This window comes from Agrobacterium vitis, from assembly GCF_014926405.1.
GTDB lineage: Bacteria > Pseudomonadota > Alphaproteobacteria > Rhizobiales > Rhizobiaceae > Allorhizobium > Allorhizobium vitis_H.
Map to the genome: position 1 here is coordinate 1,666,011 of NZ_JACXXJ020000005.1, position 57,671 is coordinate 1,723,681.

The 57,671-nt window shown below is 56.4% G+C and carries 56 protein-coding genes (2 of these 56 cut by a window edge); 24 read left to right on the top strand and 32 right to left on the bottom strand.

What is annotated here, in order from left to right:
• On the top strand, positions 1-864 hold the 3' portion of the coding sequence (locus tag IEI95_RS19000) for a TerC family protein (RefSeq protein WP_156533205.1). Its footprint begins 126 nt before the window's first position; the window shows 864 of its 990 coding nt (coding positions 127-990); the start codon falls outside the window, past its left edge; it ends in the stop codon at positions 862-864.
• 81 nt (positions 865-945) lie between these two features.
• Here the strand turns inward: IEI95_RS19000 and IEI95_RS19005 are convergent, their stop codons facing one another.
• A complete protein-coding gene (locus tag IEI95_RS19005; RefSeq protein WP_156533207.1) occupies positions 946-2,472 on the bottom strand; it encodes a SulP family inorganic anion transporter in 1,527 nt (508 codons plus the stop codon).
• Between the two features lie 4 nt (positions 2,473-2,476).
• Positions 2,477-3,181, bottom strand: a complete 705-nt coding sequence (locus IEI95_RS19010; RefSeq protein WP_015915801.1) for a carbonic anhydrase — start codon at positions 3,179-3,181, stop codon at positions 2,477-2,479.
• 789 nt (positions 3,182-3,970) lie between these two features.
• Here IEI95_RS19010 and pepT point away from each other — a divergent pair.
• A complete protein-coding gene (gene pepT / locus IEI95_RS19015) occupies positions 3,971-5,206 on the top strand; it encodes a peptidase T (protein WP_194416907.1) in 1,236 nt (411 codons plus the stop codon).
• A gap of 316 nt (positions 5,207-5,522) precedes the next feature.
• Here the strand turns inward: pepT and IEI95_RS19020 are convergent, their stop codons facing one another.
• From IEI95_RS19020 to IEI95_RS19030, 3 genes are all read right to left on the bottom strand, one after another.
• The gene (locus IEI95_RS19020; RefSeq protein WP_234891008.1) at positions 5,523-6,431 is read right to left on the bottom strand and encodes an alpha/beta hydrolase; all 909 of its coding nucleotides are present in this window, start codon (positions 6,429-6,431) and stop codon (positions 5,523-5,525) included.
• A 131-nt stretch (positions 6,432-6,562) separates the two neighbouring features.
• Positions 6,563-8,077, bottom strand: a complete 1,515-nt coding sequence (locus IEI95_RS19025) for a helicase HerA domain-containing protein (RefSeq protein ID WP_194416908.1) — start codon at positions 8,075-8,077, stop codon at positions 6,563-6,565.
• A 141-nt stretch (positions 8,078-8,218) separates the two neighbouring features.
• Positions 8,219-9,511 (bottom strand): hemolysin family protein, encoded by a 1,293-nt coding sequence (locus IEI95_RS19030; protein WP_071204460.1) that lies wholly within the window; start codon positions 9,509-9,511, stop codon positions 8,219-8,221.
• An 830-nt stretch (positions 9,512-10,341) separates the two neighbouring features.
• On the opposite strand from IEI95_RS19030, the gene IEI95_RS19035 reads away from it, so the two are divergent.
• A complete protein-coding gene (locus tag IEI95_RS19035) occupies positions 10,342-10,803 on the top strand; it encodes an SRPBCC family protein (RefSeq protein WP_041697873.1) in 462 nt (153 codons plus the stop codon).
• A gap of 30 nt (positions 10,804-10,833) precedes the next feature.
• Here the strand turns inward: IEI95_RS19035 and murI are convergent, their stop codons facing one another.
• Positions 10,834-11,643, bottom strand: a complete 810-nt coding sequence (gene murI / locus IEI95_RS19040) for a glutamate racemase (protein WP_071204459.1) — start codon at positions 11,641-11,643, stop codon at positions 10,834-10,836.
• Positions 11,624-12,484, bottom strand: coding sequence for an RNA methyltransferase (locus IEI95_RS19045; RefSeq protein WP_015915794.1), 861 nt, complete (start codon positions 12,482-12,484; stop codon positions 11,624-11,626). Before IEI95_RS19045 ends, murI begins: the two co-directional genes overlap by 20 nt.
• Before the next feature lie 222 nt (positions 12,485-12,706).
• On the opposite strand from IEI95_RS19045, the gene IEI95_RS19050 reads away from it, so the two are divergent.
• Together IEI95_RS19050 and IEI95_RS19055 are read left to right on the top strand one after the other, a co-directional pair.
• Positions 12,707-13,921: an NADP-dependent isocitrate dehydrogenase gene (locus IEI95_RS19050; RefSeq protein ID WP_015915793.1), complete on the top strand. Its 1,215-nt coding sequence runs from the start codon at positions 12,707-12,709 to the stop codon at positions 13,919-13,921.
• 202 nt (positions 13,922-14,123) lie between these two features.
• Positions 14,124-14,747 carry a glutathione S-transferase family protein gene (locus IEI95_RS19055; RefSeq protein ID WP_156533228.1) on the top strand — a complete coding sequence of 208 codons (624 nt, stop codon included), beginning with the start codon at positions 14,124-14,126 and terminating at the stop codon, positions 14,745-14,747.
• Between the two features lie 110 nt (positions 14,748-14,857).
• On the opposite strand, the gene IEI95_RS19060 is transcribed toward IEI95_RS19055, so the two are convergent.
• Together IEI95_RS19060 and IEI95_RS19065 are read right to left on the bottom strand one after the other, a co-directional pair.
• Positions 14,858-15,766, bottom strand: coding sequence for a GGDEF domain-containing protein (locus IEI95_RS19060; RefSeq protein ID WP_194416909.1), 909 nt, complete (start codon positions 15,764-15,766; stop codon positions 14,858-14,860).
• 812 nt (positions 15,767-16,578) lie between these two features.
• A complete protein-coding gene (locus IEI95_RS19065; protein ID WP_156533230.1) occupies positions 16,579-18,249 on the bottom strand; it encodes a tannase/feruloyl esterase family alpha/beta hydrolase in 1,671 nt (556 codons plus the stop codon).
• A gap of 76 nt (positions 18,250-18,325) precedes the next feature.
• Here IEI95_RS19065 and IEI95_RS19070 point away from each other — a divergent pair, with 76 nt between their 5' ends.
• The 6 genes from IEI95_RS19070 to IEI95_RS19095 all read left to right on the top strand — a co-directional run bounded on the left by IEI95_RS19070 (position 18,326) and on the right by IEI95_RS19095 (position 22,283).
• On the top strand, positions 18,326-18,952 hold the full coding sequence (locus IEI95_RS19070; RefSeq protein WP_139191398.1) for an RBBP9/YdeN family alpha/beta hydrolase: 627 nt from the start codon (positions 18,326-18,328) through the stop codon (positions 18,950-18,952).
• A gap of 295 nt (positions 18,953-19,247) precedes the next feature.
• The gene (purC, locus tag IEI95_RS19075; protein ID WP_015915788.1) at positions 19,248-20,012 is read left to right on the top strand and encodes a phosphoribosylaminoimidazolesuccinocarboxamide synthase; all 765 of its coding nucleotides are present in this window, start codon (positions 19,248-19,250) and stop codon (positions 20,010-20,012) included.
• A 16-nt stretch (positions 20,013-20,028) separates the two neighbouring features.
• A complete protein-coding gene (gene purS / locus IEI95_RS19080; RefSeq protein WP_194416910.1) occupies positions 20,029-20,271 on the top strand; it encodes a phosphoribosylformylglycinamidine synthase subunit PurS in 243 nt (80 codons plus the stop codon).
• Between the two features lie 196 nt (positions 20,272-20,467).
• The gene (gene purQ / locus IEI95_RS19085) at positions 20,468-21,142 is read left to right on the top strand and encodes a phosphoribosylformylglycinamidine synthase subunit PurQ (protein ID WP_156533231.1); all 675 of its coding nucleotides are present in this window, start codon (positions 20,468-20,470) and stop codon (positions 21,140-21,142) included.
• 44 nt (positions 21,143-21,186) lie between these two features.
• On the top strand, positions 21,187-21,573 hold the full coding sequence (locus tag IEI95_RS19090) for a hypothetical protein (RefSeq protein WP_234891009.1): 387 nt from the start codon (positions 21,187-21,189) through the stop codon (positions 21,571-21,573).
• Between the two features lie 152 nt (positions 21,574-21,725).
• Positions 21,726-22,283, top strand: coding sequence for an acyloxyacyl hydrolase (locus IEI95_RS19095; RefSeq protein ID WP_156533232.1), 558 nt, complete (start codon positions 21,726-21,728; stop codon positions 22,281-22,283).
• A 25-nt stretch (positions 22,284-22,308) separates the two neighbouring features.
• On the opposite strand, the gene IEI95_RS19100 is transcribed toward IEI95_RS19095, so the two are convergent.
• Positions 22,309-22,632, bottom strand: a complete 324-nt coding sequence (locus IEI95_RS19100; RefSeq protein WP_194416911.1) for a DUF1127 domain-containing protein — start codon at positions 22,630-22,632, stop codon at positions 22,309-22,311.
• Positions 22,633-22,734: 102 nt separating this feature from the next.
• Between IEI95_RS19100 and IEI95_RS19105 the strand changes: the two genes are divergently transcribed.
• Entirely contained in the window at positions 22,735-24,159 is a 1,425-nt protein-coding gene (locus IEI95_RS19105; RefSeq protein ID WP_156533234.1) for an aminotransferase-like domain-containing protein, read from the top strand.
• An 18-nt stretch (positions 24,160-24,177) separates the two neighbouring features.
• Here the strand turns inward: IEI95_RS19105 and IEI95_RS19110 are convergent, their stop codons facing one another.
• From IEI95_RS19110 to IEI95_RS19130, 5 genes are all read right to left on the bottom strand, one after another.
• Positions 24,178-24,792, bottom strand: a complete 615-nt coding sequence (locus IEI95_RS19110; protein ID WP_015915782.1) for an ABC-type transport auxiliary lipoprotein family protein — start codon at positions 24,790-24,792, stop codon at positions 24,178-24,180.
• A 29-nt stretch (positions 24,793-24,821) separates the two neighbouring features.
• Positions 24,822-26,189 (bottom strand): MlaD family protein, encoded by a 1,368-nt coding sequence (locus IEI95_RS19115; RefSeq protein ID WP_015915781.1) that lies wholly within the window; start codon positions 26,187-26,189, stop codon positions 24,822-24,824.
• Positions 26,190-26,195: 6 nt separating this feature from the next.
• The gene (locus IEI95_RS19120; RefSeq protein ID WP_015915780.1) at positions 26,196-27,056 is read right to left on the bottom strand and encodes an ABC transporter ATP-binding protein; all 861 of its coding nucleotides are present in this window, start codon (positions 27,054-27,056) and stop codon (positions 26,196-26,198) included.
• Positions 27,057-27,080: 24 nt separating this feature from the next.
• The gene (locus tag IEI95_RS19125) at positions 27,081-28,211 is read right to left on the bottom strand and encodes an ABC transporter permease (protein ID WP_156533235.1); all 1,131 of its coding nucleotides are present in this window, start codon (positions 28,209-28,211) and stop codon (positions 27,081-27,083) included.
• A 187-nt stretch (positions 28,212-28,398) separates the two neighbouring features.
• Positions 28,399-29,259, bottom strand: a complete 861-nt coding sequence (locus IEI95_RS19130; protein ID WP_015915778.1) for a UDP-2,3-diacylglucosamine diphosphatase — start codon at positions 29,257-29,259, stop codon at positions 28,399-28,401.
• A 181-nt stretch (positions 29,260-29,440) separates the two neighbouring features.
• Here IEI95_RS19130 and IEI95_RS19135 point away from each other — a divergent pair, with 181 nt between their 5' ends.
• From IEI95_RS19135 to IEI95_RS19150, 4 genes are all read left to right on the top strand, one after another.
• Positions 29,441-31,747, top strand: a complete 2,307-nt coding sequence (locus IEI95_RS19135; RefSeq protein ID WP_156533236.1) for an NADP-dependent malic enzyme — start codon at positions 29,441-29,443, stop codon at positions 31,745-31,747.
• A 363-nt stretch (positions 31,748-32,110) separates the two neighbouring features.
• Positions 32,111-32,851 carry a helix-turn-helix transcriptional regulator gene (locus IEI95_RS19140; protein WP_194416912.1) on the top strand — a complete coding sequence of 247 codons (741 nt, stop codon included), beginning with the start codon at positions 32,111-32,113 and terminating at the stop codon, positions 32,849-32,851.
• A 300-nt stretch (positions 32,852-33,151) separates the two neighbouring features.
• Complete coding sequence (locus IEI95_RS19145) at positions 33,152-33,796, top strand: acyl-homoserine-lactone synthase (RefSeq protein ID WP_156533238.1); 645 nt, start codon at positions 33,152-33,154, stop codon at positions 33,794-33,796.
• A 202-nt stretch (positions 33,797-33,998) separates the two neighbouring features.
• A complete protein-coding gene (locus tag IEI95_RS19150) occupies positions 33,999-35,171 on the top strand; it encodes a DUF2865 domain-containing protein (protein WP_194416913.1) in 1,173 nt (390 codons plus the stop codon).
• A 64-nt stretch (positions 35,172-35,235) separates the two neighbouring features.
• On the opposite strand, the gene IEI95_RS19155 is transcribed toward IEI95_RS19150, so the two are convergent.
• A complete protein-coding gene (locus IEI95_RS19155) occupies positions 35,236-38,661 on the bottom strand; it encodes a YhdP family protein (RefSeq protein ID WP_194416914.1) in 3,426 nt (1,141 codons plus the stop codon).
• Positions 38,662-38,881: 220 nt separating this feature from the next.
• On the opposite strand from IEI95_RS19155, the gene bcp reads away from it, so the two are divergent.
• The 8 genes from bcp (at position 38,882) to sseA (ending at position 47,019) form a co-directional block, all read left to right on the top strand.
• On the top strand, positions 38,882-39,355 hold the full coding sequence (gene bcp, locus IEI95_RS19160) for a thioredoxin-dependent thiol peroxidase (RefSeq protein WP_194416915.1): 474 nt from the start codon (positions 38,882-38,884) through the stop codon (positions 39,353-39,355).
• A gap of 101 nt (positions 39,356-39,456) precedes the next feature.
• The gene (locus IEI95_RS19165; protein ID WP_420481795.1) at positions 39,457-40,239 is read left to right on the top strand and encodes a ferritin-like domain-containing protein; all 783 of its coding nucleotides are present in this window, start codon (positions 39,457-39,459) and stop codon (positions 40,237-40,239) included.
• A gap of 136 nt (positions 40,240-40,375) precedes the next feature.
• The gene (locus IEI95_RS19170; RefSeq protein ID WP_420481802.1) at positions 40,376-41,677 is read left to right on the top strand and encodes a M23 family metallopeptidase; all 1,302 of its coding nucleotides are present in this window, start codon (positions 40,376-40,378) and stop codon (positions 41,675-41,677) included.
• 170 nt (positions 41,678-41,847) lie between these two features.
• Positions 41,848-42,072, top strand: coding sequence for a hypothetical protein (locus IEI95_RS19175; RefSeq protein ID WP_156533242.1), 225 nt, complete (start codon positions 41,848-41,850; stop codon positions 42,070-42,072).
• A gap of 119 nt (positions 42,073-42,191) precedes the next feature.
• A complete protein-coding gene (locus IEI95_RS19180; RefSeq protein ID WP_156533243.1) occupies positions 42,192-43,643 on the top strand; it encodes a cryptochrome/photolyase family protein in 1,452 nt (483 codons plus the stop codon).
• Positions 43,644-43,787: 144 nt separating this feature from the next.
• Complete coding sequence (locus tag IEI95_RS19185; RefSeq protein WP_070167163.1) at positions 43,788-44,825, top strand: cysteine synthase A; 1,038 nt, start codon at positions 43,788-43,790, stop codon at positions 44,823-44,825.
• A 5-nt stretch (positions 44,826-44,830) separates the two neighbouring features.
• The gene (locus IEI95_RS19190; protein WP_156533244.1) at positions 44,831-45,568 is read left to right on the top strand and encodes an alanyl-tRNA editing protein; all 738 of its coding nucleotides are present in this window, start codon (positions 44,831-44,833) and stop codon (positions 45,566-45,568) included.
• 17 nt (positions 45,569-45,585) lie between these two features.
• Positions 45,586-47,019, top strand: coding sequence for a 3-mercaptopyruvate sulfurtransferase (gene sseA / locus IEI95_RS19195; RefSeq protein WP_156533245.1), 1,434 nt, complete (start codon positions 45,586-45,588; stop codon positions 47,017-47,019).
• A gap of 211 nt (positions 47,020-47,230) precedes the next feature.
• Here the strand turns inward: sseA and IEI95_RS19200 are convergent, their stop codons facing one another.
• The 16 genes from IEI95_RS19200 to rplE all read right to left on the bottom strand — a co-directional run.
• Positions 47,231-47,743 (bottom strand): P-loop NTPase family protein, encoded by a 513-nt coding sequence (locus tag IEI95_RS19200; RefSeq protein WP_156533246.1) that lies wholly within the window; start codon positions 47,741-47,743, stop codon positions 47,231-47,233.
• Positions 47,744-48,140: 397 nt separating this feature from the next.
• Positions 48,141-49,199 (bottom strand): purine-nucleoside phosphorylase, encoded by a 1,059-nt coding sequence (locus IEI95_RS19205; RefSeq protein ID WP_234891010.1) that lies wholly within the window; start codon positions 49,197-49,199, stop codon positions 48,141-48,143.
• Between the two features lie 248 nt (positions 49,200-49,447).
• Complete coding sequence (rplQ, locus tag IEI95_RS19210) at positions 49,448-49,873, bottom strand: 50S ribosomal protein L17 (RefSeq protein WP_015915763.1); 426 nt, start codon at positions 49,871-49,873, stop codon at positions 49,448-49,450.
• A 119-nt stretch (positions 49,874-49,992) separates the two neighbouring features.
• Positions 49,993-51,003, bottom strand: a complete 1,011-nt coding sequence (locus IEI95_RS19215; protein WP_015915762.1) for a DNA-directed RNA polymerase subunit alpha — start codon at positions 51,001-51,003, stop codon at positions 49,993-49,995.
• Between the two features lie 99 nt (positions 51,004-51,102).
• Entirely contained in the window at positions 51,103-51,492 is a 390-nt protein-coding gene (gene rpsK, locus IEI95_RS19220; protein WP_015915761.1) for a 30S ribosomal protein S11, read from the bottom strand.
• 132 nt (positions 51,493-51,624) lie between these two features.
• Complete coding sequence (rpsM, locus tag IEI95_RS19225; protein WP_015915760.1) at positions 51,625-51,993, bottom strand: 30S ribosomal protein S13; 369 nt, start codon at positions 51,991-51,993, stop codon at positions 51,625-51,627.
• A 243-nt stretch (positions 51,994-52,236) separates the two neighbouring features.
• Complete coding sequence (locus IEI95_RS19230; RefSeq protein ID WP_156533248.1) at positions 52,237-52,821, bottom strand: adenylate kinase; 585 nt, start codon at positions 52,819-52,821, stop codon at positions 52,237-52,239.
• Entirely contained in the window at positions 52,818-54,158 is a 1,341-nt protein-coding gene (gene secY, locus IEI95_RS19235) for a preprotein translocase subunit SecY (protein WP_156533249.1), read from the bottom strand. The genes IEI95_RS19230 and secY overlap by 4 nt, the downstream gene beginning before the upstream one ends.
• A 341-nt stretch (positions 54,159-54,499) precedes the next feature.
• Complete coding sequence (gene rplO / locus IEI95_RS19240) at positions 54,500-54,979, bottom strand: 50S ribosomal protein L15 (RefSeq protein ID WP_015915757.1); 480 nt, start codon at positions 54,977-54,979, stop codon at positions 54,500-54,502.
• A gap of 16 nt (positions 54,980-54,995) precedes the next feature.
• A complete protein-coding gene (rpmD, locus tag IEI95_RS19245; protein WP_015915756.1) occupies positions 54,996-55,199 on the bottom strand; it encodes a 50S ribosomal protein L30 in 204 nt (67 codons plus the stop codon).
• An 11-nt stretch (positions 55,200-55,210) separates the two neighbouring features.
• Positions 55,211-55,780, bottom strand: a complete 570-nt coding sequence (gene rpsE / locus IEI95_RS19250) for a 30S ribosomal protein S5 (protein WP_015915755.1) — start codon at positions 55,778-55,780, stop codon at positions 55,211-55,213.
• A 145-nt stretch (positions 55,781-55,925) separates the two neighbouring features.
• Positions 55,926-56,288 carry a 50S ribosomal protein L18 gene (gene rplR / locus IEI95_RS19255; RefSeq protein ID WP_015915754.1) on the bottom strand — a complete coding sequence of 121 codons (363 nt, stop codon included), beginning with the start codon at positions 56,286-56,288 and terminating at the stop codon, positions 55,926-55,928.
• A 12-nt stretch (positions 56,289-56,300) separates the two neighbouring features.
• Positions 56,301-56,834 (bottom strand): 50S ribosomal protein L6, encoded by a 534-nt coding sequence (gene rplF / locus IEI95_RS19260; protein ID WP_015915753.1) that lies wholly within the window; start codon positions 56,832-56,834, stop codon positions 56,301-56,303.
• A gap of 42 nt (positions 56,835-56,876) precedes the next feature.
• Complete coding sequence (gene rpsH / locus IEI95_RS19265) at positions 56,877-57,275, bottom strand: 30S ribosomal protein S8 (RefSeq protein WP_015915752.1); 399 nt, start codon at positions 57,273-57,275, stop codon at positions 56,877-56,879.
• A gap of 12 nt (positions 57,276-57,287) precedes the next feature.
• The gene (rpsN, locus tag IEI95_RS19270; RefSeq protein ID WP_060715702.1) at positions 57,288-57,593 is read right to left on the bottom strand and encodes a 30S ribosomal protein S14; all 306 of its coding nucleotides are present in this window, start codon (positions 57,591-57,593) and stop codon (positions 57,288-57,290) included.
• A 33-nt stretch (positions 57,594-57,626) separates the two neighbouring features.
• Positions 57,627-57,671, bottom strand: partial view of a 50S ribosomal protein L5 gene (gene rplE / locus IEI95_RS19275; RefSeq protein ID WP_015915750.1) — the 3' end only. The gene runs 513 nt beyond the window's last position; only the last 45 of its 558 coding nucleotides appear in the window; its start codon lies off the right edge, out of view — the gene reads right to left on this strand; the stop codon is at positions 57,627-57,629.

Genomic DNA, 57,671 nt, shown 5'->3' on the forward strand with positions numbered 1-57,671 from the left:
ATGGCTGAAAGCTTTGCTTTCTCGGCCTTCTACATCACTCTGGGCGTGTTGTTCGGCGGCTGGATATGGTGGCAATCGGGTCCGCAGGCCGGACTTGAATATCTGACCGGCTTTGTCATCGAAAAAAGCCTGGCGATGGACAATATCTTCGTCATCGCCATGATCTTCGGCTATTTCGCCATCCCTCGCGCCTATCAGCACCGCGTGCTGCTCTACGGTATTCTCGGCGTGATCATCCTGCGCGGCATCATGATTGCGGCAGGCGCGGCCATTGTCGAAAGCTACCACTGGGTTCTGTATTTCTTCGCGGCCTTCCTTGTGTTTACCGGCGTCAAAATGCTGCTATCAGCCGATAGCGAATATGATGTCGCCAACAACCCGGCTTTGAAGCTGGCGCGGCGCTACCTGCCTGTCACCGACAAGCTGGAAGGCGACCGTTTCGTGGTGCGTAAGCAAGACGAAACGACTGGTAAGCTTAAAACCTATATCACGCCGCTGCTTCTCGCGCTGATCATGGTGGAATTCGTTGACCTGGTGTTTGCGGTTGACTCCATCCCGGCGATTTTTGCGATCACCACGGATCCCTATATCGTCTACACCTCGAACATCTTCGCCATCCTCGGCTTGCGCGCCCTGTATTTCGCGCTGTCCGCCCTTATCCACCGCTTCGCTTACCTGAAATATGCGTTGTCGGTCGTTCTGATCTTCATCGGCTCGAAGATCTTTCTTGCCGACATGCTGGGTATCGCCAAGATCCCGCCGCTGCTGTCGCTAACCATCACGCTCGCCATCCTGGCGGCTGGTATCGTCGGATCGCTGTGGGCGACCCGCAAGGACGCGAAAAAGGATGTTATCGAAGGGTAACCTTCTCTCCAGCCAAGACAAAAGAAGGGGCGGCTTTATGGGCCGCCCCTTTTCTGTGTCTGGATCTGTCGTGTCGTTTCCTTATGCAGGCTTGACGCAGAGCCGATCCACCATGGAAGCAACTTTCGGGGCAAGCTGACTGGACCTACTCACCTCGAGCGGCCGCCCTGCCCGTCTTTCGCGCGTCACCCATTCCGTCAGGGTTTCGGCATAGGTGTGATCAACATAATGCAGCCCTGCGGGCGTAATCAGCACCTTCTTTCCGTCTGGAAGCGATTCCAGTGTTGCCAGCAATGCTGGGACGTCCCGGCAGGTCCCGACGCCGTTCAGCTTCAACTGGATCGACTCATCATTCTCATGGTGGTCGATATGCAGTTTGCGGCGAAGGACCGGAATGATTTCCATAATCGAAAGAAACAGGCCGACCGCCACGCCCACCAGCAGATCCTGGACGACGACAAGACTGACCGTCGTGGCCCAGACCGCGACCGGCACCCAGCCGTGATGATCGAACAGGTGGCGCACATGCTGCAAGCTCACCAGTCGCCAGCCTGTCACCAAAAGCACCGCCGCCAGGGCAGTCAAAGGCACGACTCCCAGCAATTGCGGTAGAAGCGCCACCAGGGCCAGGATCCAGACTCCATGGAGAATAGTGGAACGACGTGTTGCAGCGCCTGCCTGGATATTGGCAGACGATCGAACGATGACGCCGGTTACCGGCAGAGCGCCCAGCAGGCCGCACAGGCTGTTGCCGACGCCCTGCGCCACCAGTTCCTTGTTGAAACGGGTGCGCTCACCGTCATGCATCCTATCGACGGCAGCAGCCGATAGCAGGGTTTCGGCGCTGGCAATCACCGCGATGATCAGCACGGTGGCGATCACTCCCGGTTGGGCAAGCCCGGCAAAGCTTTCCATCGTTGGTAAGCGAATGCCCTCCAGCAGGGTGGCCGGAACCTGGACACGGGCAATCGGCAGGTCGAGGCCGACCGCCAGCAAGGTTCCGGCGGCTACGCCGACCAATGCCCCCGGCACCAGCCGCAGCCGGGCTGGCCGCAATTTTTCCCAGCCAACCATGGCCAGCAAAGAGATCAGGCCAATCATCAGCGCCATACTGTGATTGCTGAGGCCGCCGCTGAACACCTTGCCGATGGTCTCATCCATGGCAGCGACATTTTCAACACCACCGGCGGCGGGCTTGGCATCCATCAACACATGAACCTGACCGAGAACGATCAGGATACCGATTCCCGCCAGCATGCCATGCACGACGGCAGGCGAAATGGCGCGAAACCAGGAACCGAGCTTGAGATAACCGGCAAGGACCTGCAAAAACCCGGCGACGATCAGAACCGGCCCCAGAAGAACAAGTCCATATTCCTCAACAAAGCCGAAAACGATCACCGCAAGGCCTGCCGCCGGGCCGGAGACCTGCAAGGGTGAACCGGCGATGACGCCGATAACGATGCCGCCGACAATGCCGGAGACGAGGCCCATCGCCACCGGCACACCGGAAGCGATAGCAATGCCGAGGCAAAGCGGGATGGCGACGAGAAAGACAACGATGGACGAGGCAATGTCCCGTGTCAGAGCAGAACTGGTTTTTTCCATCACCTCACTCCGCCGCCACCGCTACGAGAGGATCGGCCATGATATGCGGCGTGGCACGCCCGGAAACCGCCACTGGCAGCGCCTTTTCACCCTCGATCACCAGGAAGCGCTTCTCGGCGCCATCATAAACCTGCACCTCACCGGTCTCGATGTCGAAGAACCAGCCATGCAGGTTAATGTCATTGGTGGCGAGTTTGGCGGCGACCGAGGGGTGGGTCTTCAGGTGATCGATTTGAATGACCACATTTTCCATTGCCACAGCCCGCACCTTGTCCTTGTGCGGCAAATCATCAGGATAGGCCTCGCAGACGATGGAATACGCGGCGTGGCTATGGCGCAACCAGGCGGCCACATTGGGCATCGGTGCCAGGAGTTCGTGATTGCACAGACCCTTCATGGCGCCGCAATCGGAATGGCCGCACACGACGATGTCACGCACGCCAAGCGCCACCACCGCATATTCGATGGCCGAGGAAACGCCGCCATTCATGGTCGAGAACGGCGGGACGATGTTGCCCGCATTGCGGCACACGAACAGTTCACCAGGGCCGGACTGGGTAATCACTTCCGGCATGACCCGGCTGTCGGCGCAGGAAATCATCAAGGCCTGGGGCTGCTGCCCTTCCCGGGCCAGCTTACGATAGAGACCCGAATGGGTCGGAAATACGTCTTCACGAAAACTCGAAACGCGCTTCAAAAAATCACTCATTGCAAAAATCCTCCTGATAAATAGCTGGCTAGATATTGATGCCGGGATGCATTGCATCCGTGTTGTGAGCTACGCGGATATGGAACAGCAATCCGGCTGGTTATCGTGCAAGGCTGGATCAAACGGATCCCTTTAACCATTCCTTGCCTACACAACCGAGAGTAATTTATTTGGAGGACGAAATTGTGATTTCTGTTGCCATGCAGCAAAAACATGGATCACTTTTCTGTTATTATTTCAAAAGTCTGTTTATCGAACGGTAAAAATTCAGGATTTTTTATATATGAATTACAACGATTTGAATGCTAGACTTGATAAAAATCATAGAAATTTAAAATTTTCAAATTTCGTTCAATTCCGCAAGTCCTTATTAAAGGAAAGCTATTTTTCCGCGCCGCAATATTAAATCAAAATACTCTCTTAGGATGCATAGAGAAAAATAAATATTATGGCATTCTCTTAGTCTTGGCGAACAATAACGCGGCGGATGTCATGTCAAGGAACCGCGAGTCGATAGGGTCATTTCCGACAGTGTTTGCTTGAGTATTGTCCGCTGCCAATGGTGAAAGATAAAAATGCGGATGCATTACAAATGGGTTGAGCAAACCTGCGTCTTGTGAAACGCTTACATTTACAGGATCTCTTTTGCGTCAATAATGTCGTAAATTGAATACTGTAGAATTGCAGGTGCCGTAGGTCGGCATCGCATATCCCGCGGATGGGCAAAGCCCGACCCCGCCCCAAACCGTGGCTAGCAACCATAGCCACAAACCGTGATGGACCGCCCGCATGCCCGATACAATTCTCGACCGTTTCCTGCGCTATGTCGTCATCGACACACAATCAGACCCCGAATCAACCAGCCAGCCCTCCACGGAAAAACAGAAGAACCTCGGCCATGTGCTGGTGAGTGAATTGCTGGCCATGGGCCTTTCAGATGCGCATCTGGATGAGCACGGCAATGTCTATGCCACCATTCCGGCCAATGTGGACAAGCCGGTTCCGGTGATCTGCTTCTGCTCGCATATGGATACGGCACCGGATTTCACTGGCACGAATGTGAAGCCGCAACTGCTGAAAAACTATCAGGGTGGGGATATCGTTCTGTCCGGCGATACCAATCAAATCATCCGCGTTAGCGAAAATCCGCAGCTCAACACGCAAATCGGCCATGATATTGTCACCACCGATGGCACCACGCTGCTGGGTGCAGACGACAAGGCCGGTATTGCCGAAATCATGACGGCGGCGCAGTTTATCATCGACAATCCGCACATCCGGCATGGCGCAATCAAAATCCTTTTCACCACCGATGAGGAAATCGGGCGCGGGGCAGACAAGGTCGACATGAAAAAGCTGGGCGCAGCTTTTGGCTACACCATGGATGGCAGCACGATCGGTGAGATCGAGAACGAGACATTTTCGGCGGATGGCGTGGACATCACCATTACCGGTGTTGCGATCCATCCCGGCACGGCCAAGGACCGGATGGAAAACGCTATCAAGATCGCCAGCGCCATCATTGCCCGGCTGCCGAAGGACCAGACCCCGGAAACCACTGAGGGCCGCCAGGGCTTCATTCATCCCACCGACATCAGCGGCTCCATGGATGAAGCTCACCTGAAATTCATCATACGCGATTTCATCGATGCGGGACTCACGCAGAAGGAAGCACTGCTGGAAGAGATTACCCGCGATGTGATACGCGACTATCCCGGATCGACCTACACATTCGAGGTCAAGCAGCAGTATCGCAATATGAAAGTGGTGCTCGACCAATATCCGATGGTGATGGATAATCTCAAGGAAGCGGTGCGCCGCGTCGGTCTTACTCCCGTGCTGCACAGCATTCGCGGCGGAACCGATGGCTCGCGCCTGTCCTTCATGGGGCTGCCCTGCCCCAATATCTATACTGGTGGTCATGCCTATCACTCGCCACTGGAATGGATAAGCGTTCAGGACATGGAAGTCGCCGTGAAAACCATTGTGGAACTGGCAAAGGTCTGGGAAGAACGGGCAAACTGACGCCCTATCGCACCGTACCGAAAACCGGGTTCCAGAGTACACAACGCAAACGCTTCCATTCGAGGCTACCCCCCTCTGCCTTGCCAGGCATCTCTCCCTCAAGGAGGGAGATCGACTCGAAACGAGCGTGTCGCTTCACATTTACAGTTCAAAATGCCGGAAATCACGGGATATCCGATAAAATGGGCGGCAAAGTCTATCTGATCTACCTCCTTGAGGGGGAGATGTCCGGCAGGACAGAGGGGGGTAAGCGGCACATAAATTCGTTTGCGTCGCGTACTCTAAACCGGGTTACACTTTTCGGTACGATGCTGGATCAAACCAGATTGCGGTCCCGCATCCATGCTTCAAGCGCCGGTGTCCAGTTCACCGGCGGCCTGGGCGTTTTCCTCATGCTCCCTTCGCCCATGGCAAAGCCGTGACCGCCCTGCTCAAGTTCGACCAGATCGGCGGAAACACCGGCCTTGCGGCAAGCCGCCTGCATCATCCGGGAATGCTCGATATTGGCAACCGGATCGTCCTTGGCATGGGCCATAAAGACAGGCGGACAAGTGGAACTGACATGGGTTTCCACCGACCAGGCCGCTACATCGGCATCGCTGGGATGTTTGCCGACCATCTCAACCCGGGTCCAGGTATGATTATAAGGAGCCTTCAGGGTAATCACCGGATAGGCCAGCAGGGTGAAATCCGGCCTTGCCGACAGTGTATCGGCATTGTCGACCGGCGAATAGACCGGCTCAGCAAAGCGTGTCGATAGCATGCCCATCAAATGCCCACCGGCGGAAAATCCCATACTGCCAATTTTCTGAGGGTCGAGGCCAAGTGCATCACCCTGCGCCCGGATCAGCCGCAAGGCCCGCTGGGCATCCTGCAATGGCGCGCGGGGACCGACAAACCAACCTTCGCCCGGAAGACGGTAGGTGAGAATGAAAGCGGTGACGCCACGGGCGGCGAGCCATTGCGCGGCGGCCTCGCCCTCCTTGCGTTCCTCAACGAAATGATAACCGCCGCCGGGTGCAATCAGCACGGCTGTCCCATTTGAGGTTTGCGGACGGACCATCCGCAGGGTTGGCGTAGCGATCCGCAGCAATGCCGCCTTGTGAATGGTCCGCCTGCCAAGCCGAGGACCGCCACCGCCCGGCGCCCGGCCCGGCCAAAGCGGCACTTCACCGGGTGCAAGAGATGCGGCTTGGCCGGATGTCAGAAAACCCAGGAAACTCAAAGAAGCAAGACTCAGGACATGCCTCCGTCGGAGGGCTAGGGAAAACTTGGTCATCAGCCCATCATGGGCAGCCATTGCGGCACAACTTGGCCAGTCAGCAAGGCTCCATGTTCAAAACCGTGGCATAAACTCTATTCCGCAGCACTGCGGCTATCCGGCATATCGGCTGCATTCGGATCACCCGGCTTGGTTTCGGATTCCAGATCGGGGAAGGCCACGATGCGTTTCCCGGAAAAATCCGTATGCACCACGACCATGCCCTGCTCCTCGAAATATCCAAGCAGCCGGCGGGCGCGGCGAGCGGAATGGGTACCGTAAGCACGGGCGATCCGAAGATCGGAGGGGCAAGGCTCGGACCGGATGGCTGCCTTGGCGATCAGCAGGAAAACGCCCTGCAAGTCATCCGAAACCCGCGTTGATAAAGACAGCGCCTCCTGCCAGCGATCAGAGGATGCGGTTTCTTCATCGACATCAGCCCTCGCCACGGCGACGCGGCGGCGAAATTCACCCATCGCCATCGGTGGACCGCCGACCCGGCGCATGCGGGCTCGAACCAGGAATTCCTGATAGAGAACGGAATCGGTGCGATAGGCCGCCTGTGGATCATCGAGAATTTCTGCCAGCACCGCAGCCATCCGCTCCTCGCGTTCCTCGGCGGTAATTTCCGGCTGTGACGATCTCTGTGGGGCGACATCCTCGACGCTTACCGGCGTTGCACGGGCCAGTTCGGCCAGAATATCGGTGGTCGGACGGGGGGCTGGCGGCGCACGGCGAACGAGCGGGCGGGTAAACTCTTCGGGATCCGGCGTGAAAATCAGATCTTCCACGTCCTGCGGCGCATCGGGCAAAGGCATCAGTTTCGGACTGGAGGAGCGCGCCGATGTCTCCACATCACCGATGACGATCGGCAAAGGACGGCGTGACAGCGCCGGGCCAAGGGCGACGAAATTACCGCGCTTCAGGTCGCGGAACATTTCCGCCTGGCGGCGATCCATACCGAGAAGATCGGCGGCACGCGCCATATCGATATCGAGAAAGGTGCGGCCCATCAGGAAGTTGGAGGCTTCAGCTGCGACGTTCTTGGCAAGCTTTGCCAGACGTTGCGTGGCGATCACACCTGCCAAGCCACGCTTTCGGCCACGGCACATCAGATTGGTCATGGCGCCCAGCGACAGCTTGCGTGCATCTTCCGAGACATCGCCGCCGACCGAGGGGGCAAACATCTGCGCCTCATCGACCACGACCAGCACCGGATACCAATACTCGCGCTCGGCATCAAACAGGCCGTTCAGAAACACACCGGCTGCGCGCATCTGCTGCTCAATATCCAACCCTTCCAGCGTCAGCACGCAGGAAACGCGGTGCTGGCGGATGCGGTTGGCAATCCCGATCAATTCGGCATCGCTACGCTCCCCGTCTACGACCAGATGGCCGTATTTTTCCGAGAGCGTCACAAAATCCCCTTCGGGATCGATGATGACCTGCTGCACCCATTGGGCAGATTGCTCCAATAGACGCCGCAGAAGATGCGATTTTCCGGAACCGGAATTGCCCTGAACAAGAAGACGGGTCGCCAATAGCTCCTCGATATCGAGCCTGGCAGGTTGGCCACCCGCCACTGTTCCCATATCGATCCCGACCTGCACCTTATATGTTCCCTCACGATGGAATGATGACGCGTTCCTGCACCGCGATGCGGCAACGCCGTTCAATCCGCTTTTCCTAACAGAAAGTAAAAGAAGATGCCTGTGTCTATCGCCGAAACCCACAGGCAATCGCGGCTGAAATCAATCCGGATCGTCTGCCAGAACTGGCGAGACCAGCAGCTTGTCGATGCGCCGGCCATCCAGATCGACAACCTCGAATTTCCAGCCATTCTTGACGAAGCTTTCGCCTAGCGCCGGAATGCGTTTCAACTCATCCAGCACATAGCCTGCGACGGTGGTAAAATCCGGGTCGTCATCCACAGGCACACGGATATGCTCGATGAATTCGTCAATCGGCGTCCAGCCGGCCACCAGATAAGAACCGTCCTCGCGCATCAGCAGAGCCGGCTCTTCCTCGCCCTCTTCCTGGTAGGCACCGGTAATCGCCTCCAGAATATCGCCTGACGTGATAATGCCTTCGAAATGGCCGTATTCGTCATAGACCAGCACCATGTGCAGAACCGTCTTGCGGATCGACTGGATGATATCGATGGCACCGGCCAGATCCGATACGATCGGCACATCGCTGATAATCGAGCGGATGTCGACCGTGCCGCCATTGGCCAAGGCATCGTAGAAGTTTTTCACCAGCATGACGCCGACGATTTCATCGGAATTGCCATTGCGCACCGGCAGACGGGAATGCTGGCTTTCACGCAGCGCCTGGCGGATTTCCTCAATCGTGTCATCGACGCTGATCAGTTCGACATCACGGCGCGGCGTCATAAGACCCCGTGCAGTGCGGTCCGCCAGGCGCATGACGCCGGAAATCATCTGTGATTCTTCCGATTCGATGACACCAGCACTTTGTGCTTCGGCCAAGACCGTCTTGATTTCCTCATCCGTCACCGTGCCTGACGATGCGCCCTTCTGGCCGAGCAGCGACAGGACCGCCCGCCCCGAGCCGTCCAGCAGCCAGACCAGCGGCAACGAAACTTTGGACAGGATCAGCATAGCGCCCGCCATGCGCGAGGCGACCATCTCAGGGTTTCGCAGCGCGATCTGCTTGGGCACCAGTTCACCAACAATCAACGACAAATAGGTGATGCCAACCACGACGCAGCCGACGCCGAGCGTACTGGCCAGGGCCTCTGACATCCCTTGCAGCAAAAGCCATTGGGTCAATCGCGCACCGAGAGTGGCTCCCGAAAACGCGCCGGACAAAACGCCGACAAGGGTAATACCGATCTGCACGGTCGACAAAAACCGACCAGGATTTTCAGCCAATCGGATGGCAACGGCAGAACCGCGATGACCGGCTTCGGCCAGAACTCTCAGACGCGCCGGACGGGCGGAGACGACCGCCAGTTCGGACATTGCCAATACGCCGTTCAAGATAGTGAGCAGGACAACAATGACGATTTCGGCAAACAAGCTGTTTCAAATCTCTTAGGAGCCGCATGAATGGCGGCGGGATAAAATCTGTAGCACAAGTCACCGCCGCATTCCAAATGACTCACGACAATTTCAATGGATGGTGCTTGGCCATAAAAATACGGTCGCCCGCTTTACCGAAAAAGACAAATCACACGGGAAGACAAAGCATATCGGGGCCCCAAAATCTCGACGCATCAGGGACTTAAAGTTTTTGCACCCTCTTGAGGGTGAGAATGCGCGGGCGTGTGGAGCATCGATATAAAGCGGCAATTGAACCGGACAAAAATTCAAGACGCCACCAAAAGCCAACATCAGAAGACATTCATACAATATTTGCCGCGTATAACTGACATTTATCAAGAAAAACAACCTTAGGATGAGCCCTGCAAAGACCAGGTTGCCTGCCTTCGCTTGAAAACGATGAAGCATTTTTGGTGTTTTTCCGATAATGACATCGCGCTTTCTGTGTCATTGTAGCACTCTAGATTTTCCAGATATTGGTGTTCTTCAAGCAGGTCCGATTTTATAAAAATCGCAATAACACGTTGAATGCTCAATAGTTTTTATCTGGATAATTAAAGCCCACTTCTAAATAATTCAACGTTAGCGACTTAGCCTCGGCATCGCATTTCGCGTGAGACGAAATAACAAAAAAAAATAGTTTGAAATCTTTAGATAGTTGACCCTCGCATGGCGTCCTATAAAGATCGCCGCAACACCGGACGGGTGCTGTTTAAAGTGTATCCACTTCCAAAATGATGAAACAACCTTGAATATCTACTGTTTTTAAGAACACCTATAGCCCTATGGGCGCGAAAGGTCTCGGAATGGCATTTTCCATTCGCGTTGATAAACTCATCCAGGCTCCGATCAGTCGCGTCTATAAAGCGTTTCTTGACGAGCAGGCTGTTGTACAATGGATGCAGAGGAAGGACTTTACCTGCCAACCGCTTCATTTCGATGGACGCGAAGGTGGCGGTTACAGGATTCGTTTTAGCAGCACCACGTCAGATTTAAGTTACGTGATGATTGGCGAATTCGATGAATTGGTCCTCAATGAGCGCATTCGCTACACAGAAAGAATGGATGACCCGTTCTGGACTGCGCGGGTCGAGACCGTCATCCAGTTGAAACCGACAGCAAGAGGAACGGACCTGTCAATCGTTCAATCCGGTATTCCGGATACGGTATCGCAAGAGGGAGTCCGACTGGCCTGGGACGAATGTCTGCGACAGCTTGCCTGCCTGGTCGAACAATTGACTGAGAGCCTCCACGCGCGAACGCGATAATTTAATTTCTGGCTATTTCCGTAACAAACGTCAGCCTGCCGCCACGCGCAGGCCAAAACCCTGCATCAGTCGATGGGTAGAAAATACCGGCTGGCCTGACGTGAAGACCGCGAAATCGTAGTCGTCCGAATGCGCGCCCTCGTCCACAACAGGCACCAGACGCCGCGCCTGGCGGGCGATGGCTTCCGCAGGGTCAAGCCAATCCACCGGCCAGGGAGCCAGTTTGCGGAAGACGTTGGCAAGAAACGGATAATGGGTACAGGCGAGCACGACGATATCGGTCTTCGCGCCTTGTTTTTCGATGAAACACGGCGCGATCTCGGCATTCAGCACTGCCTCTTCCACCGGCTCACCGCGAATATAGGCTTCAGCCAGCCGGGCTAGATGTTGAGAGCCGACAAGGTTGACCTCGCACTGGCTGGCAAAGGACTGGATCAGATCGCGGGTATAGGCGCGCTTGACGGTGCCAGGGGTTGCCAGCACGGAAATCAGGCCGGACCGGCTACGCTCTGCAGCAGGCTTGATGGCGGGCACGGTGCCGATGAAGCGCATGCCGGGAAAGGCTTCGCGCAGCGCGGCACCGGCCAGCGTGAAGGCCGTGCTACATGCAACGATCACCGCCTCAGGATCATATTGCGCCAGAAGAGAGGCAAACAAGGAGACGATCCGCGCTTTGAGCGGCTCCTCCTCCCAATTACCATAGGGGAAACCAGCGTCGTCGGCGATATAGATAAAGCCACGCTCCGGCATCAGCACCCGGGCTTCACGCAAGACAGTCAAGCCGCCAATACCGGAATCAAAGACCAGAATCGGCTTTAGTTTAGTCCTGATCTCGTTCATGCCCGCTACCATCAGCTTCGTCCCTCTCAATGCCGTCCACTGCGTCGCCCTCCAAAGGCGCTCCAGCGCCGCGCGGATTGCGGCGGGAGAAGCGGTCGAGTGACGAGACCACGCCACGCATGACATTGATTTCCGGTGAAGTGAAACCACGTCGCGTCAGCACAGCGCGCAGATTGTCGATCATTCGTGCTTTTTTATGGATCGGGCGGAAATATCCCCTTGCATCAAGCGCATCCTCCATATGCTCGAACAGGCCGATGACTTCCTCCTTGCTGGCAGGCAATTGGTCGACGCCCTGAAACGGCGTCTGGGTGACATCTTCCATGGTGGATTTCATCCACTCATAGGACATCAGCAGCACAGCCTGAGCGATATTCAGCGACGCAAAAGCAGGATTGACCGGAAAGGTGACAATTTCATCGGCCAGGGCCACATCCTCATTCTTCAGGCCGGATTTTTCCCGCCCGAAAAGAATCCCGGTTTTTTCACCAGCCAGAAACCGGGTTCGCAAAGTTGAGGCCGCCGTCACCGGCGAGGCCACAGGCTTGAAATTGTCCCGTTGGCGAGCCGTGGTCGCATAGACGAAATTCAGATCGGCCAGTGCTTCTTCCAGCGTATCGTAAAGCTTGGCACCATCGATGACATGATCGGCCTTGGATGCGGCGGACCGGGCTTTTTCCGAGGGCCAGCCGTCGCGCGGATTGACCAGGCGCAGTTCCGCCAGCCCGAAATTCGCCATGGCACGGGCCACCATGCCGATATTTTCGCCCAATTGCGGTTCCACCAGAATAATCGCCGGTCCCTCGGCGATAAGCTCCCGCTCGCTGTTTGTGCCTGCCATGGCGCCTTTCCTGCAATTATTCACTTAACCCTGCAAATTTACGCCTGCATGGGCATAAACAGCCCAAAATGCAAGAGGCGGAAGGCAAAGCGCGCTCAAGCTAAAATGAAGTCCACACGCGGCTTCCTGTTTGCCTTGGCTTGCGAGAATGCTATAGGCAACTCCGGTCATATGGACAGAGACGCGGTCGAATTAAAGCCGCCCTATCGATGAGGAAGACTTATGCAAAAGATCAAGGTTGCCAACCCGGTCGTCGATCTCGACGGCGATGAAATGACCCGTATCATCTGGCAGTTCATCAAGGAAAAGCTGATCCTTCCCTATCTCGATCTCGAGATTGAATACTACGACCTCTCGGTAGAAAACCGCGATGCAACCAATGACCAGGTGACGATCGATTCCGCCCACGCGATCAAAAAGCACGGCGTCGGCATCAAATGCGCCACCATCACACCAGACGAAGCCCGCGTGAAGGAATTCAACCTGAAGGAAATGTGGAAAAGCCCGAACGGCACGATCCGCAACATCCTCGGCGGCGTTATTTTCCGCGAGCCGATCATCTGCAAAAACGTTCCCCGCCTCGTCCCCGGCTGGACCCAGCCAATCGTCGTCGGTCGTCACGCCTTCGGCGACCAGTATAAGGCAACCGACTTCAAATTCCCCGGCAAGGGCAAGCTGACCATCAAGTTCGTCGGCGAAGACGGCCAGGTGATCGAGAAGGACGTGTTCGACGCACCGTCCGCCGGTGTGGCCATGGCCATGTACAACCTGGATGATTCGATTCGTGATTTCGCCCGTGCTTCGATGAACTACGGTCTGATGCGCAAATGGCCGGTCTATCTGTCGACCAAGAACACCATTTTGAAGGCCTATGACGGTCGCTTCAAGGATATTTTCGAGGAAGTCTACCAGGCCGAATTCAAGGCTCAGTTCGACGCCGCCGGCATTACCTATGAGCATCGCCTGATCGACGACATGGTTGCCTCTGCGCTGAAATGGTCCGGCGGCTATATCTGGGCCTGCAAGAACTATGACGGCGACGTCCAGTCGGACACGGTTGCGCAGGGCTTCGGCTCGCTCGGCCTGATGACCTCGGTTCTGCTGTCGCCGGATGGCCGCACGGTCGAAGCCGAAGCCGCGCACGGCACCGTGACCCGTCACTATCGCCAGCATCAGAAGGGCCAGGAAACCTCGACCAATTCCATCGCCTCGATCTTTGCCTGGACCCGTGGGCTCGCGCACCGCGCCAAGCTGGACGACAATGCCGAGCTGGCCAAGTTCGCCCTCACCCTTGAGAAGGTCTGCGTTGACACTGTCGAAGCCGGCTACATGACCAAGGATCTGGCGCTGCTGATTGGTCCCGACCAGCCGTGGCTGTCGACCACCGCTTTCCTCGACAAGGTCGATGAAAACCTCCGGGCTGCAATGGCTGCCTGAGCCGTCAGATGTTTTGCAAAACCCGGCCATCGCGCCGGGTTTTCGCGTTATAGGGAGAGCCATTGAAAATGACTTTCCGTATTTTATTGTCGAATATCTTAAGCCTTTCACACATTTGGGATATTCGAAATTCTTGTCAGGCGAAGATCCGTGAGCGTCTTTGCGCCTTCGTATTCTATGATTTTATGGGGAAGAGAGTACCATGACCGAGCAAGTCGTTTTATACACCAATCCCATGTCCAGAGGACGCATCGTTCGCTGGATGCTGGAGGAGATCGGCCAACCCTATCAGACCGAACTGGTCGCCTATGGTCCCGCGATGAAGGCGGCTGACTACACCACCATCAACCCGCTGGGCAAGGTTCCGGCTATCCGCCACGGCAAAACGGTGGTGACGGAAACGCCAGCCATTCTGGCCTATCTGGCCGATGCCTTTCCTGAAGCGGGCCTTGCCCCAGATCTTGGCAACCGCGGCAGCTATTATCGCTGGCTGTTCTTCACTGCCGGTCCGGTGGAAGCCGCCGTCATCGGTCAGGCTTGTGGCTTCGCCGTCCCCGATGAGCGCCGCGGCATGGTTGGCTATGGCAGTATCGATACCATGATGGATGTGGTTGCTTCGGCAATTTCCGCGAGCCCGTATATCGCTGGCGAAAGCTTTAGCGCCGCCGATCTCTATCTTGCATCGCATCTGTCGTTCTCACTGAGAGTCAACAGCGTGCCATCACGTCCGGTCTTTACCGATTACATTGCCCGGATGACCGATCGCGATGCCTGCCGCCGTGCGAGCGAAATCGACGCCGAAGCCCAGGCAGCAGCCACCGCATGACCGTGAGTTTCAGATCCGATTGAACACATCGGACCTCTGATGAAAAAGAATTTGCCAAGCGCCCTCAAAGATGGCGCTTGGCATTCCCCTTACCAGCAATTTTCAACACATCACGATAGTTCAGGTACCGCCGCTGGTTTTCCACCGGTAAGCGCGATGACGGTCGCCATCCCCTCGTCCAGTTTCTGCGCCACGGCTTCCTCCGCAGCGCTCAAAACACAACGATCCCTTCCCTGATCCTTGGCACGATAAAGCGCTGCATCCGCCCGGAGAGACACCGCATCAAGATCCGCGCCAGCTTTGACCACCTCATGCATGCCGATACTGATGGTCATGGTGATTGTCGCGTCACGCCAGGGTGTGGTGAGCCGGGCAACGGATTGCCGCAACTCATCGCAAAAGGACAGCGCTTCACCACCTGTCATTTGCGGCATGAACAAAGCAAACTCTTCCCCGCCAAGCCGGCCAAAGACCATGTTTCCATCGAGTTGCTCGATCATCGTTTTCCCGAAGGCACACAAGGCTGCGTCCCCTCCTGCATGTCCATGCGCATCATTAATGTATTTGAAATGATCAAGATCGATCAGCGCCAGCACACCGGCACTCTTGAGCATTTGTGACTGGACGCGCTCATAGAAAGCGCGGCGATTGAGAACACCGGTCAGCATGTCGATCTCGGAGGCATGCTTATACTGCATGAGGCTTCGATGGCTGCTGAGCGCAAAAATGCCAATCCCCAACCCGAGGCTGTTGACATATAAAATAAAGGTAACAACCGGAACCCATGGCGTTTGGGCAACGCCACCAATCTCGGTCACCGGCCAGATCATCACCAGCGGAATGCGCATCAACATGACGAAGCCGTAGGACAGCAGCATGAAGATAATGACGAGGCGAACTGGAAAATGGTCACGCTTCCAGCCGGACCAAATCGAAGCGACCAAAGCGCTGAGCTGCGTAACAGTCAAAATTGTGTAGAGGACGATTCTGTAATCCGGATTGGCGGAAAAAATCTTCACTCCAAAATAGCATAGGAGCCAAATCGCGGTTATTGCGACCACAAACCACCGGGAACGGGAAAATCCATCGAAGATCCGAAACCCAACCCAAACCAGCCCAGACCCCAAAAGCACCAGCGCTCCACCAACGCCGATACCAAGAGATTCAGGAACGATACCGCGCAAAGCCTGCAAGCATGTACCGATTGAAACACACCAAAAACCGATACTCCACATACCCAACTGGTTGGATTTACGGTCGAAAAACCAACTGATGCTCATCAGGACAGAATTCAAGGTCCATCCGACCAGGAGGCAGATCATCAGCGTTGGAATATTGAAGAGTAAAACCAAGAGATGTTAACCCAAAATACGGTTGCCTTGTCACGCCCCACCCCTGCGGAGAAGAAATATTTCTGCACCCAGTGACCTTAAATAATATTTACAATTATCACCCGTCGCTCACTAAAATTCCATTAGCCACTGATATTATATCAAATTTCTCTCATGTAGAGAGAATTCGACTTAAAAATCGACAATAAAACTAGAAAATAAACTAAATTATGGATCAGTTATTCTATCTATTGGTTTATTATTAAAAATAATCACCCGTTGATTGCTCTTCTTTTCTCAACAGAAGACGCAAGCAACATTAAGAAAAACCACCCATACGTGCAATGTCAGTCACGTAAAATCTCGACCTAAACGGACGACTGCATGATTTAAAAGCATGAAGGCATCGCGCATGTGAAAATGCGCGATGCCTTCATAACAAAACCGCTATCGGCTTGGAAAGGGGACAGCTGGCTCCCGGTCCGATGTTTTCATTTATCTTAGCGGCATTTGAAGTGGATGGAATCCGAACCGGCAACGGCTTGATCGTAATGAGCAACCAGGGGATAGGGGCAGTAAAGATAGCGCCCCGGCGTCAGTGCTGACGCCTCCTTGTTGTCCTTGGTGATCCCTGCTGATACCGGACCGGGTGCCGCGCCCTTTTCCACCCAGGCGACAAGCGGTGTGAAGAAATCAAAATCGTCGTATGAGGGGCCACCCGCCCCGTGTGGCATGCCGGGAATACGGTAGAATTTGACGAAATCACCCGCCTTGCGACCGTTATTACTGTCGAGTTTGCGATACCATTTGACCGTATCGAGCACTGAAAATACCGGATCGGCATTGCCATGAAAAACAATCATCTTATGGCCCGCCGCTTTAAATGCCTTCAAATGCGGATTGGCGCTATCGGGCGGAATCATGAAGTCTGCGGCAGATTCCGTGAACGGGCCTGATTTTGCAAAAATCTTCGGCGCATCCCGGTCGAAATCAAAGTCGAGCAAAAACTTTTGCAGATCCTCCGGCGTTCCATTAACCGGCACGGGCGGCGTGGTGAAGATCTGAGCCAGCGAACCAGCCCCCATCACAGCAATGATCGGTTTGCCGCCCCAAGCGGCAACAGGACTCTGCAATTTCCAAAGACGCCAATTGGCAGACCCCATGCCCGGGTCCCAATCCCAATTGCTGTACAGCGCATGGCCCTTGCTGTTTTTCGGGCCCGCATGGCTGGCACGAAGAGCGGCGATCTGGTCCTGGCTAAGACAATCCTGCTGTTTTTCAGCCTTGCAGGCCAGGGAGGCGAGATTGAAACGGCTCTGGCAGGCATCCGCATTGCCGACAACCCCATCGACCCGACCATCCAAGGCATCGCAGGCGGAAAGGATGCCCTTGGCGAGAACCGCCATATCGGCGGGAGAAAAGGCTTTGGCGATATCCTGATCGACCTTGGCCCAGGACTGCACGTCCCAGGCATGCTGAAGAGCAGCCTTGGGCAAATTGAAACCAGGATAGCCGACCAGCAGACCATCAAATTGCTCCGGCAGCCTTGTGGCGGCCATCAGCGCATGGCGGCCACCATTCGAGCCACCGATGCCGTAGCGAAAGGCAATCTTTTGTCCATAATACTGTTCCACCAGCCGCATGGCCAAGGGGTTGAGCTTGGCGACCGCACTGTAGCCATAATCCTGGCGGGCGACCGGGTCGAAGCCAAAAGCAGCTGAACCGGCAAGTCCCTTGTCGGAAAAGGCCGCCTCGTCATGACCAGCATCGCTGGAGACCACCGCGTAACCACGGCCGAGCGCATTGTCCGCCTTGTTGCCGCCAAGCAACGGACCGGTGGCGGCCAAAACCTTGCCGTCATTGCCTCCGTTGAACTGATGGACGAAACGGCCGTTCCAATCGTCCGGAAGCCGCATTTCGAAGTGGATGGCATAGGCTCTGCCGTCAATACCCTGGTGAGCCGCCAACTCCCCCTGGATCAGGCAATGGCTGCGCGGCATCTCGGCATTGCCAGAAACGGATTTTGCCTCAGTTATGGTCAATTCTGGCGGATGCCCGCCGCTATTGCTGATATCGCCGCATGTGCCGGCGGCATAGGCGCCCGATGCATACATAAATGATGGAAAAATCAGAGCCGTAAACACGGCACTCCGCACAGCAAATATTGACATGAATTCCTCCCAGAATATGCCGGGCAAGGTAATCCCGTCAGCGGGCCCCCGTCAATATTGGTAGGCAAGACAAACCATTTTCTTTTATCCTTGCCGCGCTCACACTCTTGACGCAAGGCGCTACGGATCGCAGATAAGCGGCATGAAGGCATCGCAAGCAGAAATTTTGATCGTTCCCGGCTATACCAATTCCGGGCCGGACCATTGGCAAAGCCGTTGGGAGGGCAAATTGTCCACCGCGCGCCGCGTCGAGCAGGCCGAATGGGCAAAGCCTGTCCGGGAAGATTGGGTCAAGCGGCTGGTGGAAGAGGTCAACCGTGCCGAAAAACCGGTCGTGCTGGTGGGCCACTCGCTGGGTGTGCCAACGATCGTGCATGCCGTGCCGCATTTCCAACGCAAGGTGGCCGGTGCCTTTCTCGTGGCACCGCCGGACGTGGCCAATTCGGCAATCCGGCCCCGCCACTTGATGACGTTCGGCCCCTATCCCCGTACGCCCCTGCCTTTTCCCACATTGATCGTCGCCAGCCGCAACGATCCGTTTGGCACCTATGACCATGCCGAGGATATTGCAAAGGCTTGGGGAGGACTTGTCGTCGATGCAGGCGAGGCAGGCCATCTCAATGCCGAGTCCGGTCATGGTCCCTGGCCGGAAGGCACCATGGTGTTTGCTCAGTTTCTCAGCAAACTTTCCGCCGAGGACTGACTTATCCATGGCTTTCTACGGCCATGGATTTCGTGGTTCGGCACCGCTGTGCTAAAGATAATATCCTGGGCTGCTGTGACGGATCGCGATTCTCCCTGGCCGATAATATCTGCATTGGGGATTGTTCGGGAGGAAGCAGGCAGTCAGTAGGGACGCACCCGAACAAGGGCGCGACCAGAAAAACAAGGAAGGGGCAAGAGCCGGATTGTGAAAAGCCGCGTTTTCCTTTATGGACCGCCTCAACCAGTGACACAGAGCGTCCCTTGTGCGACGCCAACAATAGAGACAAACCGTCATGAACCGTCGCCGCCGTATTTACGAAGGCAAGGCCAAGATCCTGTACGAGGGTCCTGAGCCGGGCACGCTGATCCAGTTTTTCAAGGATGATGCAACAGCCTTCAACAAGAAAAAGCATGATGTTATCGACGGCAAAGGCGTGTTGAACAATCGCATCTGCGAATATGTCTACACGCATCTGAACAAGATCGGCATTCCCACCCACTTCATCCGTCGCCTCAACATGCGTGAGCAGCTGATCAAGGAAGTGGAAATCATCCCGCTGGAAATCGTTGTGCGCAATGTCGCCGCCGGTTCCCTGTCCAAGCGTCTCGGCATCGAGGAAGGCGTGGTTCTGCCGCGCTCCATCATCGAATTCTATTACAAGTCCGATGCGCTGGAAGATCCGATCGTCTCGGAAGAGCATATCACCGCGTTTGGCTGGGCCAATCCGGCTGAGCTGGACGATATCATGGCGCTGGCCATCCGCGTCAATGACTTCCTTTCCGGGCTTTTCCTCGGTATCGGCATTCAGCTGGTCGATTTCAAGATCGAATGCGGCCGCCTCTACGAAGGTGACATGATGCGCATCGTTTTGGCCGACGAGATTTCGCCCGACAGCTGCCGCCTTTGGGACGTCGAAACCCACGAGAAACTGGACAAGGACCGCTTCCGCCACGATATGGGCGGGCTGCTGGAAGCCTATCAGGAAGTGGCGCGCCGTCTCGGCATCATCAATGAAAACGAACCCGTTCGCGGCACCGGCCCGGTTCTGGTCAAGTAGTTCTGGAGACACACTCGTGATTAAGGCTCGCGTCACCGTTACGTTGAAAAACGGCGTTCTGGACCCGCAAGGCAAGGCTATCGAAGGAGCGCTCGGCGCGCTCGGCTTCGGTGGCGTCAACCATGTCCGCCAGGGCAAGGTTTTCGACCTGTCGCTCGATACCGCCGACAAGTCTGCGGCAGAAGCAGAATTGAAAGCCATGTGCGAAAAGCTGCTGGCCAATACCGTGATCGAAAATTACGCGATCTCGATCGATTGAGCGAACTGTTCCCGGCGACGGGGACGGCAAAGCCGGAATGCGTTTAATCTAACGCAGGATAGGTTAGAGTTTGTCAGGGAACAGTGAAAACCGGTTTTCCGAACAGACAAACGACATCAAGAAGATCTGGAAGCCGCCTGGTTGAAACATCAACCCGGCAGCGTCTGGAACAGACAGTCAAGTGGGAGCCGACGCCATGAAATCAGCCGTTGTTCAATTGCCCGGCCTGAACCGTGACCGCGATATGATCGCGGCTCTGACCAAGATTTCCGGCACTGCACCCATTACCATCTGGCAGACGGAAACCGAAATCCCGGATGTCGACCTGATCGTCATTCCCGGCGGCTTTTCCTATGGCGACTATCTGCGTTGCGGTGCCATTGCGGCGCGCATGCCCGTCATGCAGGCCATCAAGGCCAAGGCGGATCAGGGTGTCAAGGTTCTCGGCGTCTGCAACGGTTTCCAGATTCTGCTGGAAGCAGGCATGCTGCCAGGCGCATTGATGCGCAATGCATCGTTGAAATTTGTCTGCCGCGAAGTGAAGCTGGAAGTCGTCAATGACGATACGGATTTTTCCCGCGCTTATGCCGCAGGGCAGATCATCCGTTGCCCGGTCGCCCATCACGACGGCAATTATTTTGCCGATGCCGAGACGCTGCAATCCATCGAAGGCAATGGCCAGGTGGTGTTTCGCTATGCTGAAGGCACCAACCCGAACGGCTCGCTCAACAATATTGCCGGTGTTATCAACGCCAAGGGCAATGTGCTGGGAATGATGCCGCATCCGGAAAACCTGATCGAAGCCGCCCATGGCGGCAATGATGGGCGTGGTCTGTTTGCGTCCGCTCTCGACGTCGTCGCCGCAGCCTGAGACCGGTTGTTGACCTGAATTACAAATCGGACTCGGATTCACTCATGCGCAAGCCATTTTTTATGATCGCCCTTGCGGGTCTCGCCATGCTGGGTGCTTGCAAGCCGACACCGCCTGCTGCCGTGAAGCCACAAAGCGCCCTTGACGTGATGGAGCGGGTGATGGTCAGCGCCTCATCCTGTTGGTTCAAGTCCGGAGATCCGGCTTTCAAAGCCTATCGCATGGATGCCGAGTTGACCTCCTATTCAGGCCAGCCGCGCATTCTCTTGGTGCGCAAGGGCAGCGGCGACATCCGTCCCCTGCTGGTGGTCATGGCGCAAGGCACGCCCGCCAGGCTTCAGGCCTTCGGCCCTGTCATGAACGAGCCCCTGTCCGGCCGTATTTCTGCCGACGTCAAGCGCTGGGCAAACGGATCGTCAGCCTGCCGTTAATGTTTCGATGAAACGCTGAACCGCGCGACAGCGCCTCGGCCACGCGGCGATAAATGCCCAGCGTGGCGATTTTGACACTGCGTTTGCTTGGAAAAATTGGCAAATTAAACCTCGGCGAATCATCGGGATTCGAGCGAGGAATTTGAATAACAATGATTGCGCTGTCTTCGATAAGAGCATCAGCCTTGGCTGGCCTTTTGCTGTTTACCATTACCAACCAATCCGCATTTGCTGACGACACTATTTTCGACGAATTGCGTTTCGGGGCCGTCACCTCAATCCAGGGCCATGAACATGGTGGCGCCGGTGAAGTCACCATGTTGTTCGACCCATTCTCCCGCGATTCCGCCTCCGGTTTCCTTGACAGCCTCGCACGGCCAAGGGTTCATGTCGGCGGAGAAATCGGTGGCGACAGCCTCAACAATCAGATCTATGCCGGTTTCAGTTGGACGACCGACATCTTCTCCTCCAAAGCCTTTATCGAAGCAGGCTTTGGCGGCGTGATCCATGATGGCGCCATTGATGAGCAACACCGCAACGGCCCTGATCTTGGCTGCCGCGTGCTGTTTCGGGAATATGCAGCGCTCGGCTACCGCATCAACAAGACCTGGAGCATCATGGGGCAGATCGAGCACGCTTCAAACGCCGATCTCTGCGATCCGAATGATGGGATGACCCGGGCGGGCGTGATGGTCGGTTATAAATTCTGACGATCATGCTCAATGATCGGCTGGACTAGAGCATGGGGAACTTGATCGGCGCATGATGATGCGGCGGCAAAAGTTCAGCTGTCCAGTGAAGATAAATAGACTTACGCATTTCCAAGCGGGCTTCGTCACGCGATATGCCGATATCGCGTAACAGACACGCATCCAGATCCGTAAGGTCCTTTCGGGTCCGGCGCATAACCTGCCACCGCTTCAGACGTCCCCTCACCGTCCCGATATTTTTCAAGAGCCGCCATACAGGACCACGCAAACCACTGCCGTGATGATTGCTCGACTGGGCATTGCCAGCAACATCCGCGTCCCGCAAGATAATTGTATCTATTGTCACCATCACCATTATCCTGAAATCTTGTAATCTTTGATTGCGTCACTTGTTATCCGTGCATTTATAGATACAATCGTACTATTGAAGGTGACAATAAGGATAATTGTCATGGTAACACATTGGCTCCCCGACCTTTCGACAGCAGAGGGTCCGCTTTATATCAGGATTGCGGATCGGGCAGAGGCGGATATCAAGACCGGGAGGTTGTCGTCCGGCGCAAAGCTGCCGCCGCAGCGGGATCTTGCCTTTGATTTGAAGGTAACAATCGGGACAATTACCCGAGCCTATGCGCTATTGCGGGAACGTGGGCTGGTGACGGGTGAAGTCGGGCGCGGCACTTACGTCCAGTCAAGCCTGGCCGAGAGCGAAACCGATAGTCATCGCGACCCGGTTACCCTCACCTATGGCGGCACGCGAACGCTGTCGCCGCCGCCGGGCAAGCTGCGTTTTGACACCACCGCTGCCATCGATGTCGGCCAGGCGGACATTATCGGCCGTTTGATGACAGATATTGCCCGCGATCAACCGGACGAGATCGCCAGCTACACCCGGACCCTGCTACCGGACTGGCTGGAAGCGGGCCGCCGCTGGCTATCGAATGGCGACTGGAGCCCAGAGGCTGCCAATATCGTTCCACAGATGGGTGTACATGCCGGAGTGAATGCGGTGATCGCCGCGATCAGCGGCACGGGTGACCGGATCGTTTGCGAACACCTGACCTATTCACAGATTGCCCGTAGCGCCTCGCTGATGGGTCGCCAGATTGCGTTGGTGGATTCAGACCATGACGGCATCATGCCGGAGGACTTTGAACGGGTCTGCGCACGCGAGCACCCAAAGGCAGCCTTCATCATGTCATCGGGCCAAAATCCGACGCTATCCTGCCTGCCCCTGTCACGGCGGCTGGAGATCGTAGAAATAGCCCGCCGTTATAATGTCTGGCTGATCGAGGATTACATTTATGGGGCGCTGGTGGGCGATGGCATTCCGCTGCTGGCCCAACTGGCGCCAGACCGGACATTTCTGCTCAACAGCCTGTCGAAATCCGTCGCAGCTGGAGTGCGCGGCGGCTGGGTAGCCTGCCCTGACCATATGAGCCAACGCGTCCGCGTCACCCAGAAAATGGTCTGCGGCGGCCTGCCCTTCCTGCTGGCGGAACTGTCGGCACGTCTGGTTCTGTCGGGGGCTGCGGATGATATTCGCGGGCGGGTGCTGGAAGAGCTTTCGGCTCGGGAACAGATTGTCCGGCAGTTGTTCGAAGGCTACGAATTCCGCTCGCATCCACGCCTGCCGTATTTCTGGCTGAAATTGCCGGAACCATGGCTCTCCGGCACATTCAAGCAGGCCGCACTGGACCAGGGCGTGTTGATCGACGATGAGGACGAGTTCAAACCGGCCCGTTCATCGCGGGTCTTCCACCATATCCGCGCCGGCTTCAGCGAAGGGCGGGATCGAAGCATCGCCGAAGGTGGCCTGATCACGCTCAGGCGGATCCTCGACCAGATCCCGGTCGGCAGCAACGCCGTCATGTGACGGCGTCGCCTACAGAGATCAGATCGTCGTCAGCGTCCAGTTGACGATATCGCCGCTAACCTTGGCGAAAGCCTGCGAGAGAGCGTTGACAAGCGCCTGATTATCGCCGCCACGGGCGGGAACGCTGGCGGAAAACACCTTCTGGGAAATCACACTGCCATTGCGGTCATTGAGCAGCTTGACGGAAATCTCGACATTGGCCCGGCGAATACCGCCGGCCTCGACTTCGAACGTCCTGATATCGGACAGCAATTGATAATCGATTGCCAAGCCCTGCCCCGGCTTGCCGACGCCGCCAAGCTTACCGGTATTTTCGAAAGCCTCGACCAGTTTTGACTGCACCATGCGCGGCAGCTTGTCGCTCCATTGCGACTTGGCAAGATATTGCATTTCCGTGCCGGAAACGCGCACCACGATCATGTCGCTGTCGAGCACTTTCAGCGCGGTCGGATCGGCAACCAGAACCTGCCGTTTCTGAGCAGATTGGGTCGTGGTGGCGGCACGGATACTGGCCAGATCATATGTGTCATTCGGCGACGTGCCGCAGCCCGCCAGCATCACGCCGAGAATGGACAGGGCACAAGCGGCGCGCAACACCGCCATTGGACGCAGAACCGCTAAAGAATACCCCATCATCTGTCCCTTTTTCACGGAAAAACCTGTCACCGTCTTGTCCGCCCATCATATTGCTTGACGTTGTCGCCACCGAAGATCAGCCGTTGCGGATCGCGGTCAAAATTGCTGATCGTGTCATCCAGGTTCTTCACGGTGCTGCGCGTATCGTTGACCAGCGTCTGAATGTCCTTCAGGCCGGAAGACGAGAATTTCGACAGGTTGTCGGCAATCGGGCCGATCTTCTGGTTGAGATTGTCAGCCACGGCGCGAATGGACTGGAGCGTGCGCTTGGCCTCAGCCGAAAGCGAATTGGTATCGTCGGAGCCCAGCAGCGCATCGACCTTGGCCAGAATACCATCAACCCTGGTCGAGGCGTTGTTCAACCGGTTGGAAAGCTGGGTAAAGTCACTGATGGCCTGGTCGATATCCGGTTTACGATCCTTGAAGGTCTCGGTCACCGATTGGACATTGGCAGCAGCACTGCGGGCGTCGGTAACGGCCACGGAAACATCATCCACGACACGCGAGACCTTCTGCGTATCAATCGCGGCAATCAGCGCGTTGACCTGTCCTAGCGTTCCCTCGGCCTTCACGCCGAAATCGTTGAAGGTCTTTGCCGTCGCCGAAAAATTGTCGACGGCGACACCGACTTTGTCGGAGGCATCGGCAATCTTGCCGGTAAAGGTTTCGGCATTGGTCAGGATCTGGTTGACCTTGTTGCGGTCCACTGCCTTCAGCAGGTCTTCGGCTGCGGCAAGTGTCGAATCAAGCCGTCCGGACAGACCGGTGATCGTATCCGAGAGCGCGCTGACGCTCTTCAGGAAAGTGTCGATACCATCGGCATTGTCGGCCAGAGCCTTGGAAAAAGTTTCAGCGTTGCGCATCGTATTCGTCAACGGCCCGCGCGCATCGGCAACGAAACCCTGAACATTGGCGATAGCGTCATCGGCGCGCTTCATGATCTTGTCAGCCGTCGCCAGAAGATTGGTCAGGCTGGACTGATCGGCCACCAGGACCGCCGTCTTGCCGGTTTCCTGGGCTTTCTTCAGCAAATCGTCGCCACCAACGCCACCCGACATTTCGACATAGGCCGCACCGGTCAGGCCCTGAACCTCAAGCGCCGCCTTGGTATTGGAGCGAATGGGCGCATCCTGTTGCACCTGTGTCTCAGCGATGGAAAAGGCCGGATCATCACGATCGATGCTCAAGGAAACGACCGAGCCGATCTGGATGCCGTTGAAACGCACCGGAGAGCCGACGCTCAGACCATTGGCGGAGCCAGGGATGCGGATGGTCAGTGGTGACATTGGACCACCACGGCCATATTCGGCCATCCAGTAGACAAAACCAAATGCCGCAAGGATCACAAGAAGCGTGAACAAGCCGACGATGGTGTAATTTGCTTTGGTTTCCATAGGATCTCAATCAATCGTGCCGGCAATCGCGCGGGTGCCGCGCATTTCCTGATGTTTGGGAATGGAGCGCGCCCGTTTGCCCCGGAAATAGGATTTGACCCAGTCATCGTCGCAGGCGAGCATATCCGTTAACGGTCCTTCAACCAAGACTCGTTTCTGTCCGAGCACAGCGATGCGATCGCAGACCGAAAACAGGCTGTCGAGGTCATGGGTCACCATATAGACGGTCAGCCCCAGCGTATCGCGCAGACGGGCAATCAAATCATCGAACTCGGCAGCGCCAATTGGGTCGAGGCCGGAGGTCGGTTCATCGAGAAACACCAGGTCCGGGTCAAGCGCCAGCGCACGCGCCAAAGCCGCCCGCTTGATCATGCCGCCGGATAATTCCGAGGGGTATTTGTCCCCGGCATCCGCAGAAAGGCCAACCATCTGGATTTTCAGATAGGCCAGTTCATCCATCAGCACTTGCGGAAGCTTCAGATATTCCCGCATCGGCAATTGGATGTTTTCCTTGACCGTCAGGGCGGAAAACAAGGCGCCATGCTGGAACAGCACACCAAGACGTGTATCGAGATTGGAACGCTCGGCAGCGCTGACAGCATCGTAGTCTGCGCCCAGAATATGGATCTGACCGGCCTGGCGCGGCAAAAGCCTCAACACCGTGCGCATCAGCACCGATTTCCCCGCACCCGAAGCCCCGACAAAACCGAGAATTTCGCCGCGATAGACATCGAGATCGAGATTGTCCAGCACCAGTTTTTCACCGAAACCAACAGTCAGACCACGCACGGACAGCACCGCTTCGCGCCCTTCCTTGAGCGGCGGCACTTCCTGTGTCGGGTGATTGTCTCTGTCTTGATTGTTCAGGTCTTGATGTTCCACGGCGGCCCCTTAAAAATTGATCGCTGCGTAGAATACGGCAAACAGCCCATCCATGAGGATGACGACGAAGATCGATTTCACCACCGATGCCGTGACGTGCTGGCCAAGCGACTCGGCGCTGCCGCCAACCTTCATGCCCTCCACCGCCGCGACGATGCCGATCACCACAGCCATGAACGGCGCCTTGATCAGGCCAGCGGCGAAGGTGGCGTAATCCACGGCGTCATGCAGACGGGTCACGAAGACCTGAAAGGTAATGCCGGAATAGGCAAAAGACACGACCGCAGCACCGTAAAGTGCCGCAAAATTGGCGATAACCGTCAGAAGCGGCAGTGCAATGACCAGAGCGACGATACGCGGCAACACCAGAACGCCGATCGGATTGAGGCCGATAACCTTCAACGCATCCACTTCCTCGCGCATCTTCATCGAGCCGATTTCAGCGGTGATGGCGCTGCCTGAACGGCCAGCGATCATGATGGCGGTCAACAGAACGCCAATCTCGCGCAATTGCAGAATGCCAACCAGGTCGACCACGAAGACTTCGGCGCCGAAATAGCGAAGCTGGAATGCGCCCTGCTGGGCGATGATCGCCCCGATCAGGAAGGACATCAGCAGGATGATCGGCACCGCCCGCAGGCCCATATGGTCTAGCTGATTGACGATGGAAGCAATGGACGCCCGCCCGCCGCGTCTTTCCTTGGATTGCGTGCCACGCACCGCCGAGCCGAGCACATAGCTCATGGCTAACACGTCTTCGAACAAGCTGACGCTCATCTTGCCAACCGGCTCTAACACCCGCTGGAAGAAGGGACGACGATCCACGACCTTTTCTGGCAAAGGCGGCTGTTCGGGCAGCGCGGAAATCAGCTCCCGCATCGCGTCGCTGCCACCGACAATCTGCACATCGCCGTGCTTGGCGGCGGCCAGTTCGATGCGGCGGATAATCCATGCGCCCGATGTATCGAGACTTGAAATGCCGGTAATGTCGATCTCGACATGGCCGTTCAGCGTTTCGCGCATTTCCAGCAGTTTTGGAATCACGGTATCAACCGTGGTATTGCGCCACGAACCACTCAGGCGAAGCCGCTGCCCGGCCTCCCCTTCCAGCTGTTCGGCATCGACCGTGGCATTGTCCATCTGACCGGAACTCAAAACGTATACACTTTCAAAGCCATCACTCAGAGAGTGGGCAAGCCGCCATCGGCTTGATGCTGACGACTATATATCGTTCCCGCGCGACAATTCCACTGATCTTTGCGGGAAAAGTGTCGATCAACCTATGGGCAACACTTCGGTCCACAGGCTTTTGTCACCTATAACCATTTTAGGCGTTGCAGCGTGCCGCCTGCGTTTCTGTTCCAGCGGGGTTTTCCACCGGAAAGATGCGAATCGGCTCCGGCGGACCCAGCAGGCGCGGTTGATCAGCGGCATTATAGCGCGTACCCCATTCGATCAATTCAAAATGACCGTCATGATGTTCGGCCACCGCAGTGCAGCTTTCCACCCAATCACCGGTATTGATGTAATGGATACCGCCGACATCCTCCATGACAGCATGATGGATATGGCCACAGATCACACCATGCACGTCGTTGCGGCGCGCTTCGTCAGCAACGACTTTCTGGAATTCTCCGATAAAATTGACCGCATGCTTGACCTGTAGCTTGGCCCAGGCAGAAAATGACCAATAGGGCATGCCCATCCGGCGGCGGACAGCCGCCAGAACCACGTTGATGGCAATCGCCATGTCATAAGCCCAGTCACCCATATAGGCGAGCAGGCGCGCATTGCGCACCACCACATCGAACTGGTCGCCATGCAGAACCAGATAGCGCTTGTTATCCGCCGTCTCGTGAATCATCTGGTCCAGCACTTCGATTCCCCCAAAATGGGTTCCGGGAAAACCCCGGAGGAATTCGTCGTGATTTCCGGGGATATAGACAATTCTTGTCCCCTTGCGCGCCTTGCGCAGCAATTTCTGCACCACATCATTACAGCCTTGAGGCCAATACCAGCTGCGTTTCAACCGCCAGCCGTCGACGATATCGCCAACCAGAACGATGGTGTCGGCATCGTAAACACGCAGGAAATCCAGCAAAAAATCAGTTTTTGCGGCCTTAGAGCCGAGATGCACATCCGAAATGAAGAGGGTTCTCACATGTCGCGTTTCGGTTTCGTCGCTCACGGGAATGGTCCTTTACGATCAGCTTTGGCATGCTCTCAAAATCAGACTCGTGTTTCAGGATGATGACACGGGCAACACACCGATGGGCTGCAATTGCCATGCCCCCCAGAAATATGTTCTGGTCCGTGGAACGATTTGTTGTAAGAGATGGGAAGAGATGAACGATGAAGCGGCAAGAAGCATGACCGACGACAAAACCAAGACGAATTCGCCCGCCTCTGGCGATCTGGACGAACAGGCTCTGTTCTACCATTTGCATCCCCGCCCCGGCAAATTAGAGATCCAGGCAACTAAGCCGCTGGGCAACCAGCGCGATCTGGCGCTTGCCTATTCTCCGGGTGTTGCCGCCCCCTGCCTTGCGATTCGCGATAATCCACAAGCCGCTGACGATTACACGGCCCGCGCCAATCTGGTCGCGGTGATTTCCAACGGCACCGCCGTCCTCGGCCTCGGCAATATCGGCCCTCTGGCCTCAAAGCCGGTCATGGAAGGCAAAGCCGTCCTGTTCAAAAAATTCGCCGGTATCGATGTGTTTGACATCGAGGTCGACGCCATGACTGTCGATGCCATGGTCTCCACCGTCGCATCGCTGGAACCAACCTTCGGTGGCATCAACCTTGAGGATATCAAGGCCCCGGAATGCTTTGAGATCGAGCAACAATTGCGCGACCGGATGAATATTCCGGTGTTTCATGACGACCAGCATGGCACCGCGATCATCGTCGCCGCAGCCATTCTGAACGGCCTTGAACTGGCCGGTAAAACCATCGGCGACGTCAAGATCGTCGCGTCAGGCGCAGGCGCTGCGGCTCTTGCCTGCCTCAACCTTCTGGTTGCACTTGGCGCGAAACGTGAAAACATCTGGGTTCATGACATTGAGGGCCTGGTCTACAAGGGCCGTAACGAGCTGATGGACCCATGGAAAGAGGTCTATGCCCAGGAAAGCGACAAGCGGGTGCTTGCCGAAAGCATCGGCGGTGCAGATGTATTTCTCGGCCTGTCCGCTGCGGGCGTTCTGAAGCCGGAACTGCTGGAACAGATGGCGCCAAGCCCGCTGATCATGGCTCTGGCCAATCCGAAGCCCGAAATTATGCCGGAACTGGCGCGCACCGCCCGTCCCGACGCGATGATCTGCACCGGCCGGTCGGACTATCCCAACCAGGTCAATAACGTTCTCTGCTTTCCTTATATCTTCCGGGGCGCTCTGGATTGCGGCGCGACCACGATCAACGAAGAGATGAAGATGGCCGCTGTCAAGGCCATCGCAGCACTCGCCCGCGAGGAAGTCTCTGAAGTCGCAGCCAAGGCCTATACCGGCGATTCACCGACTTTCGGACCTGAATATCTGATCCCCTCGCCTTTTGACCCACGCCTCATCCTGCGCATTGCGCCCGCCGTGGCAAAAGCCGCCGAAGAGAGTGGCGTCGCCCGCAGGCCGATTGCCGATTACGACAGCTATCTCGATACTCTGAGCCGTTTCGTGTTCCGCTCCGGCTTCATCATGAAGCCGATCTTTGCCAATGCAAAAGCGGCTGTGAAAAAGCGGGTGATCTTTGCCGAAGGCGAGGATGAACGGGTGTTGCGCGCTGCCCAGGTGCTGCTGGAAGACGGAATTGGTGAACCGATCCTGATCGGTCGTCCGCAGATTATCGAAACGCGCCTGAAACGCTTTGGCCTGCGCATCCGGCCCGGCATCGATTTTGCCATCGTCAATCCGGAAGACGATCCACGCTACCGAGACTATGTGGACGATTATGTAGCGCTGGTTGGACGGTCCGGTATCAATCCCGAAGCCGCAAGAACCATCGTGCGCACCAATACCACCGTGATCGGCGCGCTATCGTTGAAGCGCGGCGAAGCCGATGCGCTGATCTGTGGCGTTGAAGGCCGGTTTGACAGGCATGTTCACGATGTCGGTCAAATTCTCGGCAAAAAGCCGAATGTCCGGGACTTTTCCGGTCTCAGCCTGCTGATTTCCCAGCGTGGTGCGGTTTTCATGACCGATACATTCGTGACCGAAAATCCAACGGCGGAAGAAGTGGCGGAAATGACCATTCTGGCCGCCCAGGCCATTCGCCAGTTCGGCATCACGCCGAAAGCCGCACTTCTGTCTCATTCCAATTTCGGCTCGCGCAATTGCGAAAGCGCCCGCAAGATGCGCGCAGCGCTTGAGATCCTGCGCAAGGAAGCGCCTGAGTTGGAAGTCGATGGTGAAATGCAGGGCGGTTCGGCCCTGTCGGAGACTTTGCGTCGGCGCGCCATTCCCAACAGCACGCTGTCGGGCGATGCAAACCTGCTGGTTTTCCCCAACCTCGATTCCGCCAATATTTCGCTGGGTCTCGTTCGCACCTTTACCGATGCTTTGCATGTCGGCCCAATCCTTCTGGGAGCCGCCCAGCCAGCGCATGTTCTGTCGACGTCCGTGACCTCACGTGGCGTTGTCAATATGGCCGCTCTTGCCGTGGTGGAAGCCAACCAGCAGGTCTGACCCCCACTTTGGGTCTTTCGTATTCTGTAATCACCCAGGTTCATTCCGATCCTGGGTGATTTTTTTTGCCTGCTTGCGTTTCCTTTCAGGAAGACCGGCTCCCATTTTTCCTGGCAAACGTCATGCCGAGCCGGGCGAAGATGATATTCTCGGACACCATCTGTTTATTATCCTCTCAATCGCGCTGGTCCTCTCATGCACTGGTTTCCCTTGCTCTGTTTCCTTGGAAACGGAGTTGTCGGTGTTCGAACCGGACACAGTTGTCTTCGCAAAACATAAAATCGCAGACCGGAAACCTTATTCGACACATGGACATTTGCCCTCAAAGGTAGAAAATAAACCCTTAGAAATTGCGGGGCTTTCATGTTTGACGATAACATTTATTTCAATTTGCTCGATTGGCTGGAGACCGCCACCAGCGCGAAATGGACCGATTTCCTGAATCGCCTGCAAACCAGCTACAACCTGTCCGGCTGTCTTTACATGGACGCTTCCATCACCTCGGCTGGCGCTCAGGTCTATCGATACGGGCATACATTCGATCAGCAGGCAAAAGACCCTATCCTCATGCTTGATGCGCCTGTTTTGCGTAACGTCTTGTCACAGCTGAGCCGGGCCATGGAACCGGTCGATATGCATGACCTCGCGCAATTGAGCGAAGAGGGCCTTCTGTTGCGCAGCAAGCTGCGCGATCTGCCGTTGCCGAGGCAAGCCGTCAGCTATCCGCTGCTTTCGGTCGATGGACGCGGCGCAATTCTCGCTATTGCAAGCAATACATGTGAGGAGGAGTGGCGACGCTTTCGCCGCTGCCATGACCGCGACGTTCACCTTCTGGCGGGGAAATTCCACGCAGGCCTGGTCAAACGCTGCGATGGTGCTCGGATCGGAGGAGTACCCAGCCTGACCCGACGGGAACAGGAAACTCTGCGGTGGACGGCTGCGGGCAAAAGCTATTGGGAAACTGCCGTGATCCTTGGCATCTCGGAACGGACCGTGCGGTATTTCATGGCCAATGCCCGCACCAAACTCGACGCCGTCTCCAACACTCAAGCGGTGGCAAAGGCCTTGCAACGCGGTCTGATCCCACCGGAAGCACCACTATAACCCTCCACCGCCCTCCATAGCTTATTTTCGCCAGACATCTCCGCAGTTGGGTGATCCGCACTATCATTGATAGATGGCGGTCCGTATTGCTTTTGCAAAAAATTCATGCGGCGTATGTGTTTTAGATATTTTCAATACCCTCAAGACGGGGAGTGCTCCTCATCTTCGATACCTTGGTATGATATGGTGAATCGGAGCAGTTTAACGGTCAATTCTTGTCAGTTAAACTGTCGCTACCGTCAGTTTTATTGGGATTTTTTTACACTCATATTGTGTCACCTTCCAATTAAGGAGACACGCATGCTCAAAATTCTGAACAGCCGACATAAGCAGACGCAACAGGCGGCATTGGCAGACATGTTTCGCCTGCGAAAAAAAGTATTTCATGATCTTTTGAAATGGGATGTCGTTGTACAGGGCGATTTCGAGATGGATCACTATGATGATGCCAATCCGATTTACGTTTTATCTTATGACGACAGGACAGGCCGGTTGCGCGGCTCGCTCCGCCTGCTGCCGACGCTTGGCCCGAATATGCTGGATGATACCTTTCCCATCTTATTGGACGGAAAGCCGGCCATTCGTGACATTTCCATGTGGGAATCGAGCCGGTTCTGCATTGATCCGGAAATTTCCCTGGACCGATCTTCCAACCAGGTCAGCATTGCCGCAGCCGAGCTGATGTGTGGTGTTGGTGAACTGGGCCTTGCATCGGGGCTTACGCATATCGTCACCGTGACAGATGTGTTTTTGGAGCGGATGTTTCGCCGCATGGGCTGCCCCGGTGAACGAATTGGCGCGCCGCATAAGATCGGCTCGGTTCATGCCGTGGCAATTGCCTGGGAGATCGATACCGGCATGCTCGATGCCATGAAAAACATTGCTGCCATCACCGGACGCCTGCTCGATACACCCATGTCACTGGAACAGGCACGCGCCGCCTGACGTGGCGTCTCATATACGAAGAGCCGCCGACAATGGCTGCTCGTATGGTCGGCCTCTTGGCCTTGCCAGACGGGATTGCTAAAACAGGATTACGGGTTGGCGTTTCCAATACCCTGCCCTATGTTCCTTTTCACTTGGCTTGTTTAGTGTCCCGTCAACCGGCCCAATAGCGTGGCCCCAATAGCATGGCTTATGGATCCGCATGCGCGCTATCGCTCTCATCGTTGTCGCGTCCTGTTGTTTCATTGCCCTCGGGCCAGCCGGTTCGGCGCGGGCCGCCCCAAGCTGCGAGGCCATTCGGGCCGAGCTTGCCCAGACACCTGTGGTGATTGGCAATTCCCAGGGCGTGCGTGCCTATTCGGGAGCTGTGACCCGGCAGGATTTCGAGATCCGTAAATTGCAACGCACCCTGCAACAAGCCGGATGCTCCTCCAGTATCGCCATTATCGACGGACATGGACAGGATCTCTGCGCGCCAATGCAGGAAAGCCTTGCCGTGATGCAGGAAAACAAGCGTCAGCTTCTGATCGAACGCAACGCGGCGGGCATGAAGGGCGGCGTCAATCCCCGCCACGAGGAGCTGACGGCTGCTTTGCAATCGAATGGCTGTGATATCACCGAACCGGCCTCGGCACTCCAGGACGCGGATGACAGCCTGGAGACTGCCAGGCCCTTTGAGGCCCCGGTCTATCCCGATTATCCATTGCGCAACGAGGCGCCGATCTCGTCATCCAGCGACGGGCTTATGCTGCCTTCGGGACAGGGCGGATACAGAACGCTCTGCGTCCGAACCTGCGATGGCGGCTTTTTCCCGATCTCACCCAGCACACCCGCCCGCGATTTTGGTCGCGATGCCGAAACATGCAACCGGCTTTGTCCAGGGACTGAAGCCGAACTCTATTATTCCCGCCTCACCGACGAGGCCAAGGATATGGTTTCAACCGTGACCGGCCAGCCTTATCGCGATATGCCCCATGCCTTCGCCTATCTCAGCCGGGTACCCGGGCAGCCGGGACAATGCAGTTGCAACAGGAGCAACTCTGACGGCTTGCAGACCAATGCTCCAAAGCCTGATTTGGGGACTGATTCTGGCGGGTCCTCAGTCATTTCCATCACATCCAATGGATCCGCCGCCAGCACCAGACAGATGGATGCCCCGCCTGGTGCGCAGGTCAAAACGTCGACCGACCAAAAGGCGACGACTGGCATGGAAGCCACGAATAAGCCAGTTCCTGAACCTGAGGCAGTGAGCCGACCCTATGATCCCGGACGTCAATCGGTACGCCGCGTCGGCCCAACGTTCCTGCCGTCCAACACCAGCCAGATTGACCTCGTTCATCCAGCGCTTCCAGGCGCACAACCGGTTCAGGAATAGGTTCTCCTTCAGCAATCGTACCGATTCCGGTTTTTTACCCGATCTATGGAGCGGATAAACCGGGCTATTGGAATTCGAAGATCTGGCGGAACATGCCGGGGGCGATAATCGATAGCGGGTTCACCACCAGATGCGGGGCATCGACCGGGCCTTTCAGCTTGAAGGTAATGCCCAAAAGGCCACGGTCCCGGCCATTGCCAAGGATGGCACCGATAATCGGAACTTCCGCAAACAGCCGATTGAGACCATAGGCGGGCATGAATGTCCCGGTCATTTCCATCTGGCCCCTGGTATCCTTGATGGTGCCCTGGAACGATGCGCCGACCTGTTCGCCCCGGACAATGCCGTTATCGGTCCTGAGCACGCCGTCCTGATAGATCAGACGGGCAAAGGCCCGTTGGAATTTTTCCGAGCTGACATCCAGGTCACGTTTGACCGCCGTATTCAGGCTACGGCCATCATCGGTTGCCGGGGTCGTGACGATTTTCTGTAACCGATCCTCATTCTCGACCCGGAAATTACGCAGATCAACATTGCCCATCCAGTTCTTGTTCAGATCGCCACGGATTTTCACATCCAGCATGCCGCCGCGCATATGGCTATAGAGATCGACGAACCGCACCAAAGTGCCTGCATCACTGGAAATCAGCGATATCTCATTGCCATTTCCAGCCTTGGCCGACTGGACGACGACCGCCTGGCCGGTATCGGTCACGGCACTCATTTTCAGCGCCGTTATTGCCCCCGATCGGGAACCATAGACAAGCCGGACGCCGGAAAGGGCTTCGTCATTGAAGCCAATCAGCTTATCGACATCGACACTTATATCGACATCGGTCGAATTGCTTGACGATCGACCGTCGCCAGTCGCACCATTGGAAGAGCTGCCGGATTTCAGCTTCTTCAGCAAAACACGGCCATCAACACTGCTACCACTGACCTTTGCGTTGATGACACCCTTGTTGACCTGAACCGAAAGGCCGAAATCATCGGCGGAGGCCAGTTTGACATGGTCGAGATCTGCCCCAACCAGACCATTGGTTTTGGATACCACAAGCTTGCCAGTCGCCCCGAACCCGTCGCCGTCGAGATTGAACTTGTCGAGCATGAACAGGCCGGACTTGTCCTGCAATTCCATCGACACCTTGGCGGGAATGCCGGAACCCTTGGTCCAGCCAATAACCGGGACGTTCAAAGTCGCGCGCGACAGGTCGCTTTTCACCAGTTGGCGATTGTCATCAAGGCGCGACACTTCCAAATCGATGGTGCCACCAACAATGTCGCCAAGGCCCGGCACGAGCTTGGCGCGCTGGCTGTCATTCAGCTGTCCTTTGACCGTCCAGCTAGGCGCTCTATTGGAACCGCGGTCGACCGGCTGAGAGAAGTCGATCTCCACCGGCACGCCATCGATCTGGGCGTCCCCCTGCAAGACGGCATTTTGCGGATCGACCACCAGCGTACCATCGAAGCCGGTGATCTTCTTGTCCATATAGGGCCGCTTGAGATCGACCCCCTTCATATCCAGCGAGGCCTTCCACACTTCCGGTGGAGGTTTCTGATCGGCGATGATGCCGCCATAGAGCTGAACATCGGCCTTGATTTCGCCTGCAAAATCCTCCGGCACGAATTCCGTGCGTTGCAAGGCTTGCATGGGCTTGAATGTCGCAAGTTCCGCCATGGCGTCAGCCGGGCCGCTGATGGAAACGGCGATATTGGCCATCAGCGGCTTCTTGTAGGTATTGGCGATCGCAAATGTGCCTTTATCCAACTTGACCTTGCGTCCCGAGGGGAAATAGGAGGTGCCGCCATCGATACGCACGTCCAGATCCGGCCCTGTGAGGTCGAAATGCCCCGCAAGATCACGAATCGGCGGCAGGTCGCCTGTGACGTTCATCCGCGCACCGCTGATATCGAAAGCGATTTTCAGCTCGTCAGGCCCCAGATCCAGGGGCTGGGGTATAGGTTTCATCCGCCCGGCAGGAATGAGCACATCAATCGAGGCATTGCTGATCGTGCCGCCGAACAGATTGGCCTGTACCCAGGTGCGTGGCTTCATGGCCATCCAATAGGGCCAGAGCTGCTTGACCATGGCGGTGCGCATCTCGAACAGTTTGCCGTTGAAACGGATTTCCGGCGAGGCGTTGCCAAACTGAACATTGAGCGTGGCTTGCATGCTGCCATGCGGCGTCGACACCGCCAACTCGCTAAATGTCAAATGACGCTGGCTGGGAATGAATTGTCCAAAGGCCTTGAGAGAAAACGGAAACGGCTGCTCTCCCGACGATTCCACCGAAGCCGTACCCTGATCGACCAGCAGGTCGATGCCGATACCCTGGGCATCGCCCGGCACTGACTGCAACCGGTCAAGATCGATGAACCCGCCGGAAAACGGGACATGGGTCGGGCCGAAATCCACCTCAGAGGGCCGGATTTCCGCCGTCAGCTTGTCAAAATCATAGGCGAGATTGATGTCAGCCCGCGTCAGGTCCTGCTTGTCACCATCGACGTAGAGGATGCCGTTTTCCGTCCGCAATCGCGCCGAGAGAGCCGGTTTCTGGCTTTGTGACTGCCGCAAGGCATAGAAATCGATATTGATGCTGGTATCGGCTCCGTCCCGCCAGACCCCTGTGGGCGTGCGCTTGATCAGGAAGGGCGTGGCGATCAGATCCGTCACCGTGGCCGTCAACGACGTGGTGTGGGCTCCGTCAGTCATCGCCTCGGCGGAGATCATGCTGACCTTGCCGTTGATAGACGTCTCACCCTCGATGGCAAGCGAATCGTCCTTCCTGCGTGTCAACGTCAGATCGTTGACCTGCACATCAACCGGCTGTCCGATTCCGTTCTTGGCGGGCAAGGTAATGCCCCCAAGGCGCAGCCGATCCAGACCTCCCCGGACAATGAAGCCATGTACATCGTCGAGATTGCCGAACATCGTCTCCATGAACGCCGGAAACTTGTCGATCCGCAGCGTAGCAAGATCCAGATCGCCGCCCTGCAACAGCCGTGAACTGTCGAAATCGATGCCGGTCACGTCGATTTCGGTCACGGAAACCCGTCCCATCAGCAGCGAGATCGGATCGATGACCAGTTTGACGTCGCCGGCTTTGGAGACCACCTGCTGGGTCTTCGGATCGGTCAGGGTGACATTCTGCGCGGCGACCGCCAGATGCAAATTCTTGGAAAGACGGATGGAGGTCTGGTCGATATCGGCTTTCAGGTCGTCGCCAATCGCGGATTGAAAAGCGGCGCGCGCACCGGTCGACAGGGCCTGGTCCAGCGTACCGGTTTCAATCGCAATGGCCGCCGCCCCCAACATGGCCATCAGCGACAGGACGATATAGGCCCCAAACCGCATCAATCTGGTCAGAGGGCCACGCCGGCGCGGGCAATGCACAATCAAGGGATCATCGACCTGCGAGGACGGCAAGGTCTCGAGGGCAACAATGTCGCCTTTGCGAAAACGGATTTTCTCGCCCCGGATTTCTCCCATGCCTTGGCCTGTATCTCCGATATTTCCTGAAGTTCGACGGGCTGTTAGCGCACCGGCAACCTTATGATTCCAATGAATGACCGAATTCGACATCTGCCTTGACTGCGCGCAGCAAACAGAATTCTGATGGCAAATTCATTACACTGGACGCGCGTCATCTGCGCTATATATCCGTCCCGGCCTTATATTTCCACAAACCGGGCAAAAGAAAGGTATCAGCATGGCGGAATTGTCGATTGGGGACATGGCTCCGGATTTCACGCTACCGCGCGATGGCGGTGGCACGGTGAGCCTCTCTTCCTTCAAGGGCAAGCAGGTGGTTGTCTATTTTTATCCCAAGGACGATACCAGCGGCTGCACCGTAGAAGCCACGTCTTTCACATCCCTGACACCAGAATTCGAGAATTCCGGTGCTGTTATCATCGGCATTTCCCCTGATACGGTGAAAAGCCATGATAAATTCGTCGCCAAACACGGACTTGCCGTCATGCTCGGCTCGGACGAGGAGAAGACCACGCTGGAAGCCTACGGCGTGTGGAAGGAAAAAAGCATGTATGGCAAGACCTATATGGGGGTCGAGCGCAGCACCTTCCTGATCGATGCCGACGGCCGGATCGCAGGCGTCTGGCGCAAGGTGAAAGTCCCAGGTCATGCTGAGGCGGTGCTGCAAGCCGTAAAAGACAAAGCAGCGTAGCTGGAATATTTCGCCCGAAATCGATAGAGATTTCAGAAATTATGCAATAAATGCCAAGCATGTCTCATAGCATGATAAAATCCCTGAGAGCGGGTGCGACGATGGCAATCGCCGCAACCGACCTTGATGAAAAAACTGGTCTTGCGCAGGAAACCGCCCGCCGCTGGCATGGCCGGACCCTATCGCTGCGCTCGCCGCTCGATCCGCCGCTGCCGGATCGTCCCGGGCGTCCCGCCAATCCAGTTCTGGTGCCGCCGAAAGCCACGGAAAAACGGTCGCTGCACACGCTGAAGGGCCGGATCGCCATGCTGCATTCACTGGCCCATATCGAGTTGAATGCCGTGGATCTCGCGCTGGATATTGTTGCCCGCTTTGCCAGCGAACCGGTGCCACATTCGTTTTTCGACGGCTGGATGCAGGTGGCCTTTGAAGAAGCCAAGCATTTCGGTCTGGTGCGCGACCGGCTCCGGGCGCTCGGGGCCGATTACGGCGACATGCCAGCCCATGACGGCCTTTGGCAGGCCGCCCATAGCACCCGCACCGACCTGACAGCCCGGCTTGCTGTCGTGCCGCTCATTCTTGAGGCGCGCGGCCTGGACGTAACCCCGTCCCTTCAGGAAAAGATGCGCGAGACCGGCGATATCGAAAGTGCCGAGGTATTGAAGATCATCTATGACGACGAAAAAGGCCATGTCGCCGTCGGCGCCAAATGGTTTCGCTTTCTCTGTTCCCGTGAAAAGCGTGACCCAGCCAAAACCTTCCAGCAATTGGTTCGCGCCAACTTCCGTGGAACGTTGAAAGCACCGTTCAACGACATTGCTAGGGCCGAAGCCGGGCTGACACCTTCCTTTTACCGGGTGCTCTCCTCTATCAGCCACGCTTGAAACATATCGGCGGCAGGCAACATTTTGTTAACCTTAACAGGATGTAATCACCTCGACAGAATCGGGTCTGCAATCCGGGTCAAACGTTAGAGTTTGGCCACGCGCAACGGCTGTAACGATGCACGAGGTCGGCATGATGAAGACACGCAGCCGCAACGGCTTCAGCAAGCGTCAGCGCCAACAGCATGTCCTTATCCTCGCGTCCGGCGAAACCATTCGCCATATGACACTGCGCCCGTGGATGGCAGGAGCCGGTCTTTGCCTGGTGGTGGCCGGTGTGGTCGGCTATCTCGGCGCGACCTCTTATCTCATCATGCGCGATAATCTTATCGGAGCCTCCATGGCCCGCCAGGCGCATTTGCAGCACGATTACGAAGACCGGATCTCCGCCTTGCGTGCCCAGGTCGACCGCGTCACCTCCCGACAATTGCTGGACCAGCAGGTGGTGGAAGAAAAACTTCAAACCCTGCTCGAAAAGCAGATGGCGCTTTCTGCCCGTTCCGGCAAGCTTGGATCGCTTCTGGACCGCGCCGAAGAATCCGGCCTGACACCCAATGAGCCTTTGGCCCCAGTGGCACCAGATAAATCCGCGTCTGTGGCCCCTGCGGCAGCCCCAGCGGGAAAGAGCAATGCACTGGCCGCTCTTAATCGGATGCTCCATACCGGACCCGCAGACACACAGGAAAGCGATGGCCCGGCACTGGGCTTTATGCCTGCCCATGAAAGCGGCGCCGACCGGGCGGACCGAGTTTTTCGCAACGTGACGCTGTCGCTGAAATCCATCGAACAAAAGCAGAAATCAAGCATCCATGCGCTGACTGCCGAGGCGAGCGACAAGGCCAACACCATCGAGCAGGTCTTGACCGACAATGGCATCTGGATCGACACGCCTGATGCTGGCAAGGACGGAATGGGTGGCCCCCTGGTCGATGCCGACCCCAAGCTCGGGTTCGATACCAGTCTCGACGGGTTAGACAGCGCCCTCAATCGCCTGGATGCCGCCCGCGAGACGGCAAAGGACATGCCTTTTTCCAACCCTGCCGCCACCCGCGAAATCACCAGCCCCTTCGGCAACCGCCCTGACCCGCTGCTTGGACGGCTGGCCATGCATACCGGCATAGATTTCCGCGCAACAAATGGTTCTCCCGTCAAAAGTGCCGGTGCTGGAACCGTCATTACCGCCGGACCGACGGGCGGCTATGGAAATATGGTGGAAATCGACCATGGCCAGGGACTGTCCACCCGTTACGGCCATATGTCGAAAATCCTCGTTCGTCCGGGCGAAAAGATCGAGGTTGGTCAGTTGATCGGCCTTTCCGGATCGACCGGGCGCTCCACCGGGCCACACCTGCATTATGAAATTCGCAAGAACGGCAACCCGATCAATCCGATGAGCTTTCTGGCATCCGGAATGACATTAAAGCCCTTTATTCAGTAGTAGGCGCCTCAAATCGGGAGGAATCGCGCGATTGGAGATGAGATTGGCGGCACTTACCAAGGCAACCCGTTATTCATAAATGTCTGTTACTGAATATCTGCAGATACGAGGATATGTCAGGGGACCTGAGTTGCAACAAAGCAGCTCAACAGACAAAGCGGAACGGTACTATGTGGCTTGAACTGCATGACGGCGACGGGTTTCCCTTCTTCGTGAATATGAACAATGTCGTTGATTTTCGTTGGTATGAACGAGAAAAATATACCAGCTTGCTGACCACGGCGCCTGTGGCGGAAAAACTGCATATGCTTTACGTGCGAGAAAGCGCGACCCAGATCATGCAGATGATCCGCCAGGAGCAAAACCGGCAGGCTGGCAGAGCGGGTGGCGCCTAAAGCATCGGCGGCGAAAGGCGAACCGGTTTTCTGAACGATGCTCTAAACACAGCAAAGATTGATCCAACACCTTTCGCCCAGCGTAATGGTATAGGTTACTCCTGCCTTAGCGAGCTGCCATGCCAAATGCCCACCCTAGTCCAACCATCCTGTGGTTCCGCAAGGATCTGCGTCTCGATGACAACAGGGCGCTTCTGACAGCATTGCAGACCTCTGGCCCGGTCATCCCTCTCTACATTCGCGAGCCTGAGGAAATGGGTACCGGCCCGCTCGGCCCGGCACAGGCATGGTGGCTGCATCACTCCCTCGTCAGCCTCGACCAGTCACTTCAATCCTACGGCAGCCGATTGGTTCTTCGCAACGGCCCACCGGGCCAGGTCCTGTGCCATCTGATCAAGGAAACCGGCGCCAAAGCCGTCCACTGGAATCGCCGTTACGATCCGTCCGGCATGGCCATCGATGCGGAGCTGAAAGCCGCTCTGCGCAGCGACGGGCTTGAAGCCACCAGCCATGCCGGCTTCCTGCTGCATGAACCGTCGAAGGTGAAAACCGGGAGCGGCGGGCCTTTCCGTGTCTACACACCCTTCTGGCGAGCTCTTGAAAAGCAAGGCGATCCACCGCCGCCCGTCGAGAGACCCAGGACCTTGCACAACCCTGCCCATTGGCCGGATAGCGACCGGTTGGAAGACTGGCAACTGCTGCCGACCAAGCCGGATTGGGCAAAGGAGTTTTCGGAAATCTGGACTCCGGGAGAGCCCGGCGCTCAGGACAAACTGAGCCAGTTTATCGATCATGGCCTCAAGGGTTACCGCACGCAGCGGGATTTCCCAGCCCTGCCCCATACATCTGGCCTGTCGCCGCATCTGGCGCTGGGTGAAATTTCTCCGGCGCGTATCTGGCATGCAACCATCGGCCTTGGCGATGATGTGTCCACCGACGACTATGTGCATTTTCGAAAAGAGCTGGTCTGGCGGGAATTTTCCTACCATCTGCTGTTTCACTTTACCGATCTGGCCAGCCAGAACTGGAACGACCGTTTCAATGACTTCCCCTGGAAGAAGAACGCGGCATTTCTATCTGCCTGGCAGCGGGGCCAGACTGGCTATCCGATCGTCGATGCAGGCATGCGCCAGCTCTGGCGGCACGGTATCATGCACAATCGTGTACGAATGATTGTCGCCTCCTTCCTGATCAAGGATCTGATGATCGACTGGCGGGAGGGAGAAGCCTGGTTTCGCCACACACTGGTCGATGCCGATCCGGCTTCCAACGCCGCCAGCTGGCAATGGGTGGCTGGCTCCGGCGCCGATGCCTCACCGTTTTTCCGGATTTTCAACCCGGTCACCCAGAGTGAGAAATTCGATCCGAACGGCGACTATATCCGCCAATTCGTGCCAGAGCTGGCAAAATTGCCCAACAGCCTGATCCATCGTCCGTTCGAAGCCCCCGCACCCCTGCTGGAAAAGGCGGGGATTACGCTTGGCAAAACCTATCCGGTGCCACTGGTGGATCACAAAAGAGCCAGAGCCGTGGCGCTTGAGGCTTATAAATCAACCGGCTCGCCGGACTGAATAACAGGTGCACGGACGCTTTCCCCACATACTGAGGCAAGGTTTTCCGGGTTGATGCCACAGCAAGAAATTGCATTTCTTGTCATGCAGGGCTTGTAGACCGAAAACACACTTTCTATTGTTCGGGAAACAGAAAGTGCGCTCATGGCATTCCACCCCTCCGTTCTAGACGCCATCGGCAACACGCCGCTGATCCGGCTGAAAGCCGCTTCGCAGGCAACCGGCTGCACCATTTTGGGCAAGGCCGAGTTTCTCAATCCCGGCCAGTCCGTCAAGGACCGTGCCGCGCTCTACATTATCCGCGATGCCGAACGGCGCGGATTGCTGCGGCCTGGCGGCGTGATCGTCGAGGGTACGGCCGGTAATACCGGTATCGGCCTGACCCTGGTCGCCAAGGCGCTTGGCTACCGCACCGTGATCGTCATTCCGGAAACCCAGAGCCAGGAAAAGAAGGACGCGCTGCGGCTGCTTGGCGCCGAACTGGTCGAGGTTCCCGCTGTTCCCTACAAGAACCCGAATAACTATGTGAAGCTTTCCGGGCGACTTGCGGCCCAACTGGCGAAAACCGAACCGAACGGCGCGATCTGGGCCAATCAGTTTGACAATACCGCCAATCGCGACGCTCATATCGAGACAACGGCCCGGGAGATTTTCGAGGACACAGGCGGTGCTGTCGATGGATTCATCTGCGCCGTTGGCTCCGGTGGCACGCTGGCTGGCACGGGGATCGGACTTCGAAACCTGAAGCCCGGCGTCAAGATCGGTCTTGCCGATCCCGAAGGAGCCGCGCTCTATGAATTCTATCGGAATGGCGAGTTAAAATCCTCTGGCTCCTCAATCAGCGAGGGCATAGGCCAGGGCCGGATTACCGCCAATCTGGAAGGATTTACGCCTGATTTCTCTTACCTCATCCCCGACAGCGAAGCGCTGCCGATCATTTTCGATCTGGTCGAACAGGAAGGCCTCTGCCTTGGCGGCTCTTCCGGCATCAACATTGCCGGTGCCATCCGGCTGGCGCGTGAGCTTGGGCCGGGTCATACCATCGTGACCATCCTGTGCGACTATGGCAATCGCTACCAGTCGAAGCTCTATAATCCGGCCTTCCTCAAGGAAAAGGGCCTGCCGCAGCCGACATGGCTGGGCGGCAAACCTGACATTTCCATTCCCTTCGAACCTGTCTGAGCCCCATGCCAACATTGCCTCTGTTTCGTGACGACTTTTACCTTTCGACGGCAGAGGCGGTGGTGACAGCCGTGCATGAAGACGGCTCAATCGAGCTTGACCAGACCTGCTTTTACGCCACATCCGGCGGCCAGCCAGGCGATACCGGTTTTCTTGAACGGGCCGATGGCTCGACCATCCAGCTTGAGGCAACGCGCCACGGGGCAGACAAGAGCATCATTCTGCACCAGCCGCTGGAGGGCCAGCCAAGTCCTGACCTTGGCGAAAAACTGGTCCTGCATGTTGACTGGCCACGCCGCTACAAACTGATGCGGATGCATACCGCCTGCCATCTGCTGTCGGTGGTCTGCCCGTTTCCCATTACCGGTGCCGCCGTCGGCGAGGATGAAAGCCGGGTGGATTTCGACATGAGCGAAGCCATCGACCGCGAAACGGTGACCGCCGATCTGATGCGGCTGGTGGAGGAAAACCATCCGATCTACCTGGAATGGATCACCGACGCGCAACTGGCAGCCAATCCGGATATCGTCAAATCCAAGAATGTGCGCCCACCGATGGGTTTGGGTCGCGTTAGCCTTGTTTGCATCGGAGAGAATTCATCCGTTGACAGCCAGCCCTGCGGCGGCACACATGTTTCCGAGACCCAGGAGGTCGGCGCGATTCACATCGCCAAGATCGAGAAAAAGGGCAAGGAGAACCGGCGCTTCCGTATTCGCTTCGGCACGCTGGAACCCTCTGCCTGACAAGCATGGAGAAAAGCATGTCTGCGGAGAAAAGCCGTTTCGTCGTATCGGCCGAGTGGGTACAGAAGCAATTGGGCGCACCTCAATTCAAGGTCGTCGATGCATCCTGGTATTTGCCGGCCCATAACCGCAATGGCGCGGAAGAATACGCTGCTGGTCACATTCCCGGCGCAGTGTTTTTCGATCAGGACCAGATCGCCGACCGCTCCACCAGCCTGCCCCACACCGTACCCTCCCCGGAATCCTTTGCCGAAGCAGTTGGCAAGCTTGGCATTTCAGACACCGACACGATTGTCGTATATGATGGCCCCGGCCTGTTTTCCGCGCCGCGTGTCTGGTGGATGTTCCGGGTGATGGGCGCCCCGAATGTGTTTCTTCTGGATGGCGGATTGGACGGTTGGAAACAGGAAGGACGGCCGCTTGAGACCGACTTGCCTGAACCGGCACCTGCGACCTTTACCACCAATTTCAAGGACAGCCTGATCACTCCGTTCCAGGATATGCAGAGCATTGTCGAGAGCGGCAGTCGCCAGATCGCCGATGCCCGCCCTGCCGGACGCTTCACGGGCGAAGAACAGGAGCCACGAGCGGGAATGCGCTCGGGCCATATGCCTAGCGCTCGCTCAGTACCTGCCTCCATCCTTGGCGAAAATGGCCGGTTGAAAGACCTCTCGACATTGCGAGAGATTTTTACCGATGCAGGCATCGATCTGACCCGCCCCGTTGTTACCAGCTGCGGCTCAGGCGTTACGGCTGCGGTGGTCACCCTGGCGCTGCAATCGCTTGGCCATCACGACAATACGCTCTATGACGGCTCCTGGTCAGAATGGGGCTCTCGCAAGGATACTCCGGTGGTAACCGGACCAGCAGATGCGATTGAAGGCGAGTTACCCACGCTTCTAACCGCCCATGTTACCAAGCTGGAAATGACCGCGCCCCCGAAATCCAGCTTGCCAGTGCCGATCAATATCCAGACGGCAATCATCCGCGCCACTGAAATGCCCCTACCCTATTACCGCTTCCTCTATCGGCAGGTCGGCTCCCGCTGGCACTGGTACAAGCGCCTGCAGATGAGCGATGCCGAGCTGAAGGCGACCATCCATAGCCCGGATGTGTCAATCTGTGTGCTTTACGTCAATGGCGCCCCAGCGGGCTTCTTTGAGCTGACCCAGCAACAGGACAATACCGTCGAGCTGTCCTATTTCGGCCTGTTCGAACATGCACTGGGACTTGGAATCGGCAAATGGTTCCTGCTTCAGGCCCTCTATGCCGCCTGGTCGACTGCACCAACCAAAATCTCGGTGATGACAAATACCCTCGACCATCCCCGCGCCCTGCAACTCTACCAGCAATTCGGCTTTTCACCGGTTGAAACGTGGAACGAGTTGGTGGAACCACCCTCGGAATCCAGTTTGCTGGACATTTTGAAGCGGGATTACAACATTCATTGATCGGCTGTGACGCCGGTCAATTCGTCTTCAAGCCTGTCAGGTTTAGATTGAACCCGACAGGCTTTATGCCGCTTCCGAAGACCGAAATACAAGGCTCGAAAAACGCATCGCGCTCTTGCTCCAGCCCTAACTTAAATGTGGAATACTTTCTGCTTCCAATATCTCTCGCGAAACCCAGGCAGGATTCTGCGAAAAGCGTGACGCATCCGGATCAGATATCATTTGCGAATGCATTCAGCTCGTCTAAGCTGCTGAGCTGCACCAGCGGTTTGCCTTGGAGCTTAGCCTCCGCGCAAAGCTCTCGAATTGTCGGCATCCATCCCTGATCGACATCCCAAATCGTACGGAAAAGCTCTCGCGTGGGTGGCATAGCAGAAAAACCGCCTGGGGCATGTTCGAGTTTCCCAGCCATCCATGCCATCTGCCGTTCTGCCGCAAGCCAGAAATGCATCCATAACGCCATGTCGATGAGGATGATTTCCGTTGCTCGCTCAACGCGGGACGGGATCGAGTCCAGGCTGCCTAGCCCGTCGATCACCCAGGCATCTTCAGAAATAATTTTCTCATGCTTGAGTGCATAGACGTCAGGCGGGGTTAGAATCCAACCTTCTTGCCAAAGAAAGCGGTCGATTTCGACATGCGGTAAACCTCGCTTCTCGCCAAGCTTGCGAGCGAGAGTAGATTTTCCACCACCAGCATTACCGAGAATGACGATCCGCGACATCGGCTATTGGCCTGAAATTTCCCAATTAAAACGACAGACTTGAACTGAATTTTCTAACGTTGCAAAACAAATGCCTCACAACAGGTGAGTGTGCAGAATGTTTCGCGAAGATATCTCCAGCAAGACAAACCGCCCGACACACGCACCGCAAGGCGACTCGGCACCAGTATCCACTTGGATGCCATATTTCGGTTAGGGGCTGACGTCCTTAATGGCTTATTTTTTTATAAAACCATAAAACGCATAATACGAAGAGTCATTAAAAATGACTCTTCGTATTCCTTTTGCAAATAACACAAGTCTTCGATGCATTGGAGATATTTACAATCTCTTCAAGGCGAACGCGCGTTAGCATATTCGCCTTAGTATAGGGCACTCACGAAACTCGGTGTATGGTCTATTTCCAGCCCTCGCCTTCCTTCCATGTTTTCCAGTTATCAATGACTGTATCGGCGAAACGACTTCCCACTCGATAAGCATTTGTAACTGATGGCATGAAACCGCCCGACGTCGAAGTCAGCGATTCGATAGCGGTGCGGCCAAACGGTTCGCGGTCGAAATTGGACGCTGTGCGCAACACCAGAATACGGTTGAAATCGAGGCGCCCGGCCTCCGAGGCCCGCTTCAAAGCTGTCAGCGTCGCATTATCCTCCATTTGGGTGGTGCAGTAATGGGCTTTTCCATCGGTGACCAGGGTAGCAAATCGTTCCGTGGCTTCAGCGTCCTTGACCCCATGCCAGTAGGTATCGCCTGAGATCGTGTCGCAAATCTTCACAGACGGAGCCGCCTTGGCCGCAGGCGCGGCATAGGCGGCGCGATAGGTCTTGGCAGCATCGCTGTCCATCAATTCGATGGACCCGGTCAGCGCCATGGCCTTCTGGACCAGCGCCTCGTTCAGCGCGTAGACTTCTGTCCCCGCCGCCCAGGTCGGCTTGCCGGTCGGACTTGCCGCACCCAGCGGCACCTGCCCGTCTGGCCAGTCCTTGTCGATCTGGCGGGCATCGATATCATGCCGCAATCCGCCATCCACCACATATCTGGCCCAGAGCGCCGACCCCAGAGTTCCCTCCTTCGGATTGACACCGGCAATGCCTGCGATCAACACATAGGTGTTGCGGAGATCAAACCGACGGTCGAACGCGACCGCCATGGTCGAGCTCGCCGCATTGGCATAGCCCATCGCCGTGGTCATCACGCAGAGGCCCTGACGATCGCAAGCGACCTCCGGATACTCTTTCGACAGGCCTGGCACTTTAACCTTCGTCGTCAGCTTGCGCCCTGCCAGCCACGGCTTGGTCTCTTCGCCAAACATGGTGATAACGAGAACCTTCGGAGCAATCGTTTTCACTCCCCGGCCGGAAGCCGACGACGCGGCATGACTGACAATGGCGCTCGACGCCACCGTCAACGCGGTGACAATCATCGCTGTGGCGAATGCAGGCAATCTTGGCATCATAGGATAGATCTCTTTATCGAAGGGCAATGGCACCATTGCAGGGAGGAGATCTCCTTCTTAGCTCGGACAGAATTTCAGGTCAAAACCATAGGCCAAAGGCATAATCAATCCTGCAGATTAGCTGAAATTCGAGTGACGCCTGAACATGACTCCCTCGAAAAATTTTCCGGCTGCAAGCCAAAAAATAGAAAAAGGCCGGATGGTTTCCCATCCGGCCCTGAAACAAACGACTTAACGTCGCTTATGGCTTATGCTGCTTCAGCGGTTTCTGCTTCAGCGGCAACGCGAGCCTTGTCAGCTGCACCCTTGGCATCGACATCGCGCTCAACGAACTCGATAACGGCCAGAGGAGCATTGTCGCCCTGACGGAAACCAGCCTTCATGATACGCAGGTAGCCGCCGTTACGGCTAGCGTAACGAGTAGCAATCGCATCGAACAGCTTGCGAACAGCATCCTGATCGCGGATCTGCGAAATGGCCTGACGACGAGCGTGCAGGTCACCGCGCTTGCCGAGCGTGACAAGCCGTTCTACAATCGGGCGAATTTCCTTCGCCTTTGGCAGGGTCGTGACAATTTGCTCATGGGTGATGAGCGAAGCCGCCATATTGGCAAACATTGCCTTACGGTGGCTGGCGGTACGGTTCAGCTTGCGGCCGGCTTTCTGATGGCGCATGGCTATTCTCCTTCAATGCAGGTTCCCGCGCTTGTTGCGGCCCTGCCGTTTCCTGACACATACGGATCAAGATCCGCAGTTTGACTGGAAAGGCAGAGTTCAACCTGCCTTATCTAAGATTAATATTGGTCTTCGTAACGCTTGGCGAGATCTTCAATGTTTTCCGGCGGCCAGGCAGGAACTTCCATACCCAGATGCAGGCCCATGGAAGCCAGAACTTCCTTGATCTCGTTCAGCGACTTGCGACCAAAGTTCGGCGTGCGCAACATTTCGGCTTCGGTCTTCTGAATCAGATCGCCAATATACACGATATTGTCGTTCTTCAGGCAGTTGGCCGAACGGACCGAAAGTTCGAGTTCGTCGACCTTCTTCAACAGCGCCGGGTTGAAAGCCAGTTCGGTAACGGCTTCTTCTTCAGCTTCACGCTGCGGCTCATCGAAGTTGACGAAGACAGACAGCTGGTCCTGGAGAATACGAGCAGCGAAAGCCACCGCATCTTCACCCGAAACAGACCCGTCGGTCTCGATCGTCATGGTCAGCTTGTCGTAGTCAAGAACTTGGCCTTCGCGGGTGTTTTCAACCTTGTAGGACACTTTCTTGACCGGCGAATAGAGGCTGTCGACCGGGATAAGCCCAATCGGAGCATCTTCTGCCCGGTTACGATCAGCCGGGACATAGCCCTTGCCGTTGTTGACCGTGAATTCCATCCGGATTTCCGCGCCTTCATCCAGCGTGCAGATGACGTGGTGCGGATTGAGGATCTCGATATCGCCAACCGTCTGGATATCTCCAGCGGTCACGACGCCCGGACCCTGCTTGCGGACAACCATGCGCTTGGCATCGTCGCCGTCCATCTTGATGGCAATTTCCTTGATGTTCAAAACGATGTCGGTGACATCTTCGCGAACACCCGGGATCGACGAGAATTCATGCAGAACACCGTCGATCTGGACAGCCGTCACGGCAGCACCGCGCAGCGACGACAGCAAAACGCGACGAAGCGCGTTGCCGAGCGTCAGACCGAAGCCCCGCTCAAGCGGTTCGGCAACCAGGGTTGCCTTGGTGCGACCGCTGGAGGAGAACTCAACCTTGTTCGGCTTGATCAGTTCCTGCCAATTCTTCTGAATCATATGTTTACCTTCCGTTCGTCGCCACTATTCAATCGTGACGACCGAGCATGAGAAGAACCGGGACCGCATCTACGCATATCCCGGCCGGACGAAGAATGATCAGACGCGGCGCTTCTTGCGAGGACGGCAGCCATTGTGCGGGATCGGGGTCACATCGCGGATCGAGGTGATCATGAAGCCCGCGGCCTGCAAAGCGCGCAGAGCCGACTCACGGCCAGAACCCGGACCGCAAACTTCGACTTCCAGCGATTTCATGCCGTGTTCCTGAGCCTTCTTGGCGCAATCTTCAGCAGCGATCTGAGCGGCAAACGGGGTCGACTTACGCGAACCCTTGAAGCCCTTGGCACCAGCAGACGACCAGGCAATTGCATTGCCCTGCGCATCGGTGATGGTGATCATCGTGTTGTTGAATGTCGAGTTGACGTGCGCAACACCCGACGAAATATTTTTGCGCTCTCTACGGCGAACGCGTGTGGCTTCCTTGGCCATTCAATTCCCTTTCATTGATCTCGACACCGCCGTAACACCAGCGGCTCCACCGGAAAGGACAAAGCGCCCTCTCCAAAACTGCAACAAGGCCGGCACTGACGTGCCAGCCTCAAGCTCGCCATAAAGCGAAACTTACTTCTTCTTACCAGCGATAGCCTTTGCCGGACCCTTGCGAGTACGAGCATTGGTATGGGTACGCTGACCGCGAACAGGCAGACCGCGACGATGACGCAGACCGCGGTAGCAGCCCAGATCCATCAATCGCTTGATGTTCATTGCGGTGTCGCGACGCAGGTCACCTTCGACCTGGTAATCGCGGTCGATGGTTTCACGGATAGCCAGAACTTCAGCATCTGTCAGCTGATGAACGCGGCGGTCGGCGGAAAGGCCAACCTTTTCCATGATTTCCTGTGCGAACTTCGGACCAATCCCATGAATATAGGTCAGCGCGATAACTACGCGCTTTGCCGTTGGGATGTTGACGCCAGCGATACGTGCCACGCCTATTCTCCTTGCGTTCCAGTTGCCATCCGGCAAGTGGTGTGTCGTTACACGGCCCAAAAGAACCGCAATTACAAAAACGAATTCTCAACAGTCAAAAGACCGAACCCGTCTTCCAGCATTGGAAGATCGCGCCGGTCGCTTCAATGTTGCGAGTTGGCGCGGTCTTTAGCGGAATCGGCTGACAAAAGCAACCGGCCCCTTAAAAATTCTTGAGGACAAGAATGCAGCAAAGCCGACAGCTCAGGCTTTTTCTAACACCGACCCGATGGCTTCCGTCACCGAATCCATATCTGCCATGCCATCCAGCACAACCAACTGCCCCTTGGCAGAGTAATGCGCGGACAGCGGCGCTGTCTTCTCCCGGTACTCACCGATCCTTCGGCGGAACGATTCGGGATTGTCGTCAGGACGAACCGTACCGCCAGCCGCGATCGTGTCAGTAACGCGCTTCTCGATACGACCGATCAAAGCTTCTTCGTCAACCTTGAGTTCGATCACCGCGTCGAGGATGAGACCAGCGTTGCCCATGTTCTCGGCAAGAGTGATAGCCTGCGGCACAGTGCGCGGGTAACCGTCAAGAATGAACCCCTTGGCGCAGTCTGCTTCCTGAATACGCTCTGCAACGATCTGGTTGACGACATCATCAGACACCAGTTCACCAGCCTCCATCAAGGCCTTCGCACGCTTACCAATATCTGTCCCAGCCGCAACCGCGGCCCTCAGCATGTCGCCCGTGGAAAGTTGGGGAATGCCATATTTTTCAGTCAGCCGTTGCGCCTGCGTCCCCTTGCCCGCCCCTGGCGGTCCCAAAAGAATGATTCTCATCGTCCCCTCTTTCCTCCTCGCAATTTCGATTTCTTGATCAGCCCCTCATATTGCTGAGCAATCAGGTGACCTTGTACCTGTGCTACCGTATCCAGGGTCACGCTGACAACAATCAAAAGCGACGTACCACCAAGGGATAAGGGAACCCCGGTTTGAGAAACCAAAATTTCGGGAAGGATACAAACAAATACAAGGTAAATCGCACCGACAACGGTGATTCGCGTCAGCACATAATCGATATATTCAGCCGTGCGCTCACCGGGGCGAATGCCCGGAATGAAACCACCATGCTTTTTCAAATTATCAGCCGTGTCCTTCGGATTGAAAACAATGGCCGTATAGAAGAATGCAAAGAAGCCGATCAGCAGAGCATAGAGCACCATATAGGCAGGCTGACCATGGCCAAGCGCGCTGATGATAGTCGTTGCCCAGGCAGGGAGCGTCGAGCCACCGGTGAAGCCAGCAGCCGTCGCTGGCAGCAGCAGCAACGATGAAGCGAAGATCGCGGGGATAACACCTGACGTGTTTAGCTTCAGTGGGAGATGCGATGTGTCGCCCTGGAACATCCGGTTGCCAACCTGGCGCTTCGGATATTGGATCAGCAAACGACGTTGGGCGCGCTCAAAGAAAACGATCAGCGCAATCACGCCGATTGCCACCACGATGACCGTCAGGATCAACGCTGTTGACAAAGCCCCGGTGCGGCCAAGCTCCAATGTACCAGCAAGCGCCGTCGGAAGGCCGGCGGCAATACCTGCGAAAATAATCAGCGAAATACCATTACCAATGCCGCGCGAGGTGATCTGCTCACCAAGCCACATCAGGAACATCGTACCGCCCAGAAGCGTCACCACGGTCGAAAGGCGAAAGAACAGGCCGGGATCGGTCACCAAGCCATTGCCGTGCTCCAGACCAACCGCAATCCCATAGGCTTGCAGCGTGCCGAGCAAAACCGTGCCGTAGCGGGTATATTGATTGATGATCTTGCGCCCCTGCTCGCCTTCCTTCTTGAGGTTTTCAAGCGAGGGAACGACAGATGTCATCAACTGGACGATAATCGAAGCAGAAATATAGGGCATGATGCCAAGGGCGAAAATCGCCATGCGCTGCACCGCGCCACCGGAAAACATGTTGAACAGCCCCAGAATACCACCGGACTGCCCCTTAAAGGCAGCCGCATAGGCCTCAGGGTTGAGGCCAGGCAGCGGAATGTGGGTACCTAGACGATAGACAAGAAGGGCGGCCAGCGTGAACCAGATGCGCTTTTTCAAATCCTCTGCCTTCGCAAAGGTTGAAAAGTTCAGGTTCGAGGCCAATTGTTCCGCTGCAGAAGCCATAAAATTCTCCGCGTCACCATATACGGCGGCTTGACGATGGACAGCCTGCCGAAGGTAAAGTTCGTTCTCTCTCGCAGAAAACCGAGGGCGGAGCGATTGCAGTGCAACCAGATGCCTCTCCCTCTGTTTCCGAAATTCCCGGAAGACGGAACATAAAGCGCTGTGCATTTTTTCAAACACACGAAAGCTGCTTTATCACTCAAAAAGTGCTGTGTCGCTTTCTCCCCAAACCAAGATGATTTGGGGAGAAAGCGACACAGGAGCCGCCAATGGGTCGCGAGGCACACATATGGTAGAAAAATCGCCCGGTGTGAAGCACCCCGGGCGATAATATTAATCGATTATTCCGACTTTTCCGCAGCAGCTGACAGCTGCTTGATCGTGCCGCCCGCCTTTTCGATCTTTTCGACCGCTGGCTTGGAAGCGCCGGCAACTTCAATCGTTACCTTCGTCGTCAATTCACCGTCACCGAGGACGCGAACACCGTCTTTAAGGCGGCGAATCACGCCAGCAGCCTTGAGAGCTGCTGCATCGATGGTGGCGGAAGCGTCGAGCTTGCCGGCATCGATCGCTGTCTGAATCCGACCGAGCGAAACGGTCGTGAATTCGGAAGCGAAGATGTTGTTGAAGCCACGCTTCGGCAGGCGGCGATAGATCGGCATCTGGCCGCCTTCGAAGCCATTGACGGCAACGCCCGAACGCGCCTTCTGACCCTTGACGCCACGGCCACCGGTCTTGCCCTTGCCGGAACCGATACCGCGACCTACGCGGATACGGTCCTTGCTGGAGCCTTCATTGTCTTTGATTTCATTCAGTTTCATGACAGTTTCCTCCGTCTCACTTCTCGTCGACGACGCGAACGAGATGCTGGACAGCACGGATCATGCCACGAACCGAAGGCGTATCTTCCAACGTGCGGACCCGATGCATCTTGTTGAGACCCAGGCCGATAAGCGTCTGGCGCTGTACAGCCGGGCGGCGAATAGGCGAACCGATCTGCTCGACCGTGATCGTCTTCTGGGCTTCAGTGTTCTTGGCCATTGTCCAGCTCCTTATTCTTCAGAACCGTTGCCGGACGCGGCACGACGAGCCTGCAAGGTCGCATACTTCAGGCCACGCTGTGCAGCGACGTCCTTCGGATGAACCTGGTGCTTCAGCGCGTCGAACGTTGCACGAACCATGTTGTAAGGGTTCGACGAACCGGTCGACTTAGCAACAACGTCATGCATGCCGAGCGTTTCGAAAACGGCGCGCATCGGACCACCGGCGATGATACCGGTACCAGCCTTAGCAGACCGCAGCAGCACCTTGCCGGCGCCGTGACGGCCATGAACGTCATGATGCAGCGTACGGCCATCACGCAGCGGTACGAAAATCAGGTCGCGCTTGGCGGACTCGGTTGCCTTGCGAATGGCTTCCGGCACTTCACGTGCCTTGCCATGACCGAAGCCAACACGACCCTTCTGGTCGCCGACGACGACGAGAGCAGCGAAACCAAAACGACGGCCGCCCTTGACGACCTTGGCGACGCGATTGATGGCGACCAGCTTGTCGACAAATTCGCTATCGCGCTCTTCACGGTTCTGACGGTCGTCCCGCGAACCACGCTTTTCTTGTGCCATTGTCCTTTTCCTTTTTTCTTTTCCGGGTGCAATCGGCAGATTACAATCTTGAATAAGACCCTCCCCTAACGGGTCAGGCTCTTTCCGGTCTATGCGGCAAAGCCGCGAAACCGCCCGGATACACGCGCATCCGGGCGGCTATCCCTTAGAACGACAGACCACCTTCGCGGGCGGCTTCTGCCAGTGCCTTGATGCGGCCATGATAGATGAAGGCGCCGCGATCGAACACGACTTCCTTCACACCAGCGGCAACAGCACGCTCGGCGACCAGCTTGCCAACAGCAGCGGCTGCTGCCGTGTCGGCGCCGGTCTTCAGCGAAGAGCGCAGGCTGCCGTCCAGCGTCGATGCAGCAGCCAGCGTGCGGCCGGCCACGTCGTCGATAACCTGGACGTAGATGTTCTTCGAAGAGCGATGTACCGACAGACGCGGACGGCCATTGGCCACCGCCTTGATCTGACGCCGTACGCGGTTGGCACGACGTACAAGTGCTTCTTTTCTGCTTGCCATTTCGCGCGTTCCTTACTTCTTCTTGCCTTCTTTGCGGACGATCCGCTCTTCGGCATACTTGACGCCCTTGCCCTTATAGGGCTCGGGGCCGCGATATTCGCGGATCTCGGCAGCGACCTGACCGACCTGCTGCTTGTTGATCCCGGAAACCACGATTTCCGTCGGCTTCGGAACGGCGATAGTGATGCCCTGCGGCGGCTCATACACAACGTCGTGGCTGAAACCGAGCGCCAGCTGCAGGTTCTTGCCCTGCAAAGATGCGCGGTAACCAACGCCGTTGATTTCGAGCTTGCGCTCGTAGCCGTCCTTGACGCCCTTCAGGATGTTTTCGATCATCGTGCGGGACATGCCCCACTTTGAGCGTGCATCCTTGGAGTCGTTGACTGGCTTGACGACAATTGCATTGTCCTCAAGCGCAACCGAGATTTCGTCATTTGCGACGAAGAAGAGTTCGCCCTTCGGGCCCTTGGCAGTTACTTTCTGGCCATCAACCGAGGCCGTGATCCCTGCAGGAACCTGAACGGGCTTTTTACCGATACGAGACATGTGATTATCCTGTCTGTTCGCTAGGGAGATCTCTGCGCTGTCTTAGAAGACAGAGCAGAGAACCTCGCCACCAACATTCTGTTCGCGAGCCTGGTGATCGGCCATTACGCCCTTCGGAGTCGAAAGGATGGTAATGCCGAGGCCGTTCGCGACCTGCGGAATGGACTTAACCGAGACATAGACTCGGCGGCCCGGCTTGGACACGCGGCCGATCTCACGGATCACCGACGCGCCTTCATAATATTTCAGTTCGATCGTGATCTCGGCCTTGCCGTTACCATGGTCGATTTCAGAATAGCCACGAATGTAGCCTTCAGCCTGAAGAACATCCAGAACGCGCGCACGCAGCTTGGAAGCCGGAGTAACCACCGAAGCCTTGCGGCGGGCAGCACCATTCCGGATACGGGTGAGCATATCGCCCAACGGATCAGTCATCGTCATTTGCCCGTCTCCTTACCAGCTCGACTTTACAATACCCGGCACCTTGCCGGAATTGCCAAGCTCACGAAGTGCGATACGCGACATCTTGAGCTTGCGATAAAATGCACGCGGACGACCGGTGACTTCGCAACGGTTACGGATGCGGGTCTTGGAGCCATCACGCGGCATTTCTGCCAGCTTCAGGGTTGCCTTGAAACGGTCCTCGATCGACAGGGACTGGTTCATGATGATTGCCTTCAGCTCGGCGCGCTTGCCGGATTGCTGGGCAACTGTCTTGCGGCGGCGCTTGTTCTTTTCAACTGCGCTTGTCTTCGCCATATTGAAGTTCCTCTTCTACGCTCGTCGTTACGGTTATTGACGGAAGGGGAAGTTGAACTCTTTTAGAAGAGCCCGTGC

Bases quoted from the DNA above. Each gene is read 5' to 3' on its own strand.
- rpsN (WP_060715702.1), bottom strand. From the start codon at position 57,593: ATGGCGAAGACAAGCGCAGTTGAAAAGAACAAGCGCCGCCGCAAGACA.
- rpmD (WP_015915756.1), bottom strand. From the start codon at position 55,199: ATGGCCAAGAACACTGAAGCCCAGAAGACGATCACGGTCGAGCAGATC.
- IEI95_RS19215 (WP_015915762.1), bottom strand. From the start codon at position 51,003: ATGATTCAGAAGAATTGGCAGGAACTGATCAAGCCGAACAAGGTTGAG.
- IEI95_RS19045 (WP_015915794.1), bottom strand. From the start codon at position 12,484: ATGGCAGGCACAAACAGCGAGCGGGAGCTTATCGCCGAGGGACCGGCG.
- IEI95_RS19150 (WP_194416913.1), top strand. From the start codon at position 33,999: ATGCGCGCTATCGCTCTCATCGTTGTCGCGTCCTGTTGTTTCATTGCC.
- IEI95_RS19110 (WP_015915782.1), bottom strand. From the start codon at position 24,792: ATGGGGTATTCTTTAGCGGTTCTGCGTCCAATGGCGGTGTTGCGCGCC.
- IEI95_RS19200 (WP_156533246.1), bottom strand. From the start codon at position 47,743: ATGTCGCGGATCGTCATTCTCGGTAATGCTGGTGGTGGAAAATCTACT.
- IEI95_RS19180 (WP_156533243.1), top strand. From the start codon at position 42,192: ATGCCAAATGCCCACCCTAGTCCAACCATCCTGTGGTTCCGCAAGGAT.
- secY (WP_156533249.1), bottom strand. From the start codon at position 54,158: ATGGCTTCTGCAGCGGAACAATTGGCCTCGAACCTGAACTTTTCAACC.
- IEI95_RS19165 (WP_420481795.1), top strand. From the start codon at position 39,457: ATGGCAATCGCCGCAACCGACCTTGATGAAAAAACTGGTCTTGCGCAG.
- IEI95_RS19125 (WP_156533235.1), bottom strand. From the start codon at position 28,211: ATGGACAATGCCACGGTCGATGCCGAACAGCTGGAAGGGGAGGCCGGG.
- IEI95_RS19205 (WP_234891010.1), bottom strand. From the start codon at position 49,199: ATGATGCCAAGATTGCCTGCATTCGCCACAGCGATGATTGTCACCGCG.
- IEI95_RS19055 (WP_156533228.1), top strand. From the start codon at position 14,124: ATGACCGAGCAAGTCGTTTTATACACCAATCCCATGTCCAGAGGACGC.
- bcp (WP_194416915.1), top strand. From the start codon at position 38,882: ATGGCGGAATTGTCGATTGGGGACATGGCTCCGGATTTCACGCTACCG.
- IEI95_RS19185 (WP_070167163.1), top strand. From the start codon at position 43,788: ATGGCATTCCACCCCTCCGTTCTAGACGCCATCGGCAACACGCCGCTG.
- murI (WP_071204459.1), bottom strand. From the start codon at position 11,643: ATGAACGAGATCAGGACTAAACTAAAGCCGATTCTGGTCTTTGATTCC.
- rpsH (WP_015915752.1), bottom strand. From the start codon at position 57,275: ATGACGATGACTGATCCGTTGGGCGATATGCTCACCCGTATCCGGAAT.
- IEI95_RS19005 (WP_156533207.1), bottom strand. From the start codon at position 2,472: ATGGAAAAAACCAGTTCTGCTCTGACACGGGACATTGCCTCGTCCATC.
- IEI95_RS19230 (WP_156533248.1), bottom strand. From the start codon at position 52,821: ATGAGAATCATTCTTTTGGGACCGCCAGGGGCGGGCAAGGGGACGCAG.
- IEI95_RS19050 (WP_015915793.1), top strand. From the start codon at position 12,707: ATGCAAAAGATCAAGGTTGCCAACCCGGTCGTCGATCTCGACGGCGAT.
- IEI95_RS19100 (WP_194416911.1), bottom strand. From the start codon at position 22,632: ATGGTGACAATAGATACAATTATCTTGCGGGACGCGGATGTTGCTGGC.
- rpsK (WP_015915761.1), bottom strand. From the start codon at position 51,492: ATGGCCAAGGAAGCCACACGCGTTCGCCGTAGAGAGCGCAAAAATATT.
- IEI95_RS19140 (WP_194416912.1), top strand. From the start codon at position 32,111: ATGTTTGACGATAACATTTATTTCAATTTGCTCGATTGGCTGGAGACC.
- rplF (WP_015915753.1), bottom strand. From the start codon at position 56,834: ATGTCTCGTATCGGTAAAAAGCCCGTTCAGGTTCCTGCAGGGATCACG.
- IEI95_RS19175 (WP_156533242.1), top strand. From the start codon at position 41,848: ATGTGGCTTGAACTGCATGACGGCGACGGGTTTCCCTTCTTCGTGAAT.
- IEI95_RS19010 (WP_015915801.1), bottom strand. From the start codon at position 3,181: ATGAGTGATTTTTTGAAGCGCGTTTCGAGTTTTCGTGAAGACGTATTT.
- IEI95_RS19090 (WP_234891009.1), top strand. From the start codon at position 21,187: ATGCGCAAGCCATTTTTTATGATCGCCCTTGCGGGTCTCGCCATGCTG.
- IEI95_RS19035 (WP_041697873.1), top strand. From the start codon at position 10,342: ATGGCATTTTCCATTCGCGTTGATAAACTCATCCAGGCTCCGATCAGT.
- IEI95_RS19095 (WP_156533232.1), top strand. From the start codon at position 21,726: ATGATTGCGCTGTCTTCGATAAGAGCATCAGCCTTGGCTGGCCTTTTG.
- IEI95_RS19145 (WP_156533238.1), top strand. From the start codon at position 33,152: ATGCTCAAAATTCTGAACAGCCGACATAAGCAGACGCAACAGGCGGCA.
- rplQ (WP_015915763.1), bottom strand. From the start codon at position 49,873: ATGCGCCATCAGAAAGCCGGCCGCAAGCTGAACCGTACCGCCAGCCAC.
- IEI95_RS19135 (WP_156533236.1), top strand. From the start codon at position 29,441: ATGACCGACGACAAAACCAAGACGAATTCGCCCGCCTCTGGCGATCTG.
- rpsE (WP_015915755.1), bottom strand. From the start codon at position 55,780: ATGGCACAAGAAAAGCGTGGTTCGCGGGACGACCGTCAGAACCGTGAA.
- IEI95_RS19170 (WP_420481802.1), top strand. From the start codon at position 40,376: ATGAAGACACGCAGCCGCAACGGCTTCAGCAAGCGTCAGCGCCAACAG.
- purQ (WP_156533231.1), top strand. From the start codon at position 20,468: ATGAAATCAGCCGTTGTTCAATTGCCCGGCCTGAACCGTGACCGCGAT.
- IEI95_RS19115 (WP_015915781.1), bottom strand. From the start codon at position 26,189: ATGGAAACCAAAGCAAATTACACCATCGTCGGCTTGTTCACGCTTCTT.
- pepT (WP_194416907.1), top strand. From the start codon at position 3,971: ATGCCCGATACAATTCTCGACCGTTTCCTGCGCTATGTCGTCATCGAC.
- purC (WP_015915788.1), top strand. From the start codon at position 19,248: ATGAACCGTCGCCGCCGTATTTACGAAGGCAAGGCCAAGATCCTGTAC.
- IEI95_RS19155 (WP_194416914.1), bottom strand. From the start codon at position 38,661: ATGGGAGAAATCCGGGGCGAGAAAATCCGTTTTCGCAAAGGCGACATT.
- IEI95_RS19065 (WP_156533230.1), bottom strand. From the start codon at position 18,249: ATGTCAATATTTGCTGTGCGGAGTGCCGTGTTTACGGCTCTGATTTTT.
- IEI95_RS19190 (WP_156533244.1), top strand. From the start codon at position 44,831: ATGCCAACATTGCCTCTGTTTCGTGACGACTTTTACCTTTCGACGGCA.
- sseA (WP_156533245.1), top strand. From the start codon at position 45,586: ATGTCTGCGGAGAAAAGCCGTTTCGTCGTATCGGCCGAGTGGGTACAG.
- rplR (WP_015915754.1), bottom strand. From the start codon at position 56,288: ATGGCAAGCAGAAAAGAAGCACTTGTACGTCGTGCCAACCGCGTACGG.
- IEI95_RS19105 (WP_156533234.1), top strand. From the start codon at position 22,735: ATGGTAACACATTGGCTCCCCGACCTTTCGACAGCAGAGGGTCCGCTT.
- rplO (WP_015915757.1), bottom strand. From the start codon at position 54,979: ATGAAACTGAATGAAATCAAAGACAATGAAGGCTCCAGCAAGGACCGT.